We start from the raw sequence: 57,214 nt of genomic DNA on the forward strand, positions 1-57,214 counted from the left end.
GGCTGACGCCGACGACGATCTGCGTCGCGTTGACGCCGCGCGCGTGGTCGAGGATCGCGTCGGCGACGTCGTGTCCCGAGACGTCGTGGAACTCGGCGCCGAGGTCACGGGCCAGACGTCTCAGTCGCTCGAGCACGACGGGATCGGTCGACGCCAGGCCGTCGGCGGAGCGGACGTGGCAGGCGATGAGGTCGCCCCCGGCGGCCCGGGTCGCGATCCGGGCACCGCGCCGCAGCAGGGTCTCGCTGCCGGCGCCACCGGTGAGGGCGACGACGACACGCTCCCGGGCCGGCCACTGGGCGTCGATGCCCTGGTCGGCCCGGTAGCGCTCGAGCGCCTCGTCCACCCGGTCGGCGAGCCAGAGCAGGGCGATCTCGCGCAGCGCCGAGAGGTTGCCCGTGCGGAAGTAGTTGGCGAGCGCGGCGTCGACCTTTTCGGGGCCGTAGATGTTGCCGTGCGCCATCCGTCGTCGCAGGGCCTCCGGCGACATGTCGACGAGCTGCACCTGGTCGGCGCGCCGCACCACCTCGTCGGGCACGGTCTCCTGCTGGCGGATGCCGGTGATGGACTCGACGACGTCGTTGAGCGACTCGAGGTGCTGGATGTTGACCGTCGAGATGACGTCGATGCCGGCCTCGAGGATCTCCTCGACGTCCTGCCACCTCTTCTCGTGCCCGCCCTCGCCGACGTTGGTGTGGGCGAGCTCGTCGACGAGGACGACCCCCGGACGGCGCTCGAGGACGGCCTCGACGTCGAGCTCGGAGAGGTGGCTGCCGCGGTGCTCGACCTGGCGGCGGGGCAGGACCTCGAGTCCCTCGACGAACGCCTCGGTGTGGGCCCGTCCGTGCGTCTCGACGAGGCCGACGACCACGTCGGTGCCCCGCTCGAGCCGGCGGTGCGCCTCGTCGAGCATGGCGACGGTCTTGCCGACTCCCGGCGCCGCGCCGAGGTAGATCCGCAGCGAGCCACGCCCCATGTCCCGATCCTCTCAGGTCACCCGGCGCTCGACGCCGCGAGGCGCGCGAGAGCGAGGTTGAGCTCGAGGACGTCGACCCGCGGCTGACCGAGGAAGCCGGCCGTGCGCCCCTGCGTGTGCGCCACGACGAGCGAGCGCACCTGCCCGACGTCGAGACCGCGGGCGGCGGCGACGCGCTCGACCTGGGCTGCGGCATACGCCGGCGAGATGTGCGGGTCGAGCCCGCTGCCCGAGGCGGTCAGCGCGTCCGCGGGCGCGGAGGCGATGTCGAGCCCCGCGGCCGCGGCGCGCTCGGCCACCGTGGCATCGAGAGCGGGGCCGGGGCCCAGGTTGGTGCCGCCGCTCGTGGCGCCGGCATAGTCGCTCGCCGAGGGCCGCGAGTGGAACCACTCGCCGCCCTTCCACTGCTGCCCGACGAGGCTCGAGCCGACGACCTTGCCGCCGTAGGAGACGAGCGACCCGGCGGCCTGGTCACGTGCCACGACCTGGCCGACCCCCCAGACCGCGGCGGGGTAGAGCACCCCGAGCAGCACGGTGAGCACCAGCATGGCCCTCAGTCCGGCCAGCGACTGCTTGACGACGTTGTTCATCTCTGCCTCACATCATTCCGGGAAGGTGGCTCACGACGAGGTCGATCAGCTTGATGCCGATGAACGGCGCGATGACGCCGCCGACGCCGTAGACGAGGAGGTTGCGTCGCAGCAGGGCCGTGCTGCCGGCGGGCCGGTAGCGAACCCCCCTCAGCGACAGGGGAATCAACGCGACGATGATGAGCGCGTTGAAGATGACCGCCGAGAGCATGGCCGACTTCGGTGTCGCCAGGCCCATGACGTTGAGCGCGTCGAGGCCGGGGAAGAGCACGACGAACATGGCCGGGATGATCGCGAAGTACTTGGCGATGTCGTTGGCGATCGAGAACGTCGTCAGGGCGCCGCGCGTGATGAGCAGCTGCTTGCCGATCGAGACGATGTCGATGAGCTTGGTGGGGTCGGAGTCGAGGTCGACCATGTTGGCCGCCTCCTTGGCCGCGGAGGTGCCGGTGTTCATCGCGACCCCGACGTCGGACTGGGCCAGGGCCGGTGCGTCGTTGGTGCCGTCGCCCGTCATGGCGACCAGCCGGCCGCCCTCCTGCTCCTTCTTGATGAGGGCCATCTTGTCCTCGGGCGTCGCCTCGGCGAGGAAGTCGTCGACGCCGGCCTCAGCCGCGATGGAGGTCGCGGTGAGGGGGTTGTCCCCGGTGATCATGACGGTGCGGATGCCCATGGCCCGCAGCTGGCCGAAGCGCTCCTTCATGCCGGGCTTGACGACGTCCTTGAGGTGCACGACCCCGAGCGCCCGCGGCTGTTCGCCGGGTCGGGCGGTGGCGACGACGAGGGGTGTGCCGCCCGCACGCGCGATCGTGTCGACCATGGTGAGCACCTCCGGCGGCACCTGACCACCGTGGCGGGCGACCCACCTGCAGACCGCGTCCGACGCGCCCTTGCGGACGGCGGTGCCGTCGCAGAGGTCCGCGCCGGACATGCGCGTCTGCGCCGTGAACTCCACGAAGGTGGCGCCGTCGCGGCGTACGCCGTCCAGCCGCGCCCGCGTCCCGTCGGGCAGCCCGGTGGCCGCGAGATCGACGATCGAGCGGCCCTCCGGCGTCTCGTCCGCCAGCGACGAGAGGTAGGCCGCCTCGACGAGCTCCACGTCGTCCGGTCGGGGCGCTGACAGCAGCTCGGTCGCCCGCCGGTTGCCGAACGTGATGGTGCCGGTCTTGTCGAGCAGCAGGGTCGACACGTCGCCGGCCGCCTCGACGGCGCGGCCCGACATGGCCAGCACGTTGTGCTGCACGAGCCGGTCCATGCCGGCGATGCCGATGGCCGAGAGCAGCGCGCCGATCGTCGTGGGGATGAGGCACACGAGCAGGGCCACGAGGACCACGACCGACTGCTCGTGGCCCGAGTAGACGGCGAGGGGCTGGATGGCCATGACGGCGAGGACGAAGATGATCGTCAGGGTCGTGAGCAGGATGGTCAGGGCGATCTCGTTCGGCGTCTTCTGCCGGGCGGCCCCTTCGACGAGGGCGATCATACGGTCGATGAACGTCTCGCCGGGCTTCGTCGTGATGCGCACCGTGATGCCGTCGGAGAGCACGGTCGTGCCACCGGTGACGGCGCACCGGTCGCCGCCGGACTCGCGGATCACGGGGGCCGACTCGCCGGTGATGGCCGACTCGTCCACCGTGGCCATGCCCTCGACGACGTCGCCGTCGCCGGGGACGACCTCACCCGGGCGCACGACCACGAGGTCACCGACCATGAGGTCCGAGGCGGCGACGGTCGTCAGGGAGCCGTCCACCGCTCGGCGCTGCGCGGTCGTCGTCGTGCGGGCCGCGCGCAGCGTCGCGGCCTGGGCCTTGCCCCGACCCTCGGCCACGGCCTCGGCCATGTTGGCGAAGAGGACGGTGGCCCAGAGCCACAGCGTGATGCTCCAGGCGAACCACGACGGGTCGGTGACGGCGACGACCGTCGTCACGAGCGATCCGACCCAGACGACGAAGACGACGGGGCTGCGCCACACGTGGCGGGGGTCGAGCTTGCGCACCGCCTCCGGGAAGGTCGCGACGAGCTGCCGCGCCAGGAGCGTGAGCGACATCGAGTGGGTCATGACAGTGCCTCCGCGAGGGGACCGAGCGCCAGTGCCGGGAAGAAGGTGAGTCCGGTGACGATGACCGCCACCCCGACGAAGAGGGCTGCGAACGTGGGTGTGTGGGTGGGCAGGGTGCCGGCGTTGACGGGCCGGCGTCGTTGTGTCACGAGAGAACCGGCGAGGGCGAGCACGAGCACGATCGGCACGAAGCGTCCGAGGAACATGCACAGGGCCAACGTGAGGTTGACGTAGGGCGTGTCCGCCGAGAAGCCGGCGAACGCGCTCCCGTTGTTGTTGGCGGCCGAGGCGTACGCGTACATCACCTCGGTCAGCCCGTGCGGCCCCGTGGCCAGCATCTGCGAGGAGACGAGGGGTGCGACCATCCCGATGCCGGTGAAGACGAGGACGAGGGCCGGCATGACGAGCAGCGCGAGCGCGGTCAGCGTGATCTCGCGGCGCCCGACCTGCTTGCCGAGCAGCTCGGGCGTGCGCCCGACCATGAGCCCGGAGATGAAGACCGTGAGGACGGCGAGCAGCAGGGCGCCGTAGAGCCCCGACCCCACGCCTCCGGGCGACACCTCGCCGAGCAGCATCGAGAAGAGCACGCCGCCCCCGCCGAGCGGGCTGAAGCTCTCGTGCATCGAGTTCACGGCCCCCGTCGAGGTCCCCGTCGTGCTCGCGGCGAAGAGCGCCGAGGGCCAGACGCCGAAGCGCAGCTCCTTGCCCTCGAGCCCGCCGAGCCGGCCGCCGGCGGCACTCACCTCGGCCCAGGTCACCGCGGCGACCATGAGGCCCCACAGGGTCGCCATGAAGCCGAGCACGGCCCAGCCCTGCCGGCGGTCGCCGACGAGGACGCCGTAGGTGCGCGGCAGCGAGAACGGGATGACGAGCAGCAGGAAGATCTCCAGCAGGTTTGTGAACGCGTTGGGGTTCTCGAAGGGGTGGGCCGAGTTCGCGTTGAAGTAGCCACCGCCGTTGGTCCCCAGCTCCTTGATCGCCTCCTGCGAGGCGACGAGGCCGCCCTGGAGCACCTGCGAGCCGCCCGACACCGTCGGCACCGTGGTCGGCGCCGAGAGGTTCTGGATGACGCCGCCCAGGAGCAGCACGACAGCAGCCACGGCCGCGAGCGGCAGGAGCACCCGGACGGTGCCGCGCACGAGGTCGACCCAGAAGTTGCCGACCGCCGACCCGCTCGACCGTGCCAGCCCGCGCACGAGCGCGACGGCCACGGCCAGACCCACGGCCGGCGAGACGAAGTTCTGGACGGTCAGCCCCAGGGTCTGCACGAGGGGCGACGTGCCGGCCTCACCGGCATACGACTGCCAGTTCGTGTTCGTCACGAAGGAGACGGCGGTGTTGAGCGCGGTGTCGAGGTTCATCGCGGCCCCGCGGTCGAGCGGCAGCACGCCCTGCAGGGCGATGAGGGCGAAGAGCAGCACGATCCCGACGACGGAGAAGCCGAGGACGGCGACGGCGTACGTCGTCCACCGCTGCTCCGACGCGGGGTCGACGCGGCACAGGCGGTAGACGAGGCGCTCGACGCGCCAGTGGCCCCGGTCGGTGTCGGTGAAGACCCGCGCCATCCACGTCCCGAGGGGCACGTGGACGGCGGCGAGGGCGGCGACGAGGACGGCGATGGTGAGCAGGCCGCTGGCGGTGTCGCTCATCAGAAGCGGTCCGCGTGGAGCAGGACGTGGACGAGGTAGGCCAGCACGGCGACCCCGACCACGAGCAGGAGGACGTTGGTGAACATGCCTCCTTCCTAGGTCCGGGGGACGCCCCTCCCCACGGCCGTTGACCGCGTGCTGACGCCTCTTGACGCGTTCTTGACGGGGGCGCCACTAGAGTCCGGGACGTGAGTGCGTCGCTGGAGCTCTGGCCGTCATCGCCGCGTCGTGCGGGCCCCCCGTCACGGCTGGACCGCTTGCGCCGCAAGGTCTCCGAGCTGCCGTGCGCGTTGCTCCTCTTCGCCCAGCTGGCGGCGCTCGTCGCCTACCCGTTCGTCGAGACGCGTGCGGGCGACGTGCGCGAGACGGGTCGGGCGATCTTCGGCCTCATCGGCCTCGTCGTGCTCTTCCTCGCGGTGCGGGCGGTGCGCGCGACGCCGGCCCTGACGTGGGTGGCGGCCGTGCTCGGCGGCCCCGTCGTGCTGCTGACGGTCGCCGAGGCGGTGTGGGCCGACAACGAGACGATCGCCTTCTGGAGCGCCCTGCTGCACGCGCTCTTCTACCTCTACACCGGCTACGGCCTGCTCCGGTACATGTTCGCCGACAACTGGGTCACCCGCGACGAGCTCTACGCGACGGGGGCCACCTTCACCGTCGTGGCGTGGGGTTTCGCCTACCTCTACGTGGCCGTCCAGATCCTGTGGCCCCACTCGTTCACCATCTACGGCGTGGCGGCCCCGGGCACGCGCACGTGGTTCGAGCTGCTCTACCTCTCGATCACGACGATGACCTCGACGGGCCTGTCCGACATCATCGCCGTCGAGCCGCACGCCCGTGCCTTCGTGCTGCTCCAGCAGATCGCCGGCATGCTCTACGTCGCGCTCGTCGTGGCCCGACTCGTCGGGCTCACCATCGCCCGGTTCCGGCAGTAGCGGGCTGCCCCCACCGATGGCGTATGCCGTGTGCCCGGGTCCCGCCGGTCGTGCTCAGCGGGTGTCGTCGAGCTCTGCGAACGTCTTGAGGCTGGGGGAGCGGGTCGTCTGGAGGTCGCGGGCGACCGCCTCGACGTCGCGCATGACGCGGAGCGTGTTGCCCCGCACGAGCCGGGCGACGTCGGCCTCGGACCACGAGCGCTCGAGCAGCGCGGCGACGAGCCTCGGGTAGCCGCTGACGTCCTCGAGGCCGACGGGGAAGGTGTCGGTGCCGTCGTAGTCACCGCCGATGCCGACGTGGTCGATGCCGGCGACCTCGCGCACGTGCTCGAGGTGGGCGACGACCTGCCCGATCGTCGCGTCGGGCTTCGGGTGCTCGCGCTGCCAGCCGGCGGTGAAGCGGCCGAACGCCTCCCAGTCGCGGGCCTCGACGCCGACGACGGCTGCGGCCGCGGCGGCCTCGACGCGCCACGCTGCGGTCGCGGGGGAGACGAACTCGGGCACGAAGGTCACCATGCACACGCCGCCGTTGGCCGGCAGCGCCGCGAGCACGTCGTCGGGCACGTTGCGCGGGGTGTCGCACAGGGCCAGGGCCGAGGAGTGGCTGAAGATGACCGGGGCGTCGGTCGCCTCGAGCGCGTCGCGCATCGTCGTGGCGGCCACGTGGCTGAGGTCGACCATCATGCCGAGCCGGTTCATCTCCCGGACGACCTCGCGACCGAACTCGCTGAGGCCGCCGACCACCGGGACGTCGGTGGCCGAGTCGGCCCACGGCGTGTTGTCGTTGTGCGTCAGCGTCAGGTAGCGCACGCCGAGGACGTGCAGCAGGCGCAGCGTCCCGAGCGAGGACCCGATGGAGTGACCGCCCTCGGCGCCGAGCAGCGAGGCGATCCGTCCCGTCGCGGTGGCCCGCTCGATCTCGTCGGCGGTGCGGGCGAGAGCCAGTCGGTCGGCATACGACCCGATCATCCGGTGCACGCCGTCGACCTGCTCCAGCGTGGCCACGACGGCGGAGTCGCCCTGGAGCGTGCTCGGCACGAAGACCGACCAGAACTGGGCGCCGACCCCTCCCTCGGCCAGCCGGGGAAGGTCGGTCTGGGTCGTCGTGAGGCGCTCGCCGACGTCGAGGGCCTCGAAGTCGTAGCGGGTCTGTTCCCGCGCCTCCCACGGGAGGTCGTTGTGCCCGTCGACGAGCGGGTGCCGGGCCAGCAGCGCGCGCGCCCGCGCCAGGAGGTCGTCGCTGCCGTGGGGGGCGGTTCCGAGCATGTCGGCCATTGAACACCCCGCCATCTAGAGTGGACGCATGACCCCTCCCCACCCGAGCGCCGACAGAAGCGTCGCACTCGTCACCCTCGGGTGCACGCGCAACGAGGTCGACTCCGAGGAGCTGGCCGGACGGCTGCTCGCCGAGGGGTGGCGTCTCGTCGACGACGCGTCCGAGGCGGACGTCGCCGTCGTCAACACCTGCGGTTTCGTCGAGCAGGCCAAGAAGGACTCCATCGACGCCCTGCTCGAGGCCTCCGACCTCAAGGGCGAGGGCAGCCGCACCCAGAAGGTCGTGGCCGTCGGCTGTCTCGCGGAGCGGTACGGCAAGGAGCTCGCCGACCAGCTGCCGGAGGCCGACGCGGTGCTCGGCTTCGACTCCTACCGCGACATGAGCGCGCACCTGCAGACGATCCTCGCCGGCGGCCACGTCGAGAGCCACACCCCGGGCGACCGCCGGACGCTGCTCCCGCTGACGCCCGCGAAGCGGCAGGAGGGATCTGCCACCGTCGCGCTGCCCGGCCACGGTGACGGCCGCCCGGACCTCGCCGACGACGACGTCCCGACCCCTGCCTCCGGCCCCCGGGTCATCCGGGCCCGCCTCGACGGCCGCCCGTGGGCGCCGCTCAAGATCGCGTCGGGCTGCGACCGCCGCTGCTCGTTCTGCGCCATCCCGATGTTCCGCGGCGCCTTCCTCTCGCGCCGCCCCGCCGACATCGTCGCCGAGGGCCGCTGGCTCGCGCAGCAGGGCGTCAAGGAGCTCTTCCTCGTCTCGGAGAACTCGACCTCCTACGGCAAGGACCTCGGTGACCTCGGCCTGCTCGAGAAGCTGCTCCCCGAGCTGACCGCGATCGAGGGCATCGAGCGTGTCCGCGTGTCCTACCTCCAGCCGGCCGAGATCCGCCCCGGCCTGCTGCGCGCCATGGCCGACATCCCCGGCGTCGTGCCCTACTACGACATCTCCTTCCAGCACGCGTCCGAGCCGCTGCTGCGCTCGATGCGCCGCTTCGGCTCGCGGGAGGCCTTCCTCGACCTGCTGGCCCGCGTGCGTGCCGACGCCCCCGAGGCCGGCATCCGCTGCAACGTCATCGTCGGCTTCCCCGGCGAGACCGAGGCCGACCTCGACGAGCTCGAGGCCTTCCTCACCGAGGCGCGCCTCGACGTCGTCGGCGTCTTCGGCTACTCCGACGAGGACGGCACCGAGGCCGAGGGGTATGTCGGCAAGCTGGCTCCCGAGGTCGTCGCCGAGCGCCTCGACCGCTTCACCCGTCTCGTCGAGGAGCTCAACGCGCAGCGCGCCGAGGAGCGCGTCGGAGAGCGGGTCCTCGTCCTCGTCGAGGAGATCGACGACGCGGAGGGCACCGTCATCGGGCGTGCCGACTTCCAGGGCCCGGACGTCGACGGTGTCACCATCGTCCACGTCCCCGAAGGCGCACCGGCCCCTCAGGTCGGCGACCTCGTGCCGGCCGTCGTCGTCGGCACCGAGGGGATCGACCTCGTCGCGGAGCCGCGATGACGCCACAGACCTTCCACCGGGGGGAGGGTCCTGCCCCTCGACCCACCGACTGGAACCTGCCCAACGCCCTGACGGTCCTGCGCTTCCTGCTCGTGCCCGTCTACGCGGTGCTGCTCTTCCAGGACGGGGGCAACGAGCCGTGGTGGCGCTTCTGGGCCTGGGCGGTCTTCGCGCTCGCGGCCGTGACCGACGGTGTCGACGGCAAGATCGCCCGACGCCGCGGCGAGATCACCAACTTCGGCAAGGTCGCCGACCCCATCGCCGACAAGGCGCTGACCGGCACGGCGTTCATCGGCCTGTCGCTCCTCGGCGTCGTGTGGTGGTGGGTGACGGTCGTCATCCTCGTGCGCGAGATCGGCATCACGGTGCTGCGGTTCGTCGTGATCCGGCACGGGGTCATGCCCGCGGGCCGCGGCGGCAAGCTCAAGACGATGCTCCAGACCCTCGCCCTCGGTTCGCTCACCCTGCCGCTGTGGGTCTGGCCCTTCGGAGACGCCCTGACGACCGTGGCCTACGTCCTGCTCGGCGCGGCCCTCGTCATGACCGTCGTCAGCGGTGTCGACTACGTCTTCAAGGCGGCCCGGCTCCGCGAGACGAGCGAGCGCACCCAGCTGCGCCGCGCCGCCCGCGCCGCCCAGCGCGAGTCACGGTCACAGCCGGCGGCGCCGCCCGAGCGGACGGCGAAGCGGGACTGACGTGGGTGCCGCGGGTGATGGGTGCGACGGCGGCCTGGCGCCGGGAGCCGAGCTCGTCGCCGCGCTGACCCGCGCAGGGGAGACCCTGGCCTGCGCCGAGTCGCTGACTGCGGGGCTCGTGGCCGCGACGGTCGCCGACACCCCGGGGGCCTCCGCCGTGCTGCTCGGCGGGGTCGTCGCCTACGCCCCCGAGGTCAAGGCGTCGCTGCTCGGCGTGCCCGCCGACCTCCTGGCCCGGGTGGGCACCGTCGACCCTGCGGTCGCGGCCGCGATGGCCGAGGGCGTCCGCCGTCGCCTCGGTGCGACGTGGGGGCTGTCGACGACCGGGGTGGCCGGACCCGGGCCCTCCGAGGGCAAGCCCGAGGGGACCGTGCACGTCGCCGTCTCGGGGCCGTCGGGAACACGGACGCGCGCGCTCGAGTTGAACGGACCCAGGGCGCAGATCCGTTCTGCGACCGTCGACGCGGTGCTCCGGCTCGCGGTCGAGGAGACCGGCGCCACGCGCCGAACTCCTGCGCCGCCGTGGGAGCCTCGGGGTACGGTAGGGCTGTCGGGCCACCCCGGCGGTGACCCCGCGACCGACCACCCGACACCAGCGACCTGAAGGAGGACGGCATGACGACACTGTTGCGACGCGAGCTCGGTGACGTCCTTCGTGAGCGCCGGCGCGCCCAGGGCCGCACCCTCCGGGAGGTCTCGGCCACGGCCTCGGTCTCGCTCGGCTACCTCAGCGAGGTCGAGCGCGGCGAGAAGGAGGCCTCCTCCGAGCTGCTCGCCTCGATCTGCGGCGCCCTGTCCCTACCGCTGTCGCAGGTGCTCATCGACGTCTCCAGCCGGATGGCCGAGAGCGAGGGGCTCGCCCCGACCGTCGCGCTGCCCGTGCCGTCGGGTGACGTGGTGTCCGCCTCCGCCGCCTGATCGTCTACCGTGCTGGGGTGCCCAGCCCCTTCTCGGACCTCGACACACGTCTCGACGCGGCGACCGCGACACCGTCCGCACCGTCCCCCACCGTGCTGTCGGTCTGGCTCGGCGACCTCGACGGCCGACCCCGGTACGAGCACGCCGCCCGGGCTCCGCACTACGCCGCCTCGACCATGAAGCTGCCGCTCGTCATCGCGGCGTTCCGCCGGGTGGCGCGCGGGGAGCTCGACCTCTCTGCGCCCGTCACGGTCACGGGGCGCTTCGCCTCGGTGCACGACGGCTCGCCCTTCGGGCTCGACGAGTCGGACGACCAGGACCCGCAGACGTGGGCGGCCGTCGGCGGCACGAGGACGCTCGGTGAGCTCGCGGAGCAGGCCATCACGCACTCGAGCAACATCGCGACCAACCTGCTCGTCGACGTCGTCGGTCTCACCGAGGTCGCCGACGTGCTCCGCCTCGTCGGGTGCTCCCCGGCGACCGTCGTCGGGCGCGGCATCGAGGACGCGGTCGCGCGTCGGGCCGGCGTCACGAACACCGTGACCGCGGCCGACCTCGGGCTCGTCATGGCTGCCGTCGGTCGGCGCGACCCCGCTCTCGGCGGCGAGGCCGTGCTGGGGCCGGTCGAGGCGCTCCTGAGCCGTCAGGTGCACGTCGACCAGGTTCCCGCCGGTCTGCCGGCCGGGACGCCGACCGCGAGCAAGTCCGGCTGGATCCCAGGCGTCTCGCACGACGTCGCGCTGGTGCGGCCGCCGGGGGAGGCACCCTTCGTCCTCGCCGTCTGCACGACCGTCGACCTCGACGAGACCGAGGCCGCCACCCTCGTGGCGGGGATCGCGCGTGACGTCTGGCGTGCCGAGCACCCGGACGACCACGTGGACGGCCACCCGGACGACCACGTGGACGGTCACCCGGGCGGGACTCCCGCCGACCTCTCCGTCGCGCGGGAGCGAGCATGACGACCATCGCGCGCGTCACGACGACGACGTCGTCCGTGCCGCTGCACACCCCGTTCGTCACGGCGCTGCGTCGCACCGAGACCACCGACACCGTCGTCGTCACGGTCACCGACAGCGACGGGCGCACGGGCTGGGGCGAGGCGCCACAGGTGTGGCAGGTGACGGGGGAGTCCCTGGCCGGTGCGACGGCCTGCATCGAGACGATGCTGGCGCCGGCGGTCGCGGGCCTGCGCCTCGACGGCCGAGACGACCTCGCAGTCGCCACCGGCGCCGTCCAGCGCGCCGTCGCCCGCAACTTCGGCGCGAAGGCCGCGCTCGACGCGGCGCTGCACGACCTCGTCGCCCAGGCGGAGGGCACGAGCGTGGCCGCCGTCCTCGCAACGGGGGCTCACGGCATACGCGACGCCCTGACGACCGACGTCACCCTCTCGGCCGGCGCCGCCGACGGTCTCGCCGACGCTGCCCGCGCCCGGGTCGCCGGGGGCTTCCGGACGCTGAAGATGAAGGTCGGCACCGACGCGAGCACCGACGTGCAGAGGGTGGCGGCGGTCCGCGACGCCGTCGGGCCCGACGTCGCCCTGCGCCTCGACGCCAACCAGGGCTGGACCCGCGAGGAAGCGGTGCAGGTGATCCGCGCGCTCGAGGTGGCCGACCTCGGGGTCGAGTTCGTCGAGCAGCCCGTCGCCGCCGACGACGTCGAGGGCCTGGCGTGGGTGCGCGAGCGCGTCGGCCTGCCGGTCATGGCCGACGAGTCCTGCTATGGGCCCTACGACCTGGAGCGGATCATCCGGCTCGACGCCGCCGACCTCGTCAACATCAAGCTCGCCAAGTGCGGCTCGCTGGCGGTCGGCCGCGACATGCTGCGGCGGGCGCACGACGTCGGCCTGCGCACCATCGTCGGCTCGATGATGGAGAGCCACGTCGGCGTCGGTGCGGCAGCAGCGCTCGTGGCGGCCGAACCCACGACCGAGGTCAGCGACCTCGATGCCGCGTGGTGGTCCGTCCGCTCGCCCGTGATCGGCGGAATCACCTACTCAGGCAACCAGATCCACGTTGCTGGTGGGGCAGGTTTCGGCATCACGGGGTTCGCCGAGGTCGCCTGATCCGACGTGCTCGACGACGAAGGGCCCCGCCGGAGCGGGGCCCTTCGCGGCGCTCGCGAGAGCTCAGTCGCCCACGACCCGGAGCGTGAAGGTGCCCTCCCCGTTGCCGGTCGAGGACGAGTTGAAGCCGACCGCGCGCAACGACTCGAGGAAGGTCTTGGCCTCGCCGTGCACCTGGCCCTGGGCCAGCTTGTCGACCTTGTCGAGGTCGACGAAGAGCGTCGCGGTGGAGCTGGACACGTCGCCCACGGCCAGCTTGAAGCTGTCGCTGTCGCCGAGCCGGCCGCCGGCCTTGAGGTTGTCTGCGTAGTCGCGCGTCGTCGCCACGAAGACCTTGTCCCCGTCGACCTCGTGGGTCAGGACGTTGCTGCCGGCGCCCGCGGCCCCCATGAGGCGACCGACGAGCTCGTCGGCGCGCTTGGCATCGCTCGAGACGACCTTCGCGCCGATGACGGGCACGTCCGACGAGAAGTCCTGACCGGGCATCGCCAGGGTGAACGACCGGCCCAGCAGGATCTTGACGTCGTCGGGCAGCTTCAGGCCGAGCTGCTGCTCGACCTGGCCGATCGGGTCGGGCTCGCCGCTGGGGGCGCCCTGGCCCTCGATCTGCTTCTTCAGCGTGGGCCACGCCCCGTCGAGGATCCGGTCGGCGCCCGAGACGGTGACGGCGGCCAGGGTGTCGGCCGGGAGGGAGGCCATCTCGGTGCCGTCGCCCTTGACCGACAGCGTCGGGTCGGTGCCGCGGACCACTCCGGCCAGCTCGACGTAGTCGGCGTCGAAGCGCAGGGCCGCCGCGACCCGGCCCTTGGACCCGGTGGCGGGGACCGTCGCGAGGGCGGAGGCTCCGCTCAGCTGCTGGAGCTGCTTGAGGCCCGTCCCCATGTCGAACCAGGCCGACATGACGCCCTGCTCGCCCAGGGCCTTCATGTCGTCGGTGAAGGTGGAGTTCTGGGCGAGGGAGCCCTTGTCGGCGGCGGCGAGGGTCGCGTCGCCGGCCCCGGACGGGGTGATGATGGCGTAGCCGTCCTTCATCCGCAGGTCGGTCCTGTCGTTCCGGTTGCAGGCGAGCAGCCGGGTCAGGCCGTCCTTGGCGGCGGCCTCGTCCTTGACCTGGATCGCGACGGCGAAGGCGGGACTGCTCGCGGTGCCGCCGGGCCGGACCGCGGCACCGATCCGGTCGCCGAGCCACGGGGCGATGTCGGTGTCGTAGGCGAGCTTGGCGGTGCAGTCGTCGGGGGAGCCCTGGGCGACCATGTCCCACAGCTTCTTGCGCGGGTCGTCGCTGCCGAGGGTGTCCTTGACCTGGGGCAGCGTGCTGAGGAAGCGCACGGCCGCGATCTTCTGACCCGCCGAGGGGTCGATGTCGAGGCGGACGTACGCGTAGGCGTCGCCGGGGAGCACGTCGGCGGGCTGGGAGCCGCCGCCGGAGAGGGTCTGGACGGCGAACGCGCCGGCGCCGCCGAGGGCCAGGGCGGTGACGACGCCGGCCACGAGCAGTCCGGTGCGCTTGCGCCCGTCCGCCGCTCCGGCCTGCGGGTCGTCGGCGAGGGTCACCTCACCGGGGACGCCCTGCGACGCCCCGGGCGGCACGGGATAGGTGTAGTGCTGGGCGGACCCGTCGGTGTGCCCCTGGGTGGGTTCGGTCATGGTGCTGCTCCCCTGAAGAGTTCCGTGTGGCCCACGGCGGCGCGCGGGTCGAGAGGACGATACCGGCGGGGACGGACGCCCGCGGCCGGTTGCGACAACCTTCCGACGGCCGCCTCCGGCGGATGGGTTCCGGCCGTCCGGGTGGCACACTGCTGGGGTGCGGATCAGCCACTTCTGGACCTTGATGGACGACGAGTTCGGCGCGGGGTATGCCGGGTCGCTCGCCCGCGACCACGTGCTCGGGGCGCTCGGCAACCGCACGGTCGTGCAGGCGCTCGCCGACGGCGAGGCGCCGCGAGCCGTCTGGGAGGCCCTGTGCACCGACATGGACGTGCCGCCCGAGCGCCGGCTCGGACGGGACACGCGCGTGGCCCGCGGGGCGCAGGGCGGCTCGGCTCGCCCCTGACCGGGCGAGGTTCGGCGCGGCCCGGCGTGTCGTCACGACTTCGAACACCTGTTCGGTAGTGTTCTCCACAGGTCCTGCGCCACCACCCGCATCGTCCACAGGCCGTCTCGTGGTCCACCTGATGTCGGCGCCGGCACCTAGCGTCTGACCCGACAGCGAATCTCCTTCAGGACGAGCCGTTGCCCGGGTCGAAGGTAGACGACCAGAGCGCAGACGGCAGATAGGTGACCGACATGGCATCGGTGCAGGAAAAGGACAAGGACAAGGCCCTCTCCTCGGTGATGGGTCAGATCGAGAAGAGCTACGGCAAGGGCGCGGTCATGCGCCTCGGTGACGACATCCGTCCGCCGATCGAGGTCATCCCCACCGGGTCGATCGCCCTCGACGTCGCCCTGGGCATCGGCGGTCTCCCGCGGGGCCGCGTCGTCGAGATCTACGGCCCGGAGTCGTCGGGCAAGACGACGGTGGCCCTCCATGCGGTCGCCAACGCCCAGAAGGCCGGCGGGATCGCCGCGTTCATCGACGCCGAGCACGCGCTCGACCCCGACTACGCCAAGAAGCTCGGCGTCGACACCGACGCGCTGCTCGTGTCGCAGCCCGACACGGGTGAGCAGGCGCTCGAGATCGCCGACATGCTGATCCGCTCCGGCGCCATCGACATCATCGTCATCGACTCGGTCGCCGCGCTCGTGCCCCGGGCCGAGATCGAGGGCGAGATGGGTGACAGCCACGTCGGTCTGCAGGCGCGTCTCATGAGCCAGGCGCTGCGCAAACTGACCGGTGCCCTCAACAACACCGGCACGACCGCGATCTTCATCAACCAGCTCCGCGAGAAGATCGGCGTCATGTTCGGCTCGCCCGAGACGACGACCGGTGGCAAGGCGCTGAAGTTCTACGCCTCGGTGCGCCTCGACGTGCGTCGCATCGAGACGCTCAAGGACGGCACCGAGCCGGTCGGCAACCGCACCCGCGTCAAGGTCGTCAAGAACAAGGTCTCCCCGCCGTTCAAGCAGGCCGAGTTCGACATCCTCTACGGCCACGGCATCTCGCGCGAGGGCGGCCTCATCGACATGGGCGTCGAGCACGGCTTCGTCCGCAAGGCCGGTGCCTGGTACACCTACGAGGGCGACCAGCTCGGCCAGGGCAAGGAGAACGCCCGAAACTTCCTCAAGGACAACCCCGACCTCGCCGACGAGATCGAGAAGAAGGTCAAGGAGAAGCTCGGCGTCGGGCCGCGCGTCGACAAGCCTGCAGAGGTCTCGGACGTGCCCGTCGACTTCTGACCATGGGTTTCTCCGCAGAGGAGAGCGTGCAGGACCGTCTGGCTCGCGCCGCGGCCGCCCTGGCTGAGGCCGAGGTCGTCGCCGGGGTGCGGGCCGGCGGTCCTTCCGCATCCCCACCCGACGCGGGGCCGCAGGCGTCTTCCCGCGAGGATGCCGCCGGCTCGCGGCGACGGCCCGAGCAGAGTGCCGAGCCGGTCGAGTCGGGGGCGCCGTCAGAGCCGGCTCAGTCGGGGACGCCGTCAGAGCCGGCTCAGTCGGGGACATCGACGTCCTCGGCCTCGCCGCCCGACACCGCCCGGAGTTCGGGAGGCCGTCCCGCGACGCGTTCGGGTTCACGGTCGGACGCACGATCCGGCTCGCGGTCGGGCTCGCGGTCGGGCTCGCCGTCGGGCACTGGCTGGGGCTCGGTGGAGCCGGGGGAGCGCCCCGAGTGGGCGCCACCTCCCGACGACACCGCCGCGGCCGTCCCGGACGCCGATGCCGAGTCGGTGGCCAGGGCCATCGCCCTGCGACAGCTGAGCATGGCGCCACGCAGCCGCTCCCAGCTGGAGAAGAAGCTGCGCCAGCGTGGGTGCGAGGACGACGTGGCGGCCAGGGTCCTCGACCGCCTGACCGAGGTCGGGCTCATCGACGACGAGGCCTACGCCCAGATGCTCGTCCGCTCGAAGCAGTCGGACAAGGGGCTCGCCCGGCGGGCCCTGGCGCACGAGCTGCGCAAGCAGGGCATCGACCAGGAGATCGCCGACGAGGCCCTCGGGCAGGTGGGGGCCGGTGCCGAGCGAGTCCGGGCCGAGCAGCTCGTCGCGAAGAAGCTGCGCTCGATGCGTGGCCTGGCGCCCGACGTGCAGACCCGACGTCTGGCCGGCCTGCTCGCGCGCAAGGGCTACTCCGGCGAGGTCGCCTGGCCCATCATCCGTGACGCCGTGGACGGGCTGCCCGAGCACCTGCGTGACTGACGATCGTGCGCCCGCGGGTGCTCGGGCGCCCGTCGTCGTCGGGGTACGACGAAAGGGGTGGGGACCGGTCGGTCCCCACCCCTGTTCGGTGGTGCTGTGGTGCGGTGTGGCTCAGGCCTCGGCGGGCACGTTGGCGATGGCCGAGATGTCGAACTCGAGCTTGACCTTCTCGCTGACGAGGACGCCACCGGTCTCGAGGGCGGCGTTGAACGAGAGGTTCCAGTCGGTGCGGTCGATGGTGACGTCACCCTCGAATCCGACGCGCGTGTTGCCGAACGGGTCCTTGGCGGAGCCGGTCTCCTCGAAGGGGATCGTGACGGGCTTGGTGACACCGTTGATGGTGAGGTCGCCGGTGATGGCCCACTCGGAGCCGTCGCGCTCGACGTTCGTCGAGACGAAGGTGATCTGCGGGTGGTTGGCGATGTCGAAGAAGTCGGGGGTCTTGAGGTGACCGTCGCGCTGCTCGTTGCCGGTGGTGACGCTGGCGGCCTCGATGGTCACGGTGACAGAGGAGTTGGACGGGGTGACGGTGTCGACGTGGGCGGTGCCCTCGAACTGGTCGAAGTGGCCTCGGACCTTCGTCACCATCGCGTGGCGGGCCGAGAAGCCGATGCGCGTGTGGCTGGGGTCCAGCGTGTAGTCACCGGAGATGTTCTCGACGGCGACGGAGGGGGTCTCGGTGACGGTCTCGTCCTTGGAGCGGTTGAACAGGCCCATGATGTGTCCTTCGGAGTAGGTTATTGAATGTTCAACCACTATGGTGCACCAACTTGGTTGAACTGTCAAGCAGTGTCGTCAACGGGTCCACCTTGCCGCCTATTCCCGGGTCTTGCGCGGTGAGACCCGTGTCCGGCCGTCGGCACGCGGAGCACGACGTACCCTTGTCGGTGCCATGACAACGCAGAACTTCGCCACCACGCCCGTCGCTACCGCCGCCGTCCCGCCGACCGGCGTGGCCCGCACCTACGACGTGCGCACGCACGGCTGCCAGATGAACGTCCACGACAGCGAACGGCTGGCCGGCCTGCTCGAGACCGCCGGCTACGTCGACCTCGCGAGCCTGCCCGCGGGCGAGCGCCCCGAGGTCGCCGACGTCGTCGTGTTCAACACGTGCGCGGTGCGCGAGAACGCCGACAACAAGCTCTACGGCAACCTGGGCCAGCTGCGCCCGGCCAAGCAGAAGAACCCCGACATGCAGATCGCCGTCGGCGGCTGCATGGCGCAGAAGGACCGCGGCACCATCGTCGAGCGCGCCCCGTGGGTCGACGTCGTCTTCGGCACCCACAACATCGGCTCGCTGCCGGCCCTGCTCGATCGCGCCGCCCACAACAAGCGGGCCGAGGTCGAGATCCTCGAGAGCCTCGAGGTCTTCCCCTCGACCCTGCCCACCCGGCGCGACTCCGCCTACAGCGCCTGGGTCTCGATCTCGGTCGGCTGCAACAACACGTGCACCTTCTGCATCGTGCCCAGCCTGCGCGGCAAGGAGCAGGACCGACGCCCGGGCGAGGTCCTCGCCGAGATCGAGGCGCTCGTGGCGCAGGGCGTCGTCGAGGTGACGCTGCTCGGCCAGAACGTCAACACCTACGGCGTCGAGTTCGGCGACCGCCTCGCGTTCGGCAAGCTGCTTCGCGCCTGCGGCGAGATCGAGGGCCTCGAGCGCGTGCGCTTCACGAGCCCGCACCCGGCGGCCTTCACCGAGGACGTCATCCTCGCCATGGCCGAGACGCCCAACGTCATGCCGAGCCTGCACATGCCGCTCCAGTCCGGTTCGGACAAGGTGCTCAAGGACATGCGCCGCTCGTACCGGAGCGCGAAGTTCCTCGGCATCATCGACACCGTGCGTCGGCACATCCCGGACGCCGCCATCACGACCGACATCATCGTCGGTTTCCCCGGCGAGACCGAGGAGGACTTCCAGGGCACGCTGGACGTCGTGCGCGAGTCTCGCTTCTCGAGCGCCTTCACGTTCCAGTACTCCATCCGTCCGGGCACCCCGGCCGCGACCATGGACCAGCAGGTTCCCAAGGAGGTCGTGCAGGAGCGTTTCGAGCGGCTCATCGCCCTCCAGGAGGAGGTCAGCTGGGCCGGCAACCGGGCTGTCGAGGGTCGTGAGGTCGAGGTCCTCGTCACGCCGTCAGAGGGCCGCAAGGACGCCGCGACGAAGCGCCTGTCGGGTCGGGCTCGCGACAACCGGCTCGTGCACTTCGCCGTCCCGGAGGGCGCCGAGGTGCCCCGCCCCGGCGACATGGTGACCGTGCAGGTCACCTACGGCGCGCCCCACCACCTCGTCGCCGACTCGGGGCTCGAGGGTGGGACGTATGCCGTCCGGCGCACCCCGGGTGGGGTCGCCTGGGCTGCGCTCCAGGACGTTCCCGACGGAGCCGGCAAGCCGGCCGTGAGCCTCGGCATGCCGTCGGTCGGCCGTCCGGCCGCGGCGCCGGTCGCGCCGGGCTGCTCTGTCGTCTGAGCCGATTCGGGTCCACGTGGCCCCTCGTGCTTGACTTGGCGCATGAGTGTGCGCCCCATCGTCATCGCCGGCGAGCCGGTCCTCCATCGGGCCGCCGCCCTCGTCACGGAGTTCGACGACGAGCTGCGCACCCTGGTCGAGGACATGTACGAGACGAACGTCGCGGCCAACGGTGTCGGCCTGGCCGCGCCCCAGATCGGGGTGGGCCTGCGGGTGTTCATCTGGAAGATGGGCAACGAGGACGGTGTCCCCGAGCAGGGCCACGTCATCAACCCGACGGTGACCACCTCGAAGATCCCCCAGGAGCGTCCGAACCCCGACGAGGAGACCGAGGGCTGCCTGTCGGTGCCGGGGGAGGCCTTCCCGCTCAAGCGCGCCGACCGGGCCCACGTCATCGGCTTCGACCTCGACGGCAACCGCGTCGAGTTCGACGCGACGGGCTGGTTCGCCCGCTGCATGCAGCACGAGTACGACCACCTCAACGGCACGCTCTACGTCGACCGTCTCGACGACCGCCAGGCGAAGAAGGCCCGCAAGGCCGTCAAGCGCAACGGCTGGGGCAAGCCCGGCAACTCGTGGCACCCCGGCGTCGACCGTGACCCGTTCGGGCACGACGAGGACGACAACGACGAGCACGCCGACGAGCTCATCGGCTGAGGCGCACCTCGTGACCGACACTTCTCTGCCCCGTCCGGTGAGCCATGAGGGCTGAGGAGGCGGCGCCGACGCAGCCGCCGGTGATCGCGGTCGTCGGTGCGACGGCGACGGGCAAGTCCGACCTCGCCCTCGACCTGGCGGAGCGGCTCGGTGGCGAGGTCGTCAACGCCGACGCCATGCAGTTCTACCGCGGCATGGACATCGGTACGGCGAAGCTCCCCGTCGCCGAACGGCGGGGCATCGCCCACCACCAGCTCGACGTCCTCGACGTGACCGAGGAGGCGAGCGTCGCGGGGTACCAGACGGCCGCGCGGGCCGACATCGCCGCCATCCGTGGCCGGGGTCATCGGCCCCTGGTCGTCGGCGGGTCCGGGCTCTACGTCCGGGCGGCCCTCGACCGGCTCGAGATCCCGCCCACCGACGGCACGGTGCGCGCACGCCTCGAGGCAGAGGCCGAGATCGTCGGCGCCGACACGATGCACGCGCGGCTGATCGCCCTCGACGCCCGGGCCGCCGCCGCGATCCTGCCCGGCAACCGCCGACGTGTCATCCGGGCACTCGAGGTCATCGAGCTGACGGGCCGGCCCTTCAGCGCCTCGATGCCCACGCGCGAGTTCGTCTCTCCCGCAGTGGTCCTGGGCCTCCGCGTCGAGCGGGACCTCCTCGTCGAGCGCATCGACCGGCGCGTCGAGCGCATGTGGGAGGAGGGGCTGCGCACCGAGACCGAGGCGTTGCTCGGGCACGGACTGAGGCAGGGCGTCACGGCCAGTCGCGCCATCGGCTACAGCCAGGCCGTCGCGGTCGTCGACGGTGCGCTCGACGAGACCACGGCGCGGGCCGACACCGCCCAGGCGACGCGGCGCTACGCCCGCCGTCAGGAGTCGTGGTTCCGACCCGACCCGCGCATCATCTGGATCGACGCGACGGCGCCGGACGTGCTCGACCGGGCACTCACGGCGGTTCGCGAGGCGGATGCACAGGTGCGCGACGGCATACCGGAGAATGTCTGACATGACGCGCTTCACCAAGGGCCACGGCACCGAGAACGACTTCGTCCTCGTCCCCGACCTCGAGGGCACGCTCGAGCTGACCCCCGCCCAGGTGCAGCGCATCGCCGACCGGCACGCCGGCCTCGGCGCCGACGGCGTCATCCGGGTCGTGCGTGCGGGCCTGTCCACCGACGAAGCGGTGCGCGCCCAGTCGCGCGAGGCCGAGTGGTTCATGGACTACCGCAACGCCGACGGCTCGCTCGCCGAGATGTGCGGCAACGGCACGCGCGTCTTCGCCGAGTACCTCCGCCGCGAGGGGCTCGCCTTCGGGTCGTCCTTCAGCATCGCCACCCGCGCGGGCGTCAAGACGGTGCGCGTCGTCGACGAGGGCTACGCGGTCGACCTCGGCCCGTGGCGCCTCGGCGACGAGGAGGGTGCCCGGCGCGACGGCTTCGACGTCATGGTCCGGCCGCGCCACGGCAAGCCGGTGCCGGCCCTGACCCTCGACATCGGCAACCCGCACGCGGTCGTCATGCTCCCCGAGGGCATCTCGCTCGAGAACCTCGACCTCGGCGAGGCGCCCGAGCTGCACCCCGAGCCGGCCGGCGGCTCCAACGTCGAGTTCGTCCGGGCGGTCGGACCCGGCCACATCGCGATGCGGGTCCATGAGCGTGGAGTCGGCGAGACCCGGTCGTGCGGCACCGGAGCGGCCGCCGCCGCCCTCGCCACCCGCTTCTGGTCCGGCGTCGAGGACCTCAGCCCGTGGACCGTCGACGTGCCGGGGGGCCGTCTCACGGTGACGCCGCTCGCCGGCCAGCGGGTCGAGCTCGCCGGACCTGCCGTCCTCGTGGCGGACGGCGACTTCCCCCTCTGACGGCACGTCGCTGCGTCGAGGCGGTTGCTCGGGCCTCGACGCGACACCACACCTCGATCCGGTGCCCGTCGGCCGCGATCGAGGTGATCTCTCGCGCCCGGGCGCTGCGGACCACCTCGACCCGTGTCAGCCGCGCCGGACCTCGAGGATGCGGAACGCCTTGGCCGACGACAGGCGGGTGCATCGCAGGCCCCACTCCTGCGCGTTGATCCACTTCTGCAGCGAGTCCGACCCGAGGTGCTTCTGCACCACGAGGTGGGCGACGCCGTCGTCGGCGAGGCGCGGGAGCCACCGCTCGAGCAGGGCGTGCAGCGCCGCCTTGCCGACGTGGATCGGCGGGTTGGACCAGATCGTCGCGAACCGCAGACCGTCCGGCACGTCGTCCGGCTCGCAGAAGGTCGCGTTGTCGACCCCGACGGCCGACGCGTTGGCCCGCGCCAGGTCGAGGGAGCGGCGGTTGACGTCGACGCCCCACACCCGGGCGCTCGGCGAACGCAGCGCCAGGGTGATCGAGATCGGTCCCCACCCGCAGCCGATGTCGAGCAGGTCGCCCGTCCGGCTCGGGTCGGGGGCCCCTTGGAGCAGCACGGCCGTGCCCGGGTCGAGGCGGTCCGGGGAGTACACCCCGCGGGCGGTCGTCAGCGTGAACGGGCGCCCGTCGAGGGTGACCTCGATGGTGCGGCGCTCCTCCGGCGTGGCCGGCTCGGCGGTGAAGTAGTGGTCGGTCGGCTCGCTCATCAGGGGTCACGGTAGCGCCAGCCGCTCACCCTCCGCGGGCCGTGTGCCCCCTCGCCGCCGGGTCACGTCGGGCACAAACGAGTGGCTCGTGGCGTTGGACGAGTGGGACCATAGGGAGAACATGACGAGCAACCACACGAACCACCCCAGTGACACCGACCGCGCTGCGCAGCGCGAGCGGACCCTCTTCGCCACCCGCGCCGACGCGCTGGCCGGGGAGGACCACGAGACCGACGAGGCGGCATACCCCCTCTACGACGGCGACCAGCTCGACCGTGAGGAACGCGCCGCGCTCCGACGCGTCCAGGGACTGTCGACCGAGCTCGAGGACATCACCGAGGTCGAGTACCGCCAGCTGCGCCTCGAGCGCGTCGTGCTGGCCGGGGTCTGGACCGAGGGAACCGCAGACGACGCCGAGAACTCCATCCGCGAGCTCGCGGCCCTCGCCGAGACCGCCGGTTCGACGGTGCTCGAGGGTGTCGTCCAGCGCCGTCAGAAGCCCGACCCGGCGACGTGGCTCGGCAAGGGCAAGGCGCTCGAGCTGCGCGACATCGTCGTCGAGGAGGGCGCCGACACCGTCATCTGCGACGGCGAGCTCGCACCGAGCCAGCGGCGTGCGCTCGAGGACGTCGTCAAGGTCAAGGTCATCGACCGCACCGCGCTGATCCTCGACATCTTCGCCCAGCACGCCAAGAGCCGTGAGGGCCGCGCCCAGGTCGAGCTGGCCCAGCTCCAGTACCTCCTGCCGCGCCTGCGCGGCTGGGGTGAGTCGATGTCCCGTCAGGCCGGTGGCCGTGTCGCCGGGGGTGAGGGCATCGGCTCGCGTGGACCCGGTGAGACGAAGATCGAGCTCGACCGCCGCCGGATCAACACGAAGATCGCCAAGCTGCGCCGCGACATCAAGGCCATGAAGACGAGCCGCGACACGCGGCGGCACTCCCGCCACGCCGGGGGAGTCCCGTCGGTCGCCATCGCGGGCTACACCAACGCCGGCAAGAGCTCGCTGCTCAACCGCCTCACGGGCGCCGGCGTGCTCGTCGAGAACCAGCTCTTCGCGACGCTCGACCCAACGGTGCGCCGCACCGAGACCGAGGACGGCCGCGTCTACACGCTGGCCGACACCGTCGGCTTCGTGCGCAGCCTGCCGCACCAGCTCGTCGAGGCGTTCCGCTCGACGCTCGAGGAGGTCGGCGACTCCGACCTGCTCCTGCACGTCGTCGACGGGTCGCACCCGGACCCCGAGGGCCAGATCACGGCCGTCCGCGAGGTGCTCGCGGAGGTCGGCGGCGACCAGATCAAGGAGATCATCGTCGTCAACAAGGCCGACGTCGCCGACCCCGAGGTGCTCGACCGGCTCCAGCGTCACGAGAAGCACTGCGTGACCGTCTCGGCCCGCACCGGCGCCGGGCTCGCGGAGCTGCGGGCCCTCATCGACCACGAGCTGCCGAAGCCCGACATCGAGGTCGAGGTGCTCGTGCCCTACGACCGTGGCGACCTCATCTCGCGCCTGCACGAGGAGGGCGAGATCCTCGAGAGCGAGCACGTCGCCGAAGGGACCCGGCTCCGCGCCAAGGTCACCCCGACGATGGAGCCCGACCTCGCGGCCTACGCCGTCGTCGCCAGCTGACGCCCGTCGCGCCCGTCGCGCCCGTCGAAGGGCCCCCGTCGCGGGGCCCTTCGGCATGTCGGGCGCCGGGCGGCGCCGCGCCTCCGGGAGGATGAGGGGCATGGCCCTCGAGATCCCGTGCCCCTACTGCGGCACCCAGATGTATGCCGAGCAGGCTCACAACCGCTGCCCGAAGTGCCTCTACATCGAGCCGTGCTGCGACGGAGCCCCGCTCGCCGTGTGCGAGACGCGGGCACCCGAGCGTCGGACACCGTGGCGCCGGCGGGACCCGATCGCGAGGGCGACCCGTGGATCACGACCGACCGCCTCGTGCTCCGTCGCCCACGGATGGACGACCTGCGCGACTACCTGCGCCTGCACGGCGACCCCCGGACCTATGCGCACTCGCCGGCGAGCCAGCCGAGTCCGGAGCGGTGCCGCGAGCGGCTGGCCGACGACCTCGCGGACTGGGAGCGTGAGGGCCTCGGTTACGTCGCCGTCGTCGACCGCGCCACCGACGAGGTGATCGGGTGGGCGGGCTTGCGGCACAAGGACTCCGACCCCGAGTCGCTCAACCTCTACTACCGCCTCCTGCACGACCGCCTGGGCCAGGGCCTCGGCAGGGCGATCTCTCGCGCCGTGGTGGCGTGGGCAACCGAGCACCGTCCCGACGCCCTCGTCACGGCCATGGTCGACACGGTCAACGCGGCATCGCTGCGCACCGCGACGTCCTCGGGGCTCGTACAGGTCGGCATGCGCCGGCTCAAGGACCGGCCCGACGGCGAGCCCATGGCCTACTTCGAGGCGCCGCGCGTGGCATCGGTGCCGACCGGCGCCCCCGACCGGAGCCTCCGCGCCGCGATCGCCGACCTGTGGGTCCGCGCCAACGACGCCGGTGGCTCGGTCGGCTTCCTGCCCGGGGCGCCCCGAGGCGATGTCGAGGCGGCCCTCGACCGTCACGTCGAGGACGTCACCCGGGGGCGTTCCCTGCTCTGCCTGCTCCGCGACCCCGGTGGTGACCTGCGCGGCCTGGGCTTCTGGGAGCACTCACGGGGCTTTCCCCACGAGCACGTGGCAGGCCTGAAACGCCTCATGGTCGGCCCCGAGAGCCAGGGCCGGAACCTCGGACGTCTCCTGCTCGGCGGCATGGTCGGCATCGTCCGTCGCGAGCTGCCGTGGGTCGAGCTGCTGCGCCTCGACTACCGCGACGGCCTGGGGCTGGGCGAGTTCTACGCCCGATCCGGGTGGACCGAGGTCGGACGCGTGCCCGGCGGCCTGCGCCTCAGCGCGACCGACTACCGGGACGACGTCGCCATGGCCCGCCGCGTCGACGGTGAGCCACTGCGCTGACGGTGAGCCACTGCGCTGACGGCCGTCAGGAGAGGCCGACGACCGAGCCGTCCTCGGTGATGTCGATGCGCTCGGCGTTCGGTGACGTCGGCAGCCCCGGCATGGTGCGCATGTCGCCACAGATCGCGTAGACGTAGCCGGCGCCCACCGCGGCCCGGACCTCGCGCACCGGCATCCGCCACCCGCGGGGCGCTCCCCGGAGCGAGGGGTCCGACGAGATCGACAGGTGGGTCTTGGCGATGACGACGGGCAGCCCCCCGTAGCCGAGCCGCTCGTAGTCCTTGAGCGCCTTGGCCGCGGCCGGGCTCACGTCGATGCCGTCCGCACCGTAGATCTGCGTCGCGATCGCCTCGATCTTCTGCTCGAGCGGCAGGTCGAGGGGGTAGAGGAACTCGAAGCTCGTCGGCTCGTGCGCGGCCTCGATGACGACCCGGGCGAGCTCGAGCGCCCCCGCCCCGCCCTCGGCGACGTGACGGGTCACGGCGCAGCGCACCCCCAGGCTGTTGCAGAACCGGCGGATCACGGCGTGCTCCGAGTCGTGGTCGTCGGGGAAGGCGTTGATGGCGACGACGGGCTGCACGCCGAAGCGCCGCACGATCTCGATGTGCTTGCGCAGGTTGGGCAGGCCCGCCTCCACGTCCTTGGGACGCTCCTCGAGCAGGCCTGCCGGGAGAGGCTTGCCGGCCTTGACGGCATACCGGCCCGAATGGGTCTTCAGGGCGCGGACGGTGGCGACGACGACGGCGACGTCGGGCTTGAGCCCGCTGACCCGGCACTTGACGTCGAAGAAGCGCTCGGCGCCCATGTCGGCGCCGAAACCGGCCTCGGTGATGGCGAAGTCGCTGCCGCGCATGGCGATGAGGTCCGCGGTGACCGACGAGGTGCCGGTCGCGATGTTGCCGAACGGGCCACAGTGGATGATCGCCGGGCCGCCCTCGAGCGTCTGCAGGAGGTTGGGCTTCAAGGCGTCAGAGAGCAGGGCCGTCATCGCCCCTCCGGCGTGGAGGTCGTCCGCGGTGACCCCCTTGCCCTCGGTCGTGTACCCGACGACGATGCGGCCGAGGCGCTGGCGGAGGTCCGTGAGCGACGTCGCGAGGGTGAGCAGCACCATGACCTCGCTCGCGGCGGTGATGTCGAAGCCTGTCTCGCGCACCACGCCGTCCTGGCGTGCCCCGAGGCCGACGACGATGTTGCGCAGCGACCGGTCGTTGACGTCGAGGACCCGCCGCCACGTGATGTTGCGGACGTCGAGGCCGAGCGCGTTGCCGTGGTGGAGGTGGTTGTCGAGCATGGCCGCGAGAAGGTTGTGCGCAGCCGTCACGGCGTGGAAGTCGCCGGTCAGGTGCAGGTTGAGCCGCTCCATCGGCACCACCTGGCTGTAGCCGCCGCCGGCCGCGCCGCCCTTGATGCCGAACGTCGGGCCCATCGAGGGCTGGCGCAGGGCGACGACGGCGCGCTTGTCGAGGCGCTGAAGCGCCTGGGCCAGCCCGACCGAGGTCGTCGTCTTGCCCTCGCCGAGGGGAGTCGGGGTGATGGCCGTGACGACGACGTACTTCGCGTCGGGCTGGTGCCGAGGTTCGTCGAGGACCGCGAGGTCGATCTTGGCGACGTCGCGTCCCCACGGCTCGAGGTGGTCGGGGGAGACGCCGAGGTCGGCGGCGACGTCGACGAGCGGACGCAGGGTCGCCGCGTTCGCGATGTCGAGGTCGGTGGGCAGGGGTGCGCTCATACCCCGATCAAACTCCCACGGCGTCTGGCGCACAGCGGAATCGCGGGCGGCCCCCTCGTGAGTTCGGTCCCACCACGTCGACGGCAGCTCGCGGGTTCACAGGGTGGGGGGCCGTGGGGTCACCACCCGGTCGCGGCGGCATACGCTGGCCCAATGCCTCAGCGACCCGCGCTCGACGACCTCCTCCACGCCGCGGTGTCGGGAGTCGGTGGCGCCGAGCGCCCGGGCCAGGTCGAGATGGCCAAGGCCGTCGCGCACGCCATCGACGACGGCGAGCACCTGCTCGTGCAGGCCGGCACGGGCACCGGCAAGTCGCTCGCCTACCTCGTGCCCGCGGTCGCGCACGCCTTCGAGGCCGGCAAGCCGGCGGTCGTCGCGACGGCGACCCTGGCGCTGCAGGCGCAGATCGTCGACCGCGACATGCCCCGCGTCGCGGACGCGCTCGCACCCGTGCTCGGCCGCCGACCGACCTACGCCCTCGTCAAGGGGCGCCGCAACTACGTCTGCCTCAACAAGCTCGAGGGCGGCTTCCCCGACGACGAGGACGGCCTGCTGTCGGTCGGGCAGGTCGACGCCGCCGTTGGCCGGCTCGGCCAGGAGGTCGTCCGGCTGCGCGAGTGGGCGTCCACCACCGACTCGGGCGACCGCGACGAGCTGGTCCCCGGTGTCTCGGAGCGGGCCTGGCGGCAGGTGTCGGTGTCGGCGCACGAGTGCATGGGCGGCAAGTGCCCGCTCGTCGCCGAGTGCTTCGTCGAGCGTGCCCGCGAGGCGGCCAAGGACGTCGACGTCATCGTCACCAACCACTCGTTCATGGCCATCGACTCGTTCGAGGGCCGCCAGATGCTTCCCGAGCACGACGTCCTCGTCGTCGACGAGGCCCACGAGCTCGTCGACCGCGTCACCGCGACGATCACCGACGAGCTGACCGGCACCATGGTCATGACCGCCGCCAAGAAGGCCGGTCGGATGTCGGACCACACCGCCGCCATGGACGAGGCGGGGGAGATGCTGGCCCAGGCGCTCGAGCCGCTCGAGGAGGGGCGGATGCTCGGCATCCCCGACTCCGTCGGCCTCGCCCTCGCCCGCGTCCGCGACACGGCCCGCACCGTCCAGAGCGACCTCAAGCCGCCGCCCGGCCAGGAGGCGGACGGCGCCCGCCAGGTGGCCCGCGCCGCCGTGGACGAGATCCACGAGAACGCCGAGCGCATCCTCGAGGAGCGCGAGCTCGACGTCGTGTGGCTCAGCCGCGACCAGCGTCGCGGCCCGGTGCTGCGCGTCGCACCGATGAGCGTCGCGATGCTCGTGCGCGACAAGGTGTTCGGCGAGCGCACCGTCGTGCTGACGTCCGCCACCCTCGAGCTCGGCGGCACCTTCGACGCCGTGGCGGGCACCATCGGACTGCGCGGCGAGGGCGCCCCGAAGTGGCAGGGCCTCGACGTCGGCAGCCCGTTCGACTACCCCAAGCAGGCCATCGCCTACGTCGCCGCCCACCTGGCGCCCCCGGGGCGTGACGGCGCCGGCGACGACACCCTCGACGAGATCGAGCAGCTCGTGCGCGCCGCCGGCGGTCGCACCCTCGGCCTCTTCTCGTCGATGCGCGCGGCGCAGACGGCAGCCGAGATCATGCGCGCCCGGTTCGGCGACGAGATCCCCGTCCTGTGCCAGGGCGAGGACCAGATCACGACGCTCGTGCGGCAGTTCGCCCGCGACCCGCGCACCTGCCTCTTCGGCACGCTGACGCTGTGGCAGGGCGTCGACGTGCCCGGCTCGTCGTGCCAGCTCGTCATCATCGACCGGATCCCGTTCCCCCGCCCCGACGACCCGCTGGCGTCGGCACGGTCGCAGGCCATCGCCCGGATGGGCGGCAACGGCTTCATGGCCGTCTCGGCCACGCACGCCGCCCTCCGGCTCGCGCAGGGAGCCGGTCGGCTCGTGCGCCGGGCCGACGACCGCGGCGTCGTGGCCTTCCTCGACTCGCGGATGATGACGGCGAGGTATGCCGGCTTCCTCCAGCGCTCGCTGCCCCCCTTCTACCCGACGACCGACCAGAAGATGGTGCTCGCAGCGCTCGCCCGCCTCGACGCCATGGCGCCGCCGCCCGTGGCCGTCGAGGAGCCCGCGCTGCGCTCGCTCACCGGGGCCCGGGCCGACGCCGACGGCACGGAGCACCCGCGGCCCGTAGCCGTGCCGCCGCCGGCTCCGGTGTCGTCGCGGAGCGCCGTGACCTCGGGCCACGCCTGGACCGACGAGCAGGACGAGGAGCTGCGCGACGCGGCCGAGGCCGGCATGCAGCTCGACGAGCTCGTCGACCACTTCGAGCTGCCCGAGGAGACCATCGCCGCTCGCGTCGAGCAGCTCGGCCTCGCCATCGCGTCGGGCGCGCTGTTCGACTGACCCGCCACACGGCATACGCCCGCCCGGCGCGCACGGGGTGTCGCACCCGCGTGGCAGAGTTGTCGCCATGACCGACCCGGCCGTCCCACCCTTCGTGCTCGTCACCGGTCCGGAGGGTGTCCTCGTCGAGCGGGCCGTCGCGTCGGTGCTCGAGCCCGGCAGGCGGGCCGACGTCGAGGTCATCCGCATCGACCCGGCGACCTACGAGTCCGGGGCGCTGCAGATGCACGCGAGCCCCTCCCTCTTCGGCGGGGCCAAGACGATCGTCGTGCGTGACCTGCACGAATCGCCCGACGAGCTCCAGCTCGACCTGCTCTCGCTCCTGGCGGTCCCGGACCCCGACGTCGGCCTCGTCGTCGCGCACGGTGGGGGCATGAAGGGCAAGAAGGTCATCGACACGATGAAGAAGGCCGGGGCCCGCGTCATCGAGTGCCCGGCCGTCAAGACCGACCGCGACAAGACCGACTTCGTCATGAAGGAGTTCGCGGCCGCCCGGCGCAAGATCACGAGCGAGGGCGTCCGCGCGCTCATCGAGGCCGTCGGCAAGGACGTGCGCGAGCTCGCGGCCGCCTGCTCCCAGCTCGTCTCCGACACCGAGGGCACCGTCGACGACGCCGTCGTCGACACCTACCACGGCGGCAAGGTCGAGGCCACGGGCTTCCGGGTCGCCGACGCAGCCGTGGCCGGTCAGTCGGGCGAGGCCCTGCGCCTGCTCCGGCACGCGATCGCCACCGGGGTCGACCCCGTGCCGATCGTCGCCGTCATCGCCTCGCAGCTGCGCCAGCTCATCAAGGTCGGCGCGGCCGGCCGGGGCAGCTCGGCGCACCTCGCCAAGAGCCTGGGCATGGCGCCGTGGCAGATCGACAAGGCGCGTCGGTCGGTCGGCCACTGGAGCGCCGACGGGCTCGCCGTCGCCGTCCAGGCCGTCGCCGCCGCCGACTTCGAGGTCAAGGGCGGCGGACGCGACCCCGTGTATGCCGTGGAGCGGGCGATCCTCACGATCTCCCGGGCGCGCGCGGCACGCTGACCCGGCGTCACCCAGCGGCCTGGACGGGCCGCACCCGGACGGCCGTCTCCCGGTTTGGTCGTGCGGACCGGCCGCTGGTAACTTTGACCCTTGCGTGCGCGCTCAGGTCGTGCGCGCATGCATGCTCCATCCAGAGCTGCTCACGCAGGGTGTCCCCACTCCCGGTCCCGAGCGGCTTTGCGGCCCTCTAACCGCAACCATCCGACCGAACGAAAGAAACCATCAACGTGGCAAACATCAAGTCGCAGCTCAAGCGCATCAAGACGAACGCGACGCGCACCGAGCGCAACAAGGCCGTCAAGAGCGAGCTCCGCACGTGGATCCGCAAGGTCCGCGAGGCGACCGCCTCCGGCGACAAGGACGCGGCTGCCGACGCCCTCAAGACCGCCTCGAAGAAGCTCGACAAGGCTGTCAGCAAGGGTGTCATCCACCAGAACCAGGCCGCCAACAAGAAGTCGGCGATGGCCAAGAAGGTCGCGTCTCTCTGACGCACCACCCCTTCGCGTGAGCGGGCCCGTCACCTCGTGGTGACGGGCCCGATCTGCGTCCGGCTCCAGGCCGGAGGTCTCAGTTCCGGTGCAGGGCGCGGGCTGCCGCGACGACCATGTCGTACCGGTCGCGGGGGAGCACCGCGCCCTCGCGGCGCACGCCGTCCGGGTCGATCCGCACGAGCCGGTTGACCCGCACCTCGCTCGGGCGGCCACGGCCGTCCCAGGCGCCGGAGCCGATGTCGACCCACTCCCGGCCCGAGCGCCGCTCCTGCTGCTCGTCCCGGTCGTGGTCCTTGCTCGTCAGCGGCAGGCCGACGAGCCAGCCGCCCTCGCGCCCGACGACGAGGACGGGGCGGTCCTTGCCCTGGCTGTGGTCCTCCTCGTAGGGCACCCACGTCCACACGATCTCGCCCGGGTCGGGACGCCCGTCGGGCCGCGGCGCGTACGTCGTGTCGGGCAGGCGCGTCGCGTCACCGGGGTAGGGCGCGCCGCCGCCGGGTGTCGGCTGGGCCGGACGGGTGCGGTCGGGGCCTGCCGGGGTTCGCGGGCCGGTCCGGGAGACGGAGCCGCGCACGACACCACGCAGTCGGTCGAGGAGACGCTCGAAGGTGCTGGGCATGGGAATCACCGTAGCCGCGCGGCCGTTACCGTTGGTGCCCGAGACCGGGTCGACGGTGATCCGCACCATCCCCACCGCACGGTGCCGCCACCGCTGGGACGCCGACCGAACGACCGAACCCGGAGAGACCTCTTGACCCCTGCCAGACGTCGCACGACCCTCGCCATCCTCGCCATCGCGGTCGGCGGCTTCGCCATCGGCACGACGGAGTTCGTGACGATGGGCCTGCTGCCCCAGATCGCCGAGGGCACCGGGGTCGACATCGCGACCGCCGGTCACTACGTCTCGGCCTACGCGCTCGGGGTCGTCGTCGGCGCCCCGCTCATCGCGATCGCCTTCGCCAAGGCTCCCCGCAAGGGCCTGCTCATGGGGCTCATGGCGTTCTTCGCCGTCGCGCACCTCGCCGTCCTCGCCGCGAACACCTACCCGACCGTCATGGCCGCCCGCTTCCTCGCGGGTATGCCGCACGGTGCCTTCTTCGGCATCGGCTCGGTCGTCGCGGCGTCCCTCGTGTCGCACGAGCGGCGCACTGCCGCCGTGGCGGCCATCCTCGGGGGTCTCGGGGTCGCCAACGTCGTCGGCGTCCCCCTCGCGACCCTGCTGGGCCAGCGGTTCTCGTGGCACCTGCCCTACGTCCTCGTCGGCGTCATCGCGGCCCTCACGGTCGCGGCCGTCGCCGTCTTCCTGCCCCACCAGCCCCCGAGCGGGGAGGAGTCGATGCAGGCCGAGATGCAGGCCCTGCGACGTCCCCAGGTCTGGCTCGCGCTCCTCATCGGCGTCGTCGGCTTCGGCGGCATGTTCGCGATGTACTCGTTCATCACCCCGACGATGACCGAGCTCGCCGGGCTCGACGAGCGCTACATCCCGTGGGTGCTCGCGGCCTACGGCCTCGGAATGGTCGGCGGCATGGTGCTGAGCGGGCGCGTCGCCAACCGCGTCGGCGTGCTCAAGGGGATCATCGGGGCGCTCGCCGCCATCGCCGTGCTCCTCGCGCTCTTCGGCTGGGCCGCCCAGATCCTGTGGCTCGCCGTCCTCATGGTCTTCGTCCTCGGGCTGCTCCCCTCGATCGTCGTGCCCCTGCTGCAGACGCGGCTCATGGACGTCGCGCACGAGGGCCAGTCCCTCGCGGCCGCCCTCAACCACTCGACGCTCAACACCGCGAACGCGCTCGGTGCGTGGCTCGGCTCGGTCGTCCTCGCCGCGGGCTGGGGCTACGGCGCGCCGAGCCTCGTCGGTGCCGGGCTCGCGGTGCTCGGTGTCGGGGTCGCTGCACTGTCGGCCCTGCTCGAACGGCGCTCGGGCGGGGCTGCTCCACGTGCGGACCGTCCGGCCTCGCGTGCCTCGTCCGTCGGAGCGGGCACGCCGGTCTGACTCGAGCGACCACCGCGCGGACCCCGGTGAGCCAGCGGTCTGGCGGGCGCCGAACCGCTGCAGCGGACGGGAGCGGACGGGATCGGTCGGTGGGCGGGGGAGGGAGCGTGAGCGCCGAGCCCGCAAAGCATGGGAGACTGGTGAGGTTGCGGCGGTGCCCTCGAGCACCCGGACGAACCGGACCACCCGGCTCGGCTCGGATCGACTCGGAGCGCCGGCCGCCCACCGACCAACTCCATCCCCGTCACCTGACTCTGCGAGGTTCGTCCCACGTGTCGCCCATGGCCCGCTCCGCGTTGGCACCCAACGCAACGCCGCCGGACCTGATCCGCAACTTCTGCATCATCGCGCACATCGACCACGGCAAGTCCACGCTGGCCGACCGCATGCTGCAGCTCACCGGCGTCGTCGACGCGCGCGCCATGCGCGCCCAGTACCTCGACCGCATGGACATCGAGCGCGAGCGCGGCATCACCATCAAGAGCCAGGCCGTGCGCATGCCGTGGGAGCTCGACGGCACGACGTACGCGCTCAACATGATCGACACCCCGGGGCACGTCGACTTCACCTACGAGGTCTCCCGCTCGCTCGCCGCCTGCGAGGGCGCCGTGCTGCTCGTCGACGCCGCCCAGGGCATCGAGGCCCAGACCCTCGCGAACCTCTACCTCGCGATGGAGAACGACCTCACGATCATCCCGGTCCTCAACAAGATCGACCTGCCGGCCGCCCAGCCGGAGAAGTACGCCGAGGAGCTCGCCAAGCTCATCGGCTGCGAGCCCGAGGACTGCCTCAAGGTCTCGGGCAAGACCGGTGCGGGCGTCGAGCCGCTGCTCGACAAGATCGTCGGCACCCTGCCGGCTCCCGTGGGCGACCCCGACGCGCCGGCGCGCGCCATGATCTTCGACTCGGTCTACGACACGTACCGCGGCGTCGTGACCTACGTCCGCGTCGTCGACGGCAACCTCAGCCCCCGCGAGAAGATCGTCATGATGTCGACCCGGGCGACGCACGAGCTGCTGGAGATCGGCGTCATCAGTCCCGAGCCGGTCCCCGGCAAGGGTCTGGGCGTCGGCGAGGTCGGCTACCTCATCACCGGCGTCAAGGACGTGCGCCAGTCGCGCGTCGGTGACACGGTCACCAACGCGAGCAAGCCCGCCACGCAGGACCTCGGCGGCTACCGCGACCCGAAGCCCATGGTCTTCTCGGGCCTCTATCCCATCGACGGGTCCGACTACCCCGACCTCCGCGACGCCCTCGACAAGCTCAAGCTCAACGACGCCGCGCTCGTGTACGAGCCGGAGACCTCCGCCGCGCTCGGCTTCGGCTTCCGCGTCGGCTTCCTCGGGCTGCTGCACCTCGAGATCGTCCGCGAGCGGCTCGAGCGCGAGTTCGACCTCGACCTCATCTCGACGCAGCCCAACGTCGTCTACGACGTCACGATGGACGACGGCAAGACCGTGCACGTCACCAACCCGAGCGAGTACCCCGACGGCAAGATCCGCGAGGTGAGCGAGCCGGTCGTGCGCGCCACGATCCTCGCGCCGTCGGAGTTCGTCGGCGCGATCATGGAGCTGTGCCAGCAGAAGCGCGGCAACCTGCGCGGCATGGACTACCTCTCCGAGGACCGCGTCGAGATGCGCTACACGCTGCCGCTCGCCGAGATCGTCTTCGACTTCTTCGACCAGCTCAAGTCGCGCACCCGCGGCTACGCCTCGCTCGACTACGAGCCCGACGGCGAGCAGGTCGCCGACCTCGTCAAGGTCGAGATCCTGCTCCAGGGCGAGACGGTCGACGCGTTCTCGGCCATCGTCCACAAGGACAAGGCCTACGCCTACGGTGTCATGATGGCGAGCAAGCTCAAGGACCTCATCCCGCGCCAGCAGTTCGAGGTCCCGATCCAGGCCGCCATCGGGTCGCGCATCATCGCCCGCGAGAACATCCGCGCCATCCGCAAGGACGTGCTCGCCAAGTGCTACGGCGGCGACATCAGCCGCAAGCGCAAGCTCCTCGAGAAGCAGAAGGAGGGCAAGAAGCGCATGAAGATGGTCGGTCGGGTCGAGGTGCCGCAGGAGGCCTTCGTCGCTGCCCTCTCGAGCGACGGCGACTCGGGCAAGTCCAAGAAGTAGCCGCCGGTGGCCCGGTCATGCCCCCCTCGCGATCGCGGGCGGGGCGGGCCGGACCCCGGGACCCGGAGTCGGTCAGCCGGCGAGGAGCTTGTGTCGCATCCGGTCGGTGTCCGCGGCGGTCCAGCCCTGCGTGGCGAGCCAGCCGTGCACCCCGCCGTGGCGTTCCTCGAGCGCCCCGAGGAGCAGACGCATCGTGTCGGTCGTCGGTGACTGCTGGGCGACCGTCTTGTCCTCGAGGTTGCGGGCGTAGGCCGGTCGGGCGCGCAGCCGGTCCATGATCGCGGCCACCCGCTGGGCCGAGGCCGCGAAGTCGGCGATGACGAGCTCGTCGGGCACGTCGACCACCTTGAGCGCGAGGCCCACGACCGTGCCGGTGCGGTCCTTGCCGGCGGCGCAGTGCACGATGGCGGCGCCCTCGCTCGACGCGATGGCGTCGAGGGCGGCCACGACCGAGTCGGGCCGGCTCGCCAGGTAGGAGAGGTAGTGCTCGGACCAGAATCGGTCGTGGGCTCGGTCCTGGTCGGGGTCGCGCCGGGCCTTGCCGAGCCCGCGCCGCTCGTCGGTCTCCCACGGCAGGGCGCGCTCGGCCGCCGGGATTCCCGACTCGTCGGTGTCCTCGCGGTAGAGCGTGTGGTGGTGGTGGGTGACCCCGGCGACGGCCCGGAGCGGCCCGTCGCCCTCCTTGGCGAGCTCGACGTGGGTGCGCAGGTCGACGACGTCGGTGACCCCGTAGTCCGTCACGAGCGACTCGACGGCCTCGGGGGAGAGGTCCTGCAGGTTGTCCGACCGGAGCAGCCGTCGCGGCTGCACGGTGTCCCCGGACGAGGTCACCAGGCCTCCGAGGTCACGCATGTTGACGACGCCGTCGAGCTCGATCCACTGGGGCTGGTACACGACGTCAGCCTAGGCGAACGGCGTTGTCCCGTTGCGCCGGTGTGGCTACCGCCGGATATCTTGACGTCGAGAGACGCTGGAGGAGAGAGTCGTGACGCCGAGCCAGACCCCACCGCAGGCCCCACCGGCCACCGCGCCGCTGACCCGGCGCGGACTCCCGGTCGACCGCGACCTGCGCATCCTCGCGGTCGGGTCGTTCGCCAACCGGTTCGGCGCGGGGGCCGTCCTGACGACGAGTGCGCTCTACTTCACCCGTCAGGTGGGCTTCAGCGCCACGGAGGTGGCCGTCGCCATGTCCGTGTCGGCGGTCGTGGGGATCGTCGTGCAGGTGCCGGCCGGTCACCTCGGTGACACGCGCGGCCCGCGACGGGTCCTCACGGCGTTCATGGCGGGGTCGGCGCTCTTCAGCGCACCGCCCGTGCTCGCGACATCTCCCTGGGCGCTCGCCCTGCTCCTCGGGGTGCTCGCGTTCTTCGAACGCGGGGCGGGTGCGGTCAACCAGGGGGTCATCGCCCAGCTGGCCACCGGCGGGCGCGGAGTGCTCTTCAAGGCCTACCTGCGGGCCGTCACGAACACCGCCCTCGGCCTCGGCTCGGTCTTCGGTGGCGCGGCCCTCGTCATCGACGAGCGATGGGCCTACGTCTCCGTCTTCGTCCTCAACGCCCTCTTCACGGGCTTCGCCGCCTGGAACACGACCCGGCTGCCCGACATCGCCCCGCACACCCGGCAGGCCGGGGAGCCGCGGCTCGCCGTCCTGCGTGACTGGCCCTACGTCGTCATCACCGTCATCACCGGGCTCTTCTCGCTCCACTTCTTCGTCATGGAGCTGGGCCTCGCGCTCTACGTCTCGGCCCGCACGGCCGCGCCCACCGTCATGGTGGCGGTCCTGCTCGTCATCAACACCACGGCCGTCGCGCTCTTCCAGGTGCGGCTGTCCCGACGGGCCGACTCCGTCGAGGCGGGGGCACGAGCCCTCGTGCGCGGAGCCTGGTGGATCGCCGGGGGCTTCGCCGTCGTCGCCCTCGCCGACCGTGGCACCCGGTGGGTCGCGATCGTCGCGCTCGTCGTCGGGTCGCTCGTCCACGTCGTCGGCGAGATGATCGGCTCGGGTGGGCAGTGGGGCCTGCAGATGGGGCTGGCACCCCACGAGCGGCAGGGGCAGTACCAGGGCTTCGCGGGCTTGGGCTTCAGCGTCCTCGCCGTCGTGGCGCCGCCCCTCGTCACGTACTTCTGCGTCGACCTCGGCGAGACCGGGTGGCTCGTCCTGGCCGCCTTCATGGTCGTCATCGCGCTCGTCTCGGTCCCCGCGGCACGCTGGGCCCTGCGTTCGCGGGCCCGCTACGGGATCACCACCCACTCCGGCTGAGCGAGGCAGCGCGGAGGCGTGGACGGGACCCCGCCCGTGGGCTGGGACACTGGAGGTATGCCGCCCTCCGCCCTTCCCGACGGCGACCCCGCGCCCGTCACGGGAGAGCTGCCAACCGCAGCCCTCTCGGACCTTGCGCGTACCGACCTCGGCATCTACGTCCACGTCCCGTTCTGCACGGTGCGCTGCGGCTACTGCGACTTCAACACCTACACCCTGACCGAGCTCGGTGGCCCCGGTGCCAGCATCGGCATCGACACGTACGCCGACGTCGCCGTGCGTGAGCTCGACATCGCGCAGTCGGTCCTCGGCAGCGAAGCGCCTGCCGTGTCAACGGTGTTCGTCGGTGGCGGCACGCCCACCATGCTGAGGTCGGGCGACCTCGTGACGGTGCTCGACGGCATACGACGGCGTTTCGGTCTGGCGCCCGGCGCGGAGGTCACGACGGAGGCCAACCCGGACTCCGTGACACCGCAGTCCCTGCAGGAGCTCGCCGACGGCGGCTTCACCCGCGTCTCGGTGGGCATGCAGTCGGCCGTGCCGCACGTGCTCCACACGCTCGAGCGCACGCACGACCCCGACAACGTCGCCCGGGCCGTCGCCGCCACGCGCGCGGCCGGCATGCAGGTGAGCGTCGACCTCATCTACGGCACGCCGGGGGAGTCGCTCGAGGACTGGCGCCGCAGCCTCGAGGCGGCCATCGCCCTCGAGCCCGACCACATCTCCGCCTACGCCCTCGTCGTCGAGGACGGCACGAAACTCGCCGCGCAGGTGCGCCGTGGTCTCGTGCCCGCGCCCGAGGACGACGACGAGGCCGACAAGTACGAGCTCGCGGACGCGCTGCTCGCCGCGGCCGGCTTCGGGTGGTACGAGGTGAGCAACTGGGCCCGGTCCGAGCAGCACCGCTGTCGCCACAACGTCGCCTACTGGTCCGGCACGAACTGGTGGGGGGTCGGGCCGGGGGCCCACAGCCACGTCGGCGGCGTGCGCTGGTGGAACGTCAAGCACCCCAGTGCGTATGCCGCCCGGCTGGGCGCGGGCCTGTCGCCGGCCCAGGCCCGGGAGACCCTGACGGACGACCAGCGCTACGACGAACGTGTGCTGCTCGGCACACGCCTCGTGCAGGGACTGCCCGTCTCGGATCTGCGAGGATCGGGACGCACCGCCGTGGCCGGCCTCATCGCCGACGGACTCGTGGACGGGCCGGCAGCCCTGCGGGACTCCCGGCTCGTGCTGACCCGTCGCGGACGGCTGCTCGCGGACACCGTGGTCCACCGGCTCCTCGCCGCCTGAGGAGCCACCGACGAGGAAGGCCGCCATGAGCGAGACCGTGTCGACGACGAGCCCGACGAGTGCTGCCGGCGGGGGAGGGCCCGCGGAGGTCGTGGCCGCCGCGCGTCGCGCCTTCGACGCCGGGGTGACCAAGCCGCGGCACTGGCGGGAGACCCAGCTGCGAGCGCTGCGGGCCCTGCTCGTGGACCACGAGCAGGAGCTGGCCGACGCCCTGCACGCCGACCTCGGCAAGAGCGCCACGGAGGCGTGGGTGACCGAGACGGGGTTCGTCGTGCGCGAGATCGACCACACGCTGCGCCACCTTCGCTCGTGGACCTCGCCGCGCCGCGTTCGCGTGCCGCTCTCGCTCGCCCCCGGGCGCGCCAAGGTCGTGCGCGAGCCGCTCGGCGTCGTCCTCGTCATCGCGCCGTGGAACTACCCGGTGCAGCTGTGCCTGGCCCCGCTCGTCGGTGCGCTCGCGGCGGGGAACGCGGTCGTCCTCAAGCCCAGCGAGGTCGCGCCGGTCACGTCCGGCGTCATGGCGCGCCTGCTGTCCCGCCACCTCGACCGCTCCGCGGTGCACGTCGTCGAGGGCGGCGTCCCGGAGACGACCGAGCTCCTGGCGCAACGGTTCGACCACATCTTCTACACCGGCAACGGGGCGGTCGGCAGGATCGTGCTCGAGGCCGCGGCCCGGCACCTGACGCCGGTCACGCTGGAGCTCGGGGGCAAGTCGCCCGCGTACGTCGCCGACGACGCCGACCTCGAGGTCACGGCGCAGCGTCTCGTGTGGGGCAAGTTCACCAACGCCGGGCAGACGTGCGTGGCACCGGACTACGTCATCGCCAGCCGGCCGACGCTCGAGGCACTCAAGCCGCTCCTCGTCGCCGCGATCGCGGACTCCTTCGGCCCCGACCCGTCGACGTCCTCCGCCTACGGACGCATCGTGAGCTCGCGTCACCTCGACCGGCTGACCGCCCTCATCGACCCGACGCGGGTCGTGACCGGCGGCCGCTCCGACGCCGCGACCCGCTACCTCGAGCCGACGATCGTCGAGGTCGCCCCGGTCGCCGGAGAGGGTGGCCCGGTCGACGCCGTCATGGGCGAGGAGATCTTCGGCCCGGTCCTGCCGCTCGTGGCCGTCGACGGGATCGACTCGGCCATCGACTTCATCACGGCGCGTGACAAGCCGCTCGCGCTCTACGTGTTCACGGGCTCCGAGGCCGTGCAGCGCCGGTTCATGCGTGACACGTCCTCGGGAGCACTGGCCGTCAACGTCCCCCTGGCGCACCTCGCCGTGCCGGACCTGCCCTTCGGCGGGGTGGGCGCCAGCGGCATGGGCGCCTACCACGGGGAGCGGTCCGTCGAGCTCTTCTCGCACGCGAAGTCCGTCTTCGCCCTGCCCACCCGTCCCGACACGACCGTCTGGGTGCGGCCGCCGTTCTCGGCCGCCAAGGAGCAGGTGATCGGCAGGTTCGCCGTGCCGGGCCGGCGTCGGGGCGCCGGGCGCTCGGAGACCGAATGACAGTGGTGTCATTAGCACATCAATGACGGAATGGCACGTTTCTCACGCTCGTGTCGCCTGTGATTTCTGGGATTGGAGTGACGGGGTGGCGGGATTGTCCTAGATTGCGGGTGCACCCCCAGGCGACCACGGGAGACCCACATGCCTCAGGCCACCCTCGACCAGTCCGGTCGGGCCTCGACCCTTCTCCCGCCGTCCGTCGCGCGAGGTCACCGCCGTCGACCCCTCACGGTGCTCCTCAGCGCGCTCGCCGTGCTCGTCGCCACCGTAGGCCTGGCCGGGCCGGCCCGCGCCTACGAGTGGAACGTCGTGTGCACCGGCTACGACGCCTGTGCCACCGCCGGCTACTCCAACGCCGGCTACAAGGACCACAGCAGCACCAGCTACTGGAGCCAGTCGACCGGGCACAACTGCACCAACTACGTCGCCTACCGCCTCGTGACCAACGGGCTGCCCAACAAGCGACCGGTCCAGCTGTCCGGCAACGCCTACAACTGGGGCACGGCGTTCGCGTCCCAGACCGACGACGCCCCTGCCGTGGGTTCCGTCGCCTGGTGGGGGCAGTCCTTCTCGGGCACCGGCCACATCGCCTACGTCGAGAAGGTCGTCTCGGCCGACCAGATCCTCGTCTCCGAGGACAACTGGGGCGGCGACTTCCGGTGGCGTTCGGTCACCCGGTCCGGCGGCCTCTGGCCGGCGGGTTTCATCCACCTCAAGGACATGGGGCCCAAGGTCGCGGCCCCGGCCGCCTACCCGACCTACCGCCCGGTGGCACCGACCCGGATCGTCGACACGCGCTCGTCGCTCGGGGCGACGGGCCCGCTCTCGGCCGGCAGCGACACCAGCATCCTCGTCAGCGGCAAGGCCGGCCTGCCGAGGACGGCCATCGGCGCGGTCGTCCTCAACGTCACGGCGGTCCGCCCCCAGGCCGCGGGCTACCTGCTGACCTACCCGTCCGGCTCCTCCCCGGCGGCCTCGTCGACGGTCAACTTCGACGCGGGGGCCACCGTGGCCAACCAGACGGTCGTCGGTGTCGGGTCCGACGGCCGCTTCCGCCTCAAGGTGAGCCAGACGACCGACGTCCTCGTCGACGTCGTGGGGTGGTACCCCTCGTTCGGCAACCTGACGACGACCACCCCGACCCGTGTCCTCGACACCCGCTACGGGCAGGGCGCGCCGGCGGGGCGCCTCCAACCGGGTGGGCGGATCGACCTCACCGTGACGGGCAGCGCGGTCGTGCCGGCGTCCGGGGTCGACTCGGTGCTGCTCAACGTCACGGCCGCGCTGCCGAGCCGCGACGGCAACCTCGCCGTCTGGCCGACGGGAGCCGCGGAGCCGAACTCGTCCTCGCTGAACTTCTCCGCCGGCTCGTCGATCTCGGGGCTCGTCGTCGCCAAGGTCGGGAGCAACGGACGCGTCAGCATCCGCACGTCCGCCGCGACCGACGTCGTCGCCGACGTCGTCGGGTGGTACCGGTCGGGTGCCGACTACGTGGGCCTGACGCCGGCCCGCCTGCTCGACACCCGCGACGGCACGGGCGTGGCGGCCAGCGGGCCGGTCGCCGCCGGTGGTGTCGTGCGCCTCAAGGTGACCGGGCGCGGTGGGGTCCCGTCCACCGGCGTCAAGGCCGTGGTGCTGACCGTCGTCGTCACGGGTCCCCAGCAGCCGGGTCACCTCATCGTCTACCCGTCCGGCAGCACGCGCCCGACGACCTCGAACCTCAACTACGTCGCCGGGCAGACGGTCGCCAACACGGCCGTCGTGACGCCGAGCAGCGACGGCTACGTCGACATCTACGTCTACCAGTCGACGCAGGTGGTCGCCGACGTCCAGGGCTACCTGCGCTCGTAGCCCCGACGACGGCGCCTGCCTCCTACGCCGACCCGGGCTCGGTCACGAAGTCGATGAGCTCCTCGACGCTCGCGAGCAGCGTGGGCTCGAGGTCCGCGTACGAGCGCACCGTCCCGAGGATGCGCTTCCACGCCTGGGCGATGTCGGCCTGGCTCGAGTGTGCCCAGCCGAGCTCCGCGCAGATGCCGTGCTTCCACGACGTGCCGCGGGGGATGACCGGCCACTGCGTCCAGCCGAGCCGCTCGGGGCGCACCGACTGCCACACGTCGACATAGGGGTGTCCGAGGATCCGCACGTGCTGGGCCAGTCCGGGCAGGGCCTGCGCCTGGGCGACGATGCGGGCCTCCTTGGTGCCGGGCACGAGATGGTCGACGAGGACGCCGAGGCGACGTCCAGGCCCGGGCTGGAACTCGGCGATGATGCCGGCGAGGTCGTCGACGCCGTCCATGAGCTCGACGACGACGCCCTCGACCCGCAGGTCGTCTCCCCAGACCTTCTCGACGAGCTCGGCGTCGTGCCGGCCCTCGACGTAGATCCGCGAGCCGCTGGCCACGCGGGCGCGGGCGCCCTCCACGGCGACCGAGCCGCTCGCCGTACGCGAGGCCGCGCGGCGAGCCTCGGCGAGGGCGGCGCCCGCGGCGGCCCTGGGTGCCGTCAGGGTGACCGGCGCCCCGTCGACGAGGAAACCGGGCCCCAGGGGGAAGGCCTTGGTGCGCCCGCGGCGGTCCTCGAGGTGCACCACGTGCATCCCGCCCGCCTTCTCGACGCGCACGACGGCGCCGACCCAGCCCGTCTCGACCTCCTCGACGACGAGGTCGGGCTCGGCTGGGGTCGGGGTGGACCGGCCGCGCCGCGGGGCACGCCAGTCGCCGCTGAGCACGTCGGATCCGTAGCGATCGATGGGAGACACGACAAGCGAGGGTATGCCGCGTCCCCGGCGGTCGCGCGGACGCCACGCGGGTGCGCGGCGTCGTCGGGAGGGGTGGCGGGCGGCATACGGTTGGGTGAGATCGGAGATCGGCGGGCCACGACGTAGACTTGGCACTCGTCGATCGAGAGTGCCAGACCCATTCAGGACCCGTGAAGGAGGGACGATGAGCGAGGACCGCAGGCTGATGGTGCTGCGCGCCATCGTGCAGGACTACGTCCAGACCTCCGAGCCCGTGGGGAGCAAGGCGCTCGTCGAGCGGCACCACCTCGGGGTGAGTGCGGCCACGGTACGCAACGACATGGCCCTGCTCGAGGAGGAGGGACTCATCCACGCGCCGCACACGTCGGCCGGGAGGGTGCCCACCGACGCCGGCTACCGCGTGTTCGTCGACCGGCTCAGTGCCGTCAAGCCCCTCGGGCAGGGGGAGCGACGGGCCATCGGGCAGTTCCTGCAGGGCGCCGTCGACCTCGATGACGTCGTCGACCGCACGGTGCGCCTGCTCGCGAGCCTGACGCGCCAGGTGGCGGTCGTGCAGTACCCGTCGCTGACCCGTTCGACCGTGCGCCACATCGAGCTCGTCCCGATGGGGTCCTCGCACCTGATGATCGTCCTCATCGTCAACACGGGCCGAGTCGAGCAGCGCGTCGTCGACACCGGCCGCGTACTGACCGATCCGACCGGCGAGGCGCTCGTCGCCTCGATCCGGTCCGGCATCAACGAGGTCGCTGCGGGAGTGCCGTTCACCGTCGCCGCCACCCGCCTGCGCCGGCTCGTCGACGAGGCGGACGACGCCGACCGTGCCGCGCTCGAGGCGGTCGTCTCGGCCCTCGGGGACGCCCTCGTCGAGGAGCGCGAGGAGCGCGTCGTCCTCGCCGGGCAGGCCAACCTCGCCCGGGCGGGCGCGGACTTCCCGCGGTCGATCGGCCCGATCCTCGAGGCCCTCGAGGAGCACGTCACCCTGCTGCGCCTGCTCGGGCAGCTCGGGGACGACCCCGAGCTCGTCTCGGTGCGCATCGGCTCCGAGAACCCCGTGACCGGGCTGCAGACCACCTCGCTCGTGTCGATGGGCTACGGCTCCGGCTCGGAGCGCGTGGCGAGCCTCGGGGTGCTCGGTCCGACCCGCATGGACTACCCCACGACGATGGCGTCCGTGCGGGCGGTCGCGCGCTACGTCACCGAGATCCTCGACGAGAACCAGGCCACCTGAACCAGCACGACCTCGGCCAGTCCGCCGGTGCAGCGCCGCGCCGGAACCGAAAGCACCACGTACCAAAAGGAATCCCAGGTTGAACGACTACTACGCCGTCCTCGGTGTCTCGCGCGACGCGAGCCAGGAGGAGATCAAGAAGGCCTACCGTCGACTGGCCCGCAAGCTGCACCCGGACGTCAACCCCGGTGCTGACGCCGAGGAGGAGTTCAAGCGCGTCTCGCAGGCGTACGACGTGCTCTCCGACCCGCAGAAGCGCCAGTCCTTCGACATGGGGTCCGACCCGTTCGCGTCGGGCGGAGGCGCCGGCTTCGGTGCCGGTCAGGGCTTCTCGTTCAGCGACGTCATGGACGCCTTCTTCGGTGCCGGAGCCCAGGCGGGCACGCGCGGCCCCCGCTCGCGCGTCCAGCGTGGGCAGGACGCCCTCGTGCGCCTCGACATCGACCTCTCCAAGGCGGTGTTCGGCTCCGAGGAGGAGCTGACGCTCGACACCGCGGTCGGCTGCACGCGCTGCGACGGCGACGGGGCCGAGCCGGGCACCGGCCGGCAGACCTGTCCCATCTGCAAGGGCGCCGGCGAGGTCCAGCAGATCCAGCGCAGCTTCCTCGGGCAGGTCATGACCTCCCGCCCCTGCGTCAACTGCCAGGGCTTCGGCTCGACGCTGACCGACCCGTGCCACGACTGCTCGGGCGACGGTCGCGTGCGCACGCGCCGCTCGATCAAGCTCAAGGTGCCTGCCGGTGTCGACACGGGCACGCGCATCCAGCTGACCGGCGAGGGGGAGGTCGGCCCCGGCAACGGCCCCAAGGCGGACCTCTACGTCGAGATCCGTGTCGTCAACCACGAGACCTACACGCGCCGGGGTGACGACCTGCACTGCAGCGTCGAGCTGCCCATGGCTGCGGCGGCGCTCGGCACGAGCTTCAAGCTGTCGACCTTCGACGGCATGCAGGACCTCGAGATCAAGGCCGGCACGCAGAGCGGCGACGTGCTGACCCTGCGCGGTCTCGGCGTGACCCACCTGCGCCACGGCGGCAGGGGCGACCTCCTCGTGCACGCCACGGTCCAGACCCCGACGCGCCTGACCGAGGAGCAGCAGGAGCTGCTGCGGCAGTTCGCCGCCCTGCGCGGTGAGGAGCGCCCCGAGGGCCGGCTCCAGCCGGCCAACAAGGGCCTCTTCGGCAAGCTGCGCGACGCCTTCAAGGAGAAGTGACCCGCACGTGAGCGACCGGTGACGCACCAGCTCTTCCTCGGCGACCCGTCGGTCGTCGCCGGGGCCGCCGTGGGGTCGTCGTTGCTGCTCGACGGTGACGAGGGGCGCCACGCCGCGACTGTCGTGCGCCTGCGCACGGGCGAGCACTACTTCGTCAGCGACGGCGCCGGCCGGCGCGTCCTGCTCGAGGCGACCGACGTCGACCGGGCTTGGGTGCGGGGTCAGGTGCTCGACGTGACCGTGGAGCCCGAGCCCGCTCCGCGGTTCGTGCTCGTCCAGGCCCTCGCCAAGGGCGACCGCGACGAGCAGGCGGTCGAGGCCGCCACCGAGCTCGGGGTCGACGAGGTCGTGCCGTGGCAGGCCGAGCGGTCGGTCGTCGTGTGGCGCGGCGACCGCGCTGCGAAGTCGCTGGCGAAGTGGGCCGCGGTCGTGGCCCGGGCGACCAAGCAGTCCCGCCGGGCCCGTATGCCGGTGACGTCCCCCGCGGTCGGGCTGGCCACCCTGGCCGAGCGGGTCGAGGACGCCTCCCTGACGCTCGTGCTCCACGAGGACGCGACCGAGCCGCTGGCCTCGGTCCAGCTGCCGGAGTGGGGCGACGTGCTCGTCGTCGTCGGCCCCGAGGGCGGGATCACGCGCCGCGAGCTCGAGGCGCTCACCGGTGCCGGAGCCCGCCCGGTACGCCTCGGGTCGACCATCCTGCGGGCCTCGTCCGCCGGTCCCGCAGCCCTCGCGGTGCTGAGCGCGCGCACCCGCTGGACCTGACGGCATACGCCCTCACCGTCCCGCAACCCACCGGGCACCTGCCAGGTGCCGACGGCTGCAACCGTCATGGTTGCCGGCTGCTCGGTGTGTTGCGGGCCGGGCGGCTCCCGGCGCGCCGCGGCGCACGGGTGCGCGCCGCCGTCGACGTGCCTAGGGTGCACTCATGACCTCGCAGACCCCCAGTGACTGCCTCTTCTGCAAGATCGTCGCCGGTGAGATCCCGTCCGACCGGGTCGCCGAGACCGAGCGGTCGGTCGCGTTCCGCGACATCAGCCCCGCGGCGCCCATCCACGTGCTCGTCGTGCCCAGGCGGCACGAGTCGACCGTGGGTGCGCTGGCCGCGTCCTCGGGCGACGACCTGACCGACGTGTTCCGTCTCGCGTCGCAGGTGGCCGAGCAGGAGGGCGTCGCCGACGCTCACCGGATGATCGTCAACACCGGGAGCAAGGCCGGGCAGACGATCTTCCACGCGCACGTGCACCTCCTCGCCGGAGCCGCCTTCACCGAGGGGAGGATGGTGTGAGCGACGACAGCGCTGCCACCGACAAGCCCGCCTCGGCCACGGAGCCCGGCGACGTCACGACCACGAGCGACGGGGTGGTCGCCACGCCGGCGGAACCCGCCGACGACCTCGTCACCACGCACCACACGCTCAAGGTCGGCCGCCGGCGGCTGCGCTACACGGCGACGACGGGACGCGTCGTGCTCCGCGAGGAGGAGCACAAGGACGGCACCTTCGGCGGGCACAAGGCGCGCGCCGAGCTGTCGATGACGAGCTACGTCCTCGACGACGCCGACGCACGCACCCGGCCGGTCACCTTCGCCTTCAACGGCGGCCCCGGCAGCTCCAGCGTCTGGCTGCACCTCGGCCTGCTCGGCCCGCGCCGCGTCGTGAGCGGCGACGTCGGAGCCCTCGAGGCGCCGCCGTACGACCTCGTCGACAACCCCGAGTCGCTCCTCGCGGTCAGCGACCTCGTCTTCGTCGACCCCATGTCGACGGGCTACTCCCGGGCCGTGGAGGGTGGCAAGCCGGGGGAGTACCACGGCTACCAGAAGGACATCGAGTCCGTCGCGGAGCTCATCCGCCTGTGGACCTCGCGCAACGGGCGCTGGATGTCGCCGAAGTTCGTCGCGGGCGAGTCCTACGGCACCCTGCGCGGGGCGGCGCTCGCCGAGCACCTGCAGTCCCGCTTCGGCATGTACCTCAACGGGCTCATCCTCATCAGCAGCGTCCTCGACCTCAGCTCGGTCGACTTCGAGAACCAGCGCAACGACCGCGCCCACGCGCTCTACCTGCCGACGTATGCCGCCGTGGCCCACTTCCACGGCAAGCACGGCCGGCGCTCGCTGCGCTCGGTCCTCGACGAGGCGGAGGCGTATGCCACCCGCGACTACCCGTGGGTGCTCTCGCGGGGCAACCGCCTGACGACGGCCGAACGCGCCGAGGCGGTGTCGACGCTCGCTCGGCTCTCCGGCCTGACGGAGGACTACGTCGACCGCGCCGACCTGCGCATCGAGCACTGGCGCTACTTCACCGAGCTGCTGCGCGACGAGCGCCTGTCGGTGGGGCGGCTCGACGCGCGCTTCACCGGTCCGGCCGCCGCAGCCATCGCCGAGAACATGGACGCCGACCCGTCCCACGACGCCATCACCGGCCCCTACGCGGCGGCCTGGAACCACTACGTCCGCGACGAGCTCGGCTACGGCAGCGACCTGCACTACGAGCAGATCTCGCGCCTCGTGCACCCCTGGTCGTTCAAGGACTTCGAGGGACGACCCATCGACGTGTCGCCGAAGCTCGAGCGGGCCATGCGCCAGAACCCGCACCTCAAGGTGCACATCGCCTACGGCTACTACGACGGCGCGACGCCCCACTTCGCCGCCGAGGACGTCGTGGCCCACCTTCAGCTGCCCGCCGACCGGCTCGCGAACATCGAGCACGCCTACTACGAGGCGGGCCACATGATGTACGTCCACGAGCCGTCGCGCCTCCGGCAGAGCCAGGACCTCGCCGAATTCGTGGTGAGGAGCTCGGGCCGCGCCACGTAGACTCGTGACCACGATGAATGATGCGCAACCTCGACCATCCGAGACCGACCGGCCTGACGGCGTCTCGTCCGCTCCAGGCTCCGAGACCGGCGGCGACGCCCCGGTGCTGACCCGGCAGATCCCGCCGCCGATCGAGATGGTCACCCTCCTCGGTCCGCGCGACGAGCTGCTGCGCACCATGGAGCGCCAGTTCCCGCTCGTCGACACGCACGTGCGTGGCAACGAGATGACCTTCGCCGGCCCGGCGGGCGAGCTGGAGATCATCGACGCGCTGCTCGACGAGCTGCTCGTCATCGTCGAGACGGGTCAGCCGCTCAACCGCGACGCCGTCGAGCGCTCGATCTCGATGCTGCGCAGCCAGACCATCGAGCGCCCTGCCGATGTGCTGACGATGAACATCGTGAGCAGCCGTGGCCGCACGATCCGGCCCAAGACGCTGAACCAGAAGCGCTACGTCGACGCCATCGACCAGCACACCATCGTCTTCGGCATCGGGCCGGCCGGCACCGGCAAGACCTACCTCGCCATGGCCAAGGCCGTCGCGGCGCTGCAGGCCAAGCAGGTCAACCGCATCATCCTGACGCGTCCGGCCGTCGAGGCCGGCGAGCGCCTGGGCTTCCTGCCCGGCACGCTCAACGACAAGATCGACCCCTACCTCCGGCCGCTCTACGACGCGTTGCACGACATGGTCTCGCCCGAGACCATCCCCAAGCTCATGGCGTCCGGCACCATCGAGGTCGCCCCGCTGGCCTACATGCGCGGGCGCTCGCTCAACGACGCCTTCATCATCCTCGACGAGGCCCAGAACACCTCGAGCGAGCAGATGAAGATGTTCCTCACCCGCCTCGGCTTCGGCTCCAAGATGGTCGTCACGGGCGACATCACCCAGGTCGACCTCCCCGGCGGCACGCGGTCCGGGCTCAAGATCGTGCGCGACATCCTCGGCGACGTCGAGGACATCCACTTCGCGGAGCTGACCTCGCACGACGTCGTCCGTCACCGGCTCGTCAGCGCCATCGTCGACGCCTACGAGCGCGACGACCACCGGGCCGCCAAGCGCGCCCGTCGGGCCGGCGGCGTCGCCCCGGCGGGAGCGACCGGCGGCCGTTCGACCGCCCCGGGCGCACGGCACACGTCCTCGGGTGCCGACGAGCTCGCCCAGGAGGACCCGGCATGAGCATCGACGTGCTCAACGAGACCGACGCCGACGTCGACGAGCTCGAGCTGCTGGCCTGCGCGACCTACGTCATGGAGCAGATGCGGGTGCACCCGCAGGCGGACCTCTGCATCAAGCTCGTCGACGAGGCCGCCATGGAGGTCCTCCACGTGCAGTGGATGGACCTTCCCGGACCGACCGACGTCATGAGCTTCCCCATGGACGAGCTGCGGCCCGGTCGCGAGGGGCAGGAGCCCGAGGAGGGGACCCTCGGCGACATCGTGCTGTGCCCGTCGGTCGCGGCCCGGCAGGCGGTCGAGGCCGGGCACGCCCCGATCGAGGAGATGCTGCTGCTCACGACGCACGGCATCCTGCACCTGCTCGGCTACGACCACGCCGAGCCGGACGAGGAACGCGAGATGTTCGAGCTGCAACGCCAGCTGCTGCTCACCTTCCTCGCCACGCGCAACCGACCGAGCGCCTGAGCGCGGACGAGAGACCGAGATGTTCCCGCAGTTCGCCGTCCCGGCCCTCGTCAGCATCGTCGTGGCGTTCCTGCTCTCGGCCGCCGAGGCCGCGATCTTCCGCATGTCGCGCGTGCGCGCGCAGGAGCTCTTCGAGGAGGGCCGCTCCGGCGCGAAGTCGCTCATGACGGTGGTCGGCGACTCGCCGGCCTACCTGTCGGTCATCGCGTTCCTGCGCGTCGTCGCCGAGGCCACCGCCGCGGTCCTCGTCACCCTCTTCGTCGCCGGTCAGGTCGAGTCGACGTGGAGCCGGGCCCTCATCAGCATCACGATCATGGCGGTCGTGTCGTTCGTCGTCGTCGGGGTCTCGCCGCGCACCCTCGGGCGCCAGAACTACGACACCGTCGCCCTGTGGAGCGCGCCCTTCGCCGTCGGGCTGCGCCGCGTGCTCGGCCCCGTGGCCAAGCTGCTCGTCGTGCTCGGCAACGCCGTCACCCCGGGCAAGGGCTACACCGACGGGCCGTTCCAGACCGAGTCCGAGCTGCGCGACCTCGTCGACATGGCCGGCGACTCCGACGTCATCGAGGCCGACGAGCGCGAGATGATCCACTCGGTCTTCGAGCTCGGCGACACCCTCGCCAGGGCGGTCATGGTGCCGCGCACCGACATGGTCGTGCTCGACGCCGACAAGACGCTGCGCAGCGCCATGTCGCTCTTCCTGCGCTCCGGCTTCTCCCGCATCCCCGTCGTCGGCGAGGACAGCGACGACGTGCGCGGCCTGCTCTACTTCAAGGACGTCGCGCGCCGGCTCAACGCCGCCCCGGAGGACGGCCGGCACCTCGCCACCGAGGTCATGCGCCCGATGCACTTCGTGCCCGAGAGCAAGCCGGTCGACGACCTGCTGCGCGAGATGCAGCGCGACCAGAACCACTTCGCCATCGTCGTCGACGAGTACGGCGGCACGGCCGGGCTCATCACCATCGAGGACATCATCGAGGAGATCGTCGGCGAGATCGCCGACGAGCACGACCGGGAGGCGCCCGGCACGGAGCAGCTCGAGGACGGCACCCTGCGGGTCCCGGCGTCGATGGACATCGACGACCTCGCCGAGCTCTTCGACGTCACCATCGACGAGGAGGACGTCGACACGGTCGGCGGCCTGCTGACGAAGGTCATCGGGCGCGTGCCCATCGTCGGGTCGTCCGGTACGGTCGCTGGTCTGGAGCTGACGGCCGAGCGCATGGCCGGACGCCGCCACCGCGTCGCGTCGGTCATCGTGCACCGCGCCGCGGTGCCGGAGGACGACACCGCGCACATCGAGACGGAGGACGCCCATGGGCACTCAGGACGCTGACCCGACGCCGGGGACACGGCGCGAAGGCATGGCGACCGGTGGGCGGTCAGAGGACTACCGGGCCGGGTTCGCCTGCCTCGTGGGCCGGCCCAACGCCGGCAAGTCCACGTTGACCAACGCGCTCGTCGGCCAGAAGGTCGCGATCACGAGCTCCAAGCCCCAGACGACACGGCACACCATCCGCGGGGTCGCGACGACGCCCACGGCCCAGGTGATCCTCGTCGACACCCCCGGGCTGCACAAGCCGCGGACCCTCCTCGGCCAGCGCCTCAACGACCTCGTGCGCGAGACGCTCCTCGAGGTCGACGTCATCGGGTTCTGCCTGCCGGCCGACCAGCGCATCGGCCCGGGCGACACCTTCATCGCCAACGAGCTCACCGAGCTGCGGTCGGTGCGCCGCCGCCCGGTCGTCGCCATCGCGACCAAGGCGGACGCCGTCGACCGCGAGCGCCTCGCCGAGCACCTCATGGCCATCGACCAGCTGGGGGAGTGGGACGCGATCATCCCGTGCTCCGCCGTGTCGGGCAGCCAGGTCGAGGAGGTCCGCGACGTCCTCGCCTCCTACCTGCCCAGATCGCCGCAGCTCTACCCCGACGGGGTGCTCACCGACGAGCCGGAGATGATCATGATCGCCGAGCTCGTCCGCGAGGCCGCCCTCGAGGGCGTCCGCGACGAGCTGCCCCACTCGCTGGCCGTCGTCGTCGAGGAGATGGTGCTGCGCGAGGGACGGCCCGAGGACAAGCCGCTGCTCGACGTCCGCGTCAACGTCTTCGTCGAGCGGCCCAGCCAGAAGGCGATCGTCATCGGTCGCGGCGGCTCGCGGCTGCGCGAGGTCGGGACCAACGCGCGCAAGGGCATCGAGGCCCTGCTCGGTCAGAAGATCTATCTCGACCTGCACGTCAAGGTGGCCAAGGACTGGCAGCGCGACCCCAAGCAGCTCCAGCGCCTCGGGTTCTGACCGCGACGGGCGTTGCCGCGCAACGCCGTTCGCGTCGGCGTCCGCGTTGCCATAGCCTGCCGCGGTGAGCAGCCCGATCCAGAGCCGTGTCGGCCAGGTCTTCGTCCCCGTGCGTGACATGGCGGCCGCCATCCGGTGGTATGCCGCCCTGCTGGGCTTCGAGCCCGGCGCGGCGTCCCACGAGGGAACCATCTACGACGTGCCCACCGACGGCGAGACCCGGCTGGCGCTCGATGCCAACCGTCCGTCGTTCGACGCGTCAGGCCCGCCGCGCTTCTTCCTCTGGACCGACGACATGACCGCGACGGTCGCGCACCTGCGCAGCCTCGGGGTCCCCGTCACCTCGGACGTCGAGGACATCGGGAGCGTCGTCTTCGTCCAGTTCGAGGACCCGGACGGCAACGCACTGATGGTCTGCCAGCGCGCCTGACGCGGACGCCGTCCGGTCCTAGACTCCACTCCAGGAGGCGAACATGTCGGAGACAGCGGCGCACGACCACGAGCTCGAGGTCCTCGAGGAGGACCAGACGGTGCCCCCGCGGCCCGAGGAGCAGATCGCCGACGCCCGCGAGGACGTCACCGACGAGGGCCCCTCCGACCCGGCTGCGACGTCGTGACCGTGGGCGTGGGCGTGGAGGGCGACGACCCGTGGGGTCTCGCCGAGGCGCCGGCGGTGGCCGAGGCCGATCTCGAGCCGTTGCCTCCCGCCCTGGCCGCCATCGAGGCCATGCTCGAGATCGGGGAGGACCGGGTGCTCGCCCCGGGCGAAAGGCTCACCCTGCCTGGGCTCGCCGACCTGCCCGAGATCGCGAGCCTCACCCCGGAGGGCTGGGAGCCCCTGCACACCGGTTTCATGGGCTTCGAGTGGGCCCTGCTCCCGGCGATCTGGCCGAGAGAGCACCGCCGGTGGGTCCGTGACCGCATGCCGTGCTTCGGACTCATGTCCTACGGCGACGAGGAGACCCGGCTCGGCCCGGAGACGGGACGAGACACCCATCAGCGGTGGCTGCTCGCGCGGATGGCCCGGTCCGTCGGCCTCCCGCCCCCGCCCCCGAACCGCATCTGGCTGCTGCGCTCGCCCTGGCCGACCCTTCCCGTGTCGAGCCTGCTGCTCGCCATCGGGCAGCACCGCGACCAGAACGGTTTGGGCTGGGACGCCCTCGCCACCATGCGGGCCGCCCAAGACCTGCTGGCACGCAGCGAGGACGAGGTCTGGGCGCTGTGGAGCGGGCGGCAGGCCGACGCGGCACGGAGCTGGGTCGGGTCCGAGCGAGGGCCTCTGGGCGCCCAGCCCTGGATCAGGCTCGGCCTCGGCCCCGACCACGTGAAAACCCTGCTGGAGCCTCTCGATGCCGGCGGTGCAGGGCTCGACCCGGGCCAAGCCCGCGCGTGGTCCGAGGTCATCGCGATGAGGGAGGAGGCGGGGGACGACGTGGTGCGGCACGTCATCGACTGGCGGCGGGCCGGCCTGCCCGCCGACGCCGATGTCGAACGCCTCGGCATGGTCCTGCTCGACCGTGACCCCGACGACGTGGCGCAGTGGCTGGTTGCGGGTCTCACCGTCGACGACGTCTCGGTGTGGCAGGGAGAGGATCTCGAGCGGGCTCGGCAGTGGCGCGGTGCGGGGTTCGGCGCCCGTGAGGCGCGCGAGCTCGTGCTCGCCGATCCCAGCATCACGCCAGAGGAAGCACGAGCCTTCGATGCCGCAGGGATCAAGCCGTCGGCTCGGCACCTTTGGGCGGCTGGAGGATTCACGCCGGAGCAGGCTCGGGCGTGGACGGAGCTCGACATCGTGGCGGCCGAGGCCCGCGTCTGGCGTTCCCTCGGCCGGGGCCCTGGCGACGCGCGGCCCCACCGCGCGGGCGGGGTGGAGCCCTACCGCCGGACTGGGAGGGCGGTTGGGCCGCCTTCGGCTCCGACCGCGACGACGTCGACTACGGCGTCACCGACCCGCCGGGCACCCGCGGCACCACCGCCGGCATCGGGCCGGACGGCATACCTCTCCCGTGACCGGGCGAGGTCTCACGATCCGGGCAGCGGTCCCGAGGGGTGGACGGGACGCAACCAGCGGCATACGGTGAAGTCGTGCGAGCGGTGAGCCTCCTTCTTCTCTGCCGCGACGAGGCCTGACCCCGGCCCTCCTCGTCGCGGAGTTTCCCGTGTCCGGCCGGACACCGAGACAGACGCAGACGAAGAGAGTGCAGCGATGATCCACCCCCAGCAGACGTCGGGAATGCCGTTCCGGAAGTACGTCCCGTTCCACGAGCAGATCCCCTTCGAGCTCCCGGATCGCACGTGGCCGACGAAGCGCATCGAGCAGGCGCCGCGCTGGTGCGCCGTCGACCTGCGCGACGGCAACCAGGCGCTCATCGACCCGATGAACTCCGAGCGCAAGCTGCGCATGTTCCAGCTGCTCGTCAAGATGGGCTACAAGGAGATCGAGGTCGGCTTCCCGTCGGCGAGCCAGACCGACTACGACTTCTGCCGCGAGCTCATCGAGGGCGGCCACATCCCGGACGACGTGACGATCCAGGTGCTGACGCAGTGCAGAGACCACCTCATCGAGCGCACCTACGACGCGATCCGCGGCAGCAAGCAGGCCATCGTCCACTTCTACAACTCGACGTCGGCCCTCCAGCGCAAGGTCGTCTTCGGCCTCGACCAGGACGGGATCATCGACATCGCCGTCCAGGCTGCGCGCCTGTGCAAGAAGCTCGAGGAGACCATCCCCGACACGACGATCTACTACGAGTACTCGCCCGAGTCCTACACCGGCACCGAGCTCGACTTCGCGATGCGCATCTGCAACGCCGTCGTCGACGTCATCGACCCGACGCCGGACCACAAGATCATCGTCAACCTGCCGGCGACCGTCGAGATGGCGACGCCCAACGTCTACGCCGACTCCATCGAGTGGATGATCCGCCACCTCGAGCGCCGCGAGTCGATCGTCGTCAGCCTGCACCCGCACAATGACCGCGGCACCGGCGTCGCGGCTGCCGAGCTCGGCTACCTCGCCGGTGCGGACCGCATCGAGGGCTGCCTCTTCGGCAACGGGGAGCGCACCGGCAACGTCTGCCTGGTCACGCTCGGGATGAACCTCTTCAGCCAGGGCATCGACCCGCAGATCGACTTCAGCGACATCGACGAGGTGCGTCGCACCGTCGAGTACTGCAACCAGCTGCCCGTGGGGGAGCGCCACCCCTACGGCGGCGACCTCGTCTTCACCGCCTTCTCCGGCTCGCACCAGGACGCCATCAAGAAGGGGTTCGAGGCGATGGCCACCGAGGCCAAGGAGAAGGGCACGAGCATCGACGACCTCGTCTGGGGCGTGCCGTACCTCCCCATCGACCCGCACGACCTCGGCCGCTCCTACGAGGCCGTCGTGCGCGTCAACAGCCAGTCCGGCAAGGGCGGCGTCGCGTACATCATGAAGACCGAGCACCAGATGGACCTGCCGCGCCGGCTGCAGATCGAGTTCTCCGGTGTCGTCCAGCGTGGCGTCGACCAGGACGGCGGCGAGGTCGCCCCCGCCGAGCTCTGGGCGCGGTTCCAGGACGAGTACCTGCCCGACGCCGCCAAGCGGTGGGGACGGTTCGAGCTCGCCAACGTCGTCACCGACTCGACCGTCGACGGCGCCAGCACCATCGAGGCCACGGTGCGTGACGGCGACACCTCCGTGACGATCAACGGGACCGGGAACGGCCCGATCGCGGCCTTCGTCGACGCCCTGTCCACGGTCGAGGGCACTCCCGACGTCAGGGTCCTCGACTACGCCGAGCACGCCCTGTCCGCAGGTGGCGACGCCCGAGCCGCGGCCTACGTCGAGTGCGCCGTCGGCGACCGGGTCCTGTGGGGCGTCGGCGTCGACCCGTCCATCGTCACGGCCTCGATCAAGGCCATCGTGTCGGCGGTCAACCGCGCCGAGCGCGACAGCGTCCCGAAGCCGTGAGCAGCCACCCCGTCACCGTGGGGTAGCGTCTGGCGCCATGGAGTCCCCGGTCGGTCGAGCGCTGCTTCGACTGGCCGGGGCCTCGCTCGTCGCGGTCGCCGTCGTCGGCCTCGTCGCGCCCCGTCCGGTCAACGTCGGCTACCGCTGGCAGGTGGTCGTGCCCGTCGCCCTGGGCCTGGTCGTGCTGGCGTCCGTGCTGCGCCTGCCCCCATGGTCCAAGACCCGGTGGCTGCCGGTCGTCGTGGCTGCCGCCGGCGGCGCCGTGTCCACGGTCATCGGGCTCATGCAGCGCTACCACTACGGCTGGGACGCGCGCGTCGTCATGGACATGGCCCGCTCGCTCCAGGCGGGCCGGCCACTGGGCGCTGCCGACTACGACTACCTCTCGCTCTATCCCAACAACCTCCCGCTGCTCGCCATCGACCGCGTGGGCGTCGCTGTCGCGCAGGCGTTCTCGTTGGCGCCCGACGCCGTGCTGATCCCCCTCAACGGCCTCTGCGTCGCGGTGACGGCGTATGCCGTCCACCTCCTCGTCGTGCGCGTGGCGGGTCGCGGGCCGGCCCTCGTGGCGCAGCTCGTCACCCTCGTCCTCGTGGGGACGAGCCCGTGGCTCGCGGTGCCCTACACCGACTTCTACGCGATGCCCTTCCTCGTCGGGGGCGTGGCCCTGGCGGTCCGGTCCATGACCCCCCGAGCGCGCACGGAACGGGTCGTCCTGTGGCTGCTCGCCGTGGCGTCGGTGTCGGTCGCCTACGCCATAAAGACCACCCCCGTCGTCATCGCGATCGCAGCGGTGCTGACGGCCGTCGTCGCCATCTTCGACCACGACCTCGCCCCGGGCCGGCGAGCCGGTGTCATCGCGGCCTGCGC

The 57,214-nt window shown here is 71.9% G+C and carries 52 protein-coding genes (2 of these 52 only partly in view); 39 read left to right on the forward strand and 13 right to left on the reverse strand.

The features are described 5' to 3' along the window. The 5 genes in view from TAE01_RS12835 to TAE01_RS21200 are tightly spaced (at most 17 nt apart) and all read right to left on the reverse strand, a layout consistent with a single transcriptional unit that may run on beyond the window. Positions 1-976, reverse strand: partial view of a DUF4118 domain-containing protein gene (locus TAE01_RS12835; RefSeq protein WP_147067046.1) — the 5' portion only. 1,559 nt of this gene lie to the left of the window's left edge; 976 of the gene's 2,535 nt are visible here — the first part of the coding sequence; its start codon is at positions 974-976; its stop codon lies off the left edge, out of view. Between the two features lie 17 nt (positions 977-993). Continuing rightward, positions 994-1,566, reverse strand: coding sequence for a potassium-transporting ATPase subunit KdpC (gene kdpC / locus TAE01_RS12840; RefSeq protein WP_147067048.1), 573 nt, complete (start codon positions 1,564-1,566; stop codon positions 994-996). A gap of 7 nt (positions 1,567-1,573) precedes the next feature. Beyond that, complete coding sequence (gene kdpB / locus TAE01_RS12845) at positions 1,574-3,625, reverse strand: potassium-transporting ATPase subunit KdpB (RefSeq protein WP_147067050.1); 2,052 nt, start codon at positions 3,623-3,625, stop codon at positions 1,574-1,576. Further along, positions 3,622-5,274 (reverse strand): potassium-transporting ATPase subunit KdpA, encoded by a 1,653-nt coding sequence (gene kdpA, locus TAE01_RS12850; RefSeq protein WP_147067052.1) that lies wholly within the window; start codon positions 5,272-5,274, stop codon positions 3,622-3,624. Before kdpA ends, kdpB begins: the two co-directional genes overlap by 4 nt. After that, the gene (locus tag TAE01_RS21200) at positions 5,274-5,360 is read right to left on the reverse strand and encodes a potassium-transporting ATPase subunit F (RefSeq protein ID WP_142178494.1); all 87 of its coding nucleotides are present in this window, start codon (positions 5,358-5,360) and stop codon (positions 5,274-5,276) included. The genes kdpA and TAE01_RS21200 overlap by 1 nt, the downstream gene beginning before the upstream one ends. A gap of 102 nt (positions 5,361-5,462) precedes the next feature. Between TAE01_RS21200 and TAE01_RS12860 the strand changes: the two genes are divergently transcribed. Further along, a complete protein-coding gene (locus tag TAE01_RS12860) occupies positions 5,463-6,206 on the forward strand; it encodes an ion channel (protein ID WP_147067054.1) in 744 nt (247 codons plus the stop codon). A 54-nt stretch (positions 6,207-6,260) separates the two neighbouring features. Here TAE01_RS12860 and TAE01_RS12865 read toward each other — a convergent pair whose 3' ends face one another. Then, a complete protein-coding gene (locus TAE01_RS12865) occupies positions 6,261-7,481 on the reverse strand; it encodes a dipeptidase (RefSeq protein ID WP_147067056.1) in 1,221 nt (406 codons plus the stop codon). A 28-nt stretch (positions 7,482-7,509) separates the two neighbouring features. On the opposite strand from TAE01_RS12865, the gene rimO reads away from it, so the two are divergent. From rimO to TAE01_RS12895, 6 genes are read left to right on the forward strand one after another with little or no spacing between them, the layout of a single operon-like run. Continuing rightward, positions 7,510-8,985: a 30S ribosomal protein S12 methylthiotransferase RimO gene (rimO, locus tag TAE01_RS12870; protein WP_147067059.1), complete on the forward strand. Its 1,476-nt coding sequence runs from the start codon at positions 7,510-7,512 to the stop codon at positions 8,983-8,985. Then, on the forward strand, positions 8,982-9,680 hold the full coding sequence (gene pgsA / locus TAE01_RS12875; RefSeq protein ID WP_147067061.1) for a CDP-diacylglycerol--glycerol-3-phosphate 3-phosphatidyltransferase: 699 nt from the start codon (positions 8,982-8,984) through the stop codon (positions 9,678-9,680). The genes rimO and pgsA overlap by 4 nt, the downstream gene beginning before the upstream one ends. 1 nt (position 9,681) lies before the next feature. Then, complete coding sequence (locus tag TAE01_RS12880) at positions 9,682-10,284, forward strand: CinA family protein (protein ID WP_307723843.1); 603 nt, start codon at positions 9,682-9,684, stop codon at positions 10,282-10,284. An 11-nt stretch (positions 10,285-10,295) separates the two neighbouring features. Beyond that, positions 10,296-10,598, forward strand: coding sequence for a helix-turn-helix domain-containing protein (locus tag TAE01_RS12885; protein ID WP_030146525.1), 303 nt, complete (start codon positions 10,296-10,298; stop codon positions 10,596-10,598). A gap of 17 nt (positions 10,599-10,615) precedes the next feature. Next, complete coding sequence (locus TAE01_RS12890) at positions 10,616-11,557, forward strand: serine hydrolase (RefSeq protein ID WP_147067063.1); 942 nt, start codon at positions 10,616-10,618, stop codon at positions 11,555-11,557. Then, positions 11,554-12,660 carry a dipeptide epimerase gene (locus TAE01_RS12895; protein WP_147067065.1) on the forward strand — a complete coding sequence of 369 codons (1,107 nt, stop codon included), beginning with the start codon at positions 11,554-11,556 and terminating at the stop codon, positions 12,658-12,660. Before TAE01_RS12890 ends, TAE01_RS12895 begins: the two co-directional genes overlap by 4 nt. Before the next feature lie 63 nt (positions 12,661-12,723). Here the strand turns inward: TAE01_RS12895 and TAE01_RS12900 are convergent, their stop codons facing one another. Continuing rightward, positions 12,724-14,307: a DUF3352 domain-containing protein gene (locus TAE01_RS12900; RefSeq protein ID WP_147067067.1), complete on the reverse strand. Its 1,584-nt coding sequence runs from the start codon at positions 14,305-14,307 to the stop codon at positions 12,724-12,726. Between the two features lie 157 nt (positions 14,308-14,464). Here TAE01_RS12900 and TAE01_RS12905 point away from each other — a divergent pair, with 157 nt between their 5' ends. The 3 genes from TAE01_RS12905 (at position 14,465) to TAE01_RS12915 (ending at position 16,952) form a co-directional block, all read left to right on the forward strand. Beyond that, positions 14,465-14,713: a DUF3046 domain-containing protein gene (locus TAE01_RS12905; protein ID WP_147067069.1), complete on the forward strand. Its 249-nt coding sequence runs from the start codon at positions 14,465-14,467 to the stop codon at positions 14,711-14,713. Between the two features lie 233 nt (positions 14,714-14,946). Beyond that, on the forward strand, positions 14,947-15,996 hold the full coding sequence (gene recA / locus TAE01_RS12910) for a recombinase RecA (protein ID WP_147067071.1): 1,050 nt from the start codon (positions 14,947-14,949) through the stop codon (positions 15,994-15,996). A gap of 407 nt (positions 15,997-16,403) precedes the next feature. After that, the gene (locus TAE01_RS12915) at positions 16,404-16,952 is read left to right on the forward strand and encodes a regulatory protein RecX (RefSeq protein ID WP_147067073.1); all 549 of its coding nucleotides are present in this window, start codon (positions 16,404-16,406) and stop codon (positions 16,950-16,952) included. Positions 16,953-17,063: 111 nt separating this feature from the next. Here TAE01_RS12915 and TAE01_RS12920 read toward each other — a convergent pair whose 3' ends face one another. After that, a complete protein-coding gene (locus tag TAE01_RS12920; RefSeq protein WP_147067075.1) occupies positions 17,064-17,669 on the reverse strand; it encodes a YceI family protein in 606 nt (201 codons plus the stop codon). A 175-nt stretch (positions 17,670-17,844) separates the two neighbouring features. Between TAE01_RS12920 and miaB the strand changes: the two genes are divergently transcribed. From miaB to dapF, 4 genes are read left to right on the forward strand one after another with little or no spacing between them, the layout of a single operon-like run. Next, the gene (gene miaB, locus TAE01_RS12925; RefSeq protein ID WP_222594125.1) at positions 17,845-19,419 is read left to right on the forward strand and encodes a tRNA (N6-isopentenyl adenosine(37)-C2)-methylthiotransferase MiaB; all 1,575 of its coding nucleotides are present in this window, start codon (positions 17,845-17,847) and stop codon (positions 19,417-19,419) included. Between the two features lie 42 nt (positions 19,420-19,461). Next, positions 19,462-20,076 carry a peptide deformylase gene (gene def / locus TAE01_RS12930; RefSeq protein ID WP_147067077.1) on the forward strand — a complete coding sequence of 205 codons (615 nt, stop codon included), beginning with the start codon at positions 19,462-19,464 and terminating at the stop codon, positions 20,074-20,076. Between the two features lie 44 nt (positions 20,077-20,120). Next, the gene (gene miaA, locus TAE01_RS12935) at positions 20,121-21,086 is read left to right on the forward strand and encodes a tRNA (adenosine(37)-N6)-dimethylallyltransferase MiaA (RefSeq protein ID WP_147067079.1); all 966 of its coding nucleotides are present in this window, start codon (positions 20,121-20,123) and stop codon (positions 21,084-21,086) included. 1 nt (position 21,087) lies between these two features. Continuing rightward, positions 21,088-21,939: a diaminopimelate epimerase gene (gene dapF / locus TAE01_RS12940; protein ID WP_147067081.1), complete on the forward strand. Its 852-nt coding sequence runs from the start codon at positions 21,088-21,090 to the stop codon at positions 21,937-21,939. A 126-nt stretch (positions 21,940-22,065) separates the two neighbouring features. Here the strand turns inward: dapF and TAE01_RS12945 are convergent, their stop codons facing one another. Next, positions 22,066-22,677, reverse strand: coding sequence for a class I SAM-dependent methyltransferase (locus TAE01_RS12945; protein ID WP_147067083.1), 612 nt, complete (start codon positions 22,675-22,677; stop codon positions 22,066-22,068). A gap of 121 nt (positions 22,678-22,798) precedes the next feature. Here TAE01_RS12945 and hflX point away from each other — a divergent pair, with 121 nt between their 5' ends. Continuing rightward, on the forward strand, positions 22,799-24,304 hold the full coding sequence (hflX, locus tag TAE01_RS12950) for a GTPase HflX (protein ID WP_147067085.1): 1,506 nt from the start codon (positions 22,799-22,801) through the stop codon (positions 24,302-24,304). A 252-nt stretch (positions 24,305-24,556) separates the two neighbouring features. Beyond that, complete coding sequence (locus tag TAE01_RS12955; RefSeq protein WP_246111324.1) at positions 24,557-25,633, forward strand: GNAT family N-acetyltransferase; 1,077 nt, start codon at positions 24,557-24,559, stop codon at positions 25,631-25,633. A gap of 25 nt (positions 25,634-25,658) precedes the next feature. On the opposite strand, the gene TAE01_RS12960 is transcribed toward TAE01_RS12955, so the two are convergent. Then, on the reverse strand, positions 25,659-27,362 hold the full coding sequence (locus TAE01_RS12960; RefSeq protein ID WP_147067087.1) for a formate--tetrahydrofolate ligase: 1,704 nt from the start codon (positions 27,360-27,362) through the stop codon (positions 25,659-25,661). A gap of 153 nt (positions 27,363-27,515) precedes the next feature. Here TAE01_RS12960 and TAE01_RS12965 point away from each other — a divergent pair, with 153 nt between their 5' ends. The 3 genes from TAE01_RS12965 to rpsT all read left to right on the forward strand — a co-directional run bounded on the left by TAE01_RS12965 (position 27,516) and on the right by rpsT (position 31,271). Then, complete coding sequence (locus TAE01_RS12965; protein ID WP_147067089.1) at positions 27,516-29,756, forward strand: ATP-dependent DNA helicase; 2,241 nt, start codon at positions 27,516-27,518, stop codon at positions 29,754-29,756. A gap of 67 nt (positions 29,757-29,823) precedes the next feature. Beyond that, a complete protein-coding gene (gene holA, locus TAE01_RS12970; protein ID WP_147067091.1) occupies positions 29,824-30,783 on the forward strand; it encodes a DNA polymerase III subunit delta in 960 nt (319 codons plus the stop codon). A gap of 227 nt (positions 30,784-31,010) precedes the next feature. Continuing rightward, complete coding sequence (gene rpsT / locus TAE01_RS12975) at positions 31,011-31,271, forward strand: 30S ribosomal protein S20 (protein WP_142177499.1); 261 nt, start codon at positions 31,011-31,013, stop codon at positions 31,269-31,271. 79 nt (positions 31,272-31,350) lie between these two features. On the opposite strand, the gene TAE01_RS12980 is transcribed toward rpsT, so the two are convergent. Continuing rightward, positions 31,351-31,893, reverse strand: coding sequence for a type II toxin-antitoxin system PemK/MazF family toxin (locus TAE01_RS12980; protein WP_186815190.1), 543 nt, complete (start codon positions 31,891-31,893; stop codon positions 31,351-31,353). Positions 31,894-32,025: 132 nt separating this feature from the next. Between TAE01_RS12980 and TAE01_RS12985 the strand changes: the two genes are divergently transcribed. Then, a complete protein-coding gene (locus tag TAE01_RS12985) occupies positions 32,026-33,264 on the forward strand; it encodes an MFS transporter (RefSeq protein WP_222594126.1) in 1,239 nt (412 codons plus the stop codon). Between the two features lie 281 nt (positions 33,265-33,545). After that, positions 33,546-35,390: a translation elongation factor 4 gene (lepA, locus tag TAE01_RS12990; protein WP_147067095.1), complete on the forward strand. Its 1,845-nt coding sequence runs from the start codon at positions 33,546-33,548 to the stop codon at positions 35,388-35,390. 72 nt (positions 35,391-35,462) lie between these two features. Here lepA and TAE01_RS12995 read toward each other — a convergent pair whose 3' ends face one another. Beyond that, positions 35,463-36,284 carry a tyrosine-protein phosphatase gene (locus TAE01_RS12995; RefSeq protein ID WP_147067097.1) on the reverse strand — a complete coding sequence of 274 codons (822 nt, stop codon included), beginning with the start codon at positions 36,282-36,284 and terminating at the stop codon, positions 35,463-35,465. Positions 36,285-36,375: 91 nt separating this feature from the next. Here TAE01_RS12995 and TAE01_RS13000 point away from each other — a divergent pair, with 91 nt between their 5' ends. From TAE01_RS13000 to TAE01_RS13015, 4 genes are all read left to right on the forward strand, one after another. After that, positions 36,376-37,650 (forward strand): MFS transporter, encoded by a 1,275-nt coding sequence (locus tag TAE01_RS13000; RefSeq protein ID WP_186815191.1) that lies wholly within the window; start codon positions 36,376-36,378, stop codon positions 37,648-37,650. Positions 37,651-37,707: 57 nt separating this feature from the next. Next, complete coding sequence (gene hemW, locus TAE01_RS13005; RefSeq protein WP_147067101.1) at positions 37,708-38,943, forward strand: radical SAM family heme chaperone HemW; 1,236 nt, start codon at positions 37,708-37,710, stop codon at positions 38,941-38,943. Positions 38,944-38,968: 25 nt separating this feature from the next. Further along, positions 38,969-40,447, forward strand: coding sequence for an aldehyde dehydrogenase family protein (locus tag TAE01_RS13010; RefSeq protein WP_147067103.1), 1,479 nt, complete (start codon positions 38,969-38,971; stop codon positions 40,445-40,447). 141 nt (positions 40,448-40,588) lie between these two features. After that, positions 40,589-42,298 (forward strand): CHAP domain-containing protein, encoded by a 1,710-nt coding sequence (locus TAE01_RS13015; protein WP_147067105.1) that lies wholly within the window; start codon positions 40,589-40,591, stop codon positions 42,296-42,298. 22 nt (positions 42,299-42,320) lie between these two features. Here TAE01_RS13015 and TAE01_RS13020 read toward each other — a convergent pair whose 3' ends face one another. Then, entirely contained in the window at positions 42,321-43,208 is an 888-nt protein-coding gene (locus tag TAE01_RS13020; protein ID WP_186815192.1) for a DUF3097 domain-containing protein, read from the reverse strand. A gap of 184 nt (positions 43,209-43,392) precedes the next feature. Between TAE01_RS13020 and hrcA the strand changes: the two genes are divergently transcribed. The 14 genes from hrcA to TAE01_RS13085 all read left to right on the forward strand — a co-directional run. Beyond that, the gene (hrcA, locus tag TAE01_RS13025; RefSeq protein WP_147067107.1) at positions 43,393-44,436 is read left to right on the forward strand and encodes a heat-inducible transcriptional repressor HrcA; all 1,044 of its coding nucleotides are present in this window, start codon (positions 43,393-43,395) and stop codon (positions 44,434-44,436) included. A gap of 79 nt (positions 44,437-44,515) precedes the next feature. Then, positions 44,516-45,649 carry a molecular chaperone DnaJ gene (gene dnaJ / locus TAE01_RS13030; protein ID WP_147067109.1) on the forward strand — a complete coding sequence of 378 codons (1,134 nt, stop codon included), beginning with the start codon at positions 44,516-44,518 and terminating at the stop codon, positions 45,647-45,649. 18 nt (positions 45,650-45,667) lie between these two features. Then, complete coding sequence (locus TAE01_RS13035) at positions 45,668-46,411, forward strand: 16S rRNA (uracil(1498)-N(3))-methyltransferase (protein ID WP_147067111.1); 744 nt, start codon at positions 45,668-45,670, stop codon at positions 46,409-46,411. Positions 46,412-46,574: 163 nt separating this feature from the next. Next, complete coding sequence (locus TAE01_RS13040; RefSeq protein ID WP_147067113.1) at positions 46,575-46,934, forward strand: histidine triad nucleotide-binding protein; 360 nt, start codon at positions 46,575-46,577, stop codon at positions 46,932-46,934. Next, positions 46,931-48,460: a S10 family peptidase gene (locus tag TAE01_RS13045; RefSeq protein WP_186815193.1), complete on the forward strand. Its 1,530-nt coding sequence runs from the start codon at positions 46,931-46,933 to the stop codon at positions 48,458-48,460. The genes TAE01_RS13040 and TAE01_RS13045 overlap by 4 nt, the downstream gene beginning before the upstream one ends. 13 nt (positions 48,461-48,473) lie before the next feature. Further along, positions 48,474-49,637, forward strand: coding sequence for a PhoH family protein (locus tag TAE01_RS13050; protein ID WP_222594127.1), 1,164 nt, complete (start codon positions 48,474-48,476; stop codon positions 49,635-49,637). Further along, positions 49,634-50,101, forward strand: coding sequence for an rRNA maturation RNase YbeY (gene ybeY / locus TAE01_RS13055; protein WP_147067115.1), 468 nt, complete (start codon positions 49,634-49,636; stop codon positions 50,099-50,101). The genes TAE01_RS13050 and ybeY overlap by 4 nt, the downstream gene beginning before the upstream one ends. Positions 50,102-50,120: 19 nt before the next feature. Further along, the gene (locus tag TAE01_RS13060) at positions 50,121-51,434 is read left to right on the forward strand and encodes a hemolysin family protein (RefSeq protein ID WP_147067116.1); all 1,314 of its coding nucleotides are present in this window, start codon (positions 50,121-50,123) and stop codon (positions 51,432-51,434) included. Between the two features lie 28 nt (positions 51,435-51,462). Then, on the forward strand, positions 51,463-52,392 hold the full coding sequence (gene era, locus TAE01_RS13065; RefSeq protein WP_147067162.1) for a GTPase Era: 930 nt from the start codon (positions 51,463-51,465) through the stop codon (positions 52,390-52,392). Between the two features lie 64 nt (positions 52,393-52,456). Continuing rightward, entirely contained in the window at positions 52,457-52,822 is a 366-nt protein-coding gene (locus tag TAE01_RS13070; protein ID WP_147067118.1) for a VOC family protein, read from the forward strand. 43 nt (positions 52,823-52,865) lie between these two features. Next, positions 52,866-53,009 (forward strand): hypothetical protein, encoded by a 144-nt coding sequence (locus TAE01_RS20550; protein WP_186815194.1) that lies wholly within the window; start codon positions 52,866-52,868, stop codon positions 53,007-53,009. After that, positions 53,006-54,490: a hypothetical protein gene (locus TAE01_RS13075; protein WP_147067120.1), complete on the forward strand. Its 1,485-nt coding sequence runs from the start codon at positions 53,006-53,008 to the stop codon at positions 54,488-54,490. The genes TAE01_RS20550 and TAE01_RS13075 overlap by 4 nt, the downstream gene beginning before the upstream one ends. A 108-nt stretch (positions 54,491-54,598) precedes the next feature. Further along, on the forward strand, positions 54,599-56,344 hold the full coding sequence (leuA, locus tag TAE01_RS13080; protein WP_147067121.1) for a 2-isopropylmalate synthase: 1,746 nt from the start codon (positions 54,599-54,601) through the stop codon (positions 56,342-56,344). A gap of 37 nt (positions 56,345-56,381) precedes the next feature. Further along, positions 56,382-57,214, forward strand: the 5' portion of a protein-coding gene (locus tag TAE01_RS13085; protein ID WP_147067123.1) for a glycosyltransferase-like membrane protein. 691 nt of this gene lie beyond the right edge of the window; only the first 833 of its 1,524 coding nucleotides appear in the window; its start codon is at positions 56,382-56,384; its stop codon lies beyond the right edge, outside the window.

Source organism: Terrabacter aerolatus, assembly GCF_007991735.1.
Taxonomy (GTDB): Bacteria; Actinomycetota; Actinomycetes; order Actinomycetales; family Dermatophilaceae; genus Terrabacter; species Terrabacter aerolatus.

Excerpts from the sequence above, each read along its gene's own strand:
- TAE01_RS12885 (WP_030146525.1), top strand. The coding sequence starts at position 10,296 with ATGACGACACTGTTGCGACGCGAGCTCGGTGACGTCCTTCGTGAGCGC.
- TAE01_RS20550 (WP_186815194.1), top strand. The coding sequence starts at position 52,866 with ATGTCGGAGACAGCGGCGCACGACCACGAGCTCGAGGTCCTCGAGGAG.
- era (WP_147067162.1), top strand. The coding sequence starts at position 51,463 with ATGGCGACCGGTGGGCGGTCAGAGGACTACCGGGCCGGGTTCGCCTGC.
- TAE01_RS12865 (WP_147067056.1), bottom strand. The coding sequence starts at position 7,481 with ATGGCCGACATGCTCGGAACCGCCCCCCACGGCAGCGACGACCTCCTG.
- TAE01_RS12895 (WP_147067065.1), top strand. The coding sequence starts at position 11,554 with ATGACGACCATCGCGCGCGTCACGACGACGACGTCGTCCGTGCCGCTG.
- hrcA (WP_147067107.1), top strand. The coding sequence starts at position 43,393 with ATGAGCGAGGACCGCAGGCTGATGGTGCTGCGCGCCATCGTGCAGGAC.
- miaA (WP_147067079.1), top strand. The coding sequence starts at position 20,121 with ATGAGGGCTGAGGAGGCGGCGCCGACGCAGCCGCCGGTGATCGCGGTC.
- pgsA (WP_147067061.1), top strand. The coding sequence starts at position 8,982 with ATGACGCCACAGACCTTCCACCGGGGGGAGGGTCCTGCCCCTCGACCC.
- TAE01_RS12920 (WP_147067075.1), bottom strand. The coding sequence starts at position 17,669 with ATGGGCCTGTTCAACCGCTCCAAGGACGAGACCGTCACCGAGACCCCC.
- TAE01_RS12965 (WP_147067089.1), top strand. The coding sequence starts at position 27,516 with ATGCCTCAGCGACCCGCGCTCGACGACCTCCTCCACGCCGCGGTGTCG.
- lepA (WP_147067095.1), top strand. The coding sequence starts at position 33,546 with ATGGCCCGCTCCGCGTTGGCACCCAACGCAACGCCGCCGGACCTGATC.
- TAE01_RS13040 (WP_147067113.1), top strand. The coding sequence starts at position 46,575 with ATGACCTCGCAGACCCCCAGTGACTGCCTCTTCTGCAAGATCGTCGCC.
- rimO (WP_147067059.1), top strand. The coding sequence starts at position 7,510 with ATGACCCCTCCCCACCCGAGCGCCGACAGAAGCGTCGCACTCGTCACC.
- leuA (WP_147067121.1), top strand. The coding sequence starts at position 54,599 with ATGATCCACCCCCAGCAGACGTCGGGAATGCCGTTCCGGAAGTACGTC.
- TAE01_RS13010 (WP_147067103.1), top strand. The coding sequence starts at position 38,969 with ATGAGCGAGACCGTGTCGACGACGAGCCCGACGAGTGCTGCCGGCGGG.
- hemW (WP_147067101.1), top strand. The coding sequence starts at position 37,708 with ATGCCGCCCTCCGCCCTTCCCGACGGCGACCCCGCGCCCGTCACGGGA.
- TAE01_RS13060 (WP_147067116.1), top strand. The coding sequence starts at position 50,121 with ATGTTCCCGCAGTTCGCCGTCCCGGCCCTCGTCAGCATCGTCGTGGCG.
- TAE01_RS13015 (WP_147067105.1), top strand. The coding sequence starts at position 40,589 with ATGCCTCAGGCCACCCTCGACCAGTCCGGTCGGGCCTCGACCCTTCTC.
- TAE01_RS12945 (WP_147067083.1), bottom strand. The coding sequence starts at position 22,677 with ATGAGCGAGCCGACCGACCACTACTTCACCGCCGAGCCGGCCACGCCG.
- TAE01_RS12960 (WP_147067087.1), bottom strand. The coding sequence starts at position 27,362 with ATGAGCGCACCCCTGCCCACCGACCTCGACATCGCGAACGCGGCGACC.
- recA (WP_147067071.1), top strand. The coding sequence starts at position 14,947 with ATGGCATCGGTGCAGGAAAAGGACAAGGACAAGGCCCTCTCCTCGGTG.
- dapF (WP_147067081.1), top strand. The coding sequence starts at position 21,088 with ATGACGCGCTTCACCAAGGGCCACGGCACCGAGAACGACTTCGTCCTC.
- ybeY (WP_147067115.1), top strand. The coding sequence starts at position 49,634 with ATGAGCATCGACGTGCTCAACGAGACCGACGCCGACGTCGACGAGCTC.
- miaB (WP_222594125.1), top strand. The coding sequence starts at position 17,845 with ATGACAACGCAGAACTTCGCCACCACGCCCGTCGCTACCGCCGCCGTC.
- def (WP_147067077.1), top strand. The coding sequence starts at position 19,462 with ATGAGTGTGCGCCCCATCGTCATCGCCGGCGAGCCGGTCCTCCATCGG.
- TAE01_RS21200 (WP_142178494.1), bottom strand. The coding sequence starts at position 5,360 with ATGTTCACCAACGTCCTCCTGCTCGTGGTCGGGGTCGCCGTGCTGGCC.
- hflX (WP_147067085.1), top strand. The coding sequence starts at position 22,799 with ATGACGAGCAACCACACGAACCACCCCAGTGACACCGACCGCGCTGCG.
- kdpA (WP_147067052.1), bottom strand. The coding sequence starts at position 5,274 with ATGAGCGACACCGCCAGCGGCCTGCTCACCATCGCCGTCCTCGTCGCC.
- TAE01_RS13050 (WP_222594127.1), top strand. The coding sequence starts at position 48,474 with ATGAATGATGCGCAACCTCGACCATCCGAGACCGACCGGCCTGACGGC.
- holA (WP_147067091.1), top strand. The coding sequence starts at position 29,824 with ATGACCGACCCGGCCGTCCCACCCTTCGTGCTCGTCACCGGTCCGGAG.
- TAE01_RS12980 (WP_186815190.1), bottom strand. The coding sequence starts at position 31,893 with ATGCCCAGCACCTTCGAGCGTCTCCTCGACCGACTGCGTGGTGTCGTG.
- kdpC (WP_147067048.1), bottom strand. The coding sequence starts at position 1,566 with ATGAACAACGTCGTCAAGCAGTCGCTGGCCGGACTGAGGGCCATGCTG.
- kdpB (WP_147067050.1), bottom strand. The coding sequence starts at position 3,625 with ATGACCCACTCGATGTCGCTCACGCTCCTGGCGCGGCAGCTCGTCGCG.
- TAE01_RS12900 (WP_147067067.1), bottom strand. The coding sequence starts at position 14,307 with ATGACCGAACCCACCCAGGGGCACACCGACGGGTCCGCCCAGCACTAC.